This is a genomic window from Chitinophaga sp. H8 (assembly GCF_040567655.1).
In the GTDB taxonomy this organism is placed as follows: domain Bacteria; phylum Bacteroidota; class Bacteroidia; order Chitinophagales; family Chitinophagaceae; genus Chitinophaga; species Chitinophaga defluvii.
Window position 1 is genome coordinate 230,687 of sequence record NZ_JBEXAC010000003.1, and the last position, 57,671, is coordinate 288,357.

46 protein-coding genes (2 of these 46 running past the window's edge) are annotated in these 57,671 nt (G+C 45.7%); 24 read left to right on the forward strand and 22 right to left on the reverse strand.

From position 1 onward, the window contains the following. Window positions 1-498, forward strand: the 3' portion of a protein-coding gene (locus ABR189_RS27840; protein ID WP_354663798.1) for a 5'-nucleotidase, lipoprotein e(P4) family. It extends 309 nt beyond the left edge of the window; the window shows 498 of its 807 coding nt (coding positions 310-807); the start codon falls outside the window, past its left edge; it ends in the stop codon at window positions 496-498. A gap of 20 nt (window positions 499-518) precedes the next feature. Here ABR189_RS27840 and ABR189_RS27845 read toward each other — a convergent pair whose 3' ends face one another. From ABR189_RS27845 to pckA, 4 genes are all read right to left on the reverse strand, one after another. Beyond that, window positions 519-2,414 (reverse strand): OmpA family protein, encoded by a 1,896-nt coding sequence (locus tag ABR189_RS27845; protein ID WP_354663799.1) that lies wholly within the window; start codon window positions 2,412-2,414, stop codon window positions 519-521. Window positions 2,415-2,452: 38 nt separating this feature from the next. Next, window positions 2,453-3,076, reverse strand: a complete 624-nt coding sequence (locus ABR189_RS27850; protein WP_354663800.1) for a 7-carboxy-7-deazaguanine synthase QueE — start codon at window positions 3,074-3,076, stop codon at window positions 2,453-2,455. A gap of 78 nt (window positions 3,077-3,154) precedes the next feature. After that, window positions 3,155-4,042 (reverse strand): bifunctional methylenetetrahydrofolate dehydrogenase/methenyltetrahydrofolate cyclohydrolase FolD, encoded by an 888-nt coding sequence (gene folD / locus ABR189_RS27855; RefSeq protein WP_354663801.1) that lies wholly within the window; start codon window positions 4,040-4,042, stop codon window positions 3,155-3,157. A 273-nt stretch (window positions 4,043-4,315) separates the two neighbouring features. Then, window positions 4,316-5,917 (reverse strand): phosphoenolpyruvate carboxykinase (ATP), encoded by a 1,602-nt coding sequence (gene pckA, locus ABR189_RS27860; protein ID WP_354663802.1) that lies wholly within the window; start codon window positions 5,915-5,917, stop codon window positions 4,316-4,318. A 490-nt stretch (window positions 5,918-6,407) separates the two neighbouring features. Between pckA and ABR189_RS27865 the strand changes: the two genes are divergently transcribed. From ABR189_RS27865 to ABR189_RS27885, 5 genes are all read left to right on the forward strand, one after another. Next, window positions 6,408-7,697 (forward strand): aminopeptidase P N-terminal domain-containing protein, encoded by a 1,290-nt coding sequence (locus tag ABR189_RS27865; RefSeq protein WP_354663803.1) that lies wholly within the window; start codon window positions 6,408-6,410, stop codon window positions 7,695-7,697. 123 nt (window positions 7,698-7,820) lie between these two features. Further along, window positions 7,821-8,594: a CDP-alcohol phosphatidyltransferase family protein gene (locus tag ABR189_RS27870; protein ID WP_354663804.1), complete on the forward strand. Its 774-nt coding sequence runs from the start codon at window positions 7,821-7,823 to the stop codon at window positions 8,592-8,594. 65 nt (window positions 8,595-8,659) lie between these two features. Next, a complete protein-coding gene (purS, locus tag ABR189_RS27875) occupies window positions 8,660-8,905 on the forward strand; it encodes a phosphoribosylformylglycinamidine synthase subunit PurS (RefSeq protein ID WP_354663805.1) in 246 nt (81 codons plus the stop codon). A 75-nt stretch (window positions 8,906-8,980) separates the two neighbouring features. After that, window positions 8,981-9,652 (forward strand): 16S rRNA (cytidine(1402)-2'-O)-methyltransferase, encoded by a 672-nt coding sequence (gene rsmI, locus ABR189_RS27880; protein ID WP_354663806.1) that lies wholly within the window; start codon window positions 8,981-8,983, stop codon window positions 9,650-9,652. 153 nt (window positions 9,653-9,805) lie between these two features. After that, complete coding sequence (locus ABR189_RS27885; protein ID WP_354663807.1) at window positions 9,806-11,680, forward strand: M1 family metallopeptidase; 1,875 nt, start codon at window positions 9,806-9,808, stop codon at window positions 11,678-11,680. A gap of 74 nt (window positions 11,681-11,754) precedes the next feature. On the opposite strand, the gene ABR189_RS27890 is transcribed toward ABR189_RS27885, so the two are convergent. From ABR189_RS27890 to ABR189_RS27925, 8 genes are all read right to left on the reverse strand, one after another. Beyond that, window positions 11,755-13,026 (reverse strand): hypothetical protein, encoded by a 1,272-nt coding sequence (locus ABR189_RS27890; RefSeq protein WP_354663808.1) that lies wholly within the window; start codon window positions 13,024-13,026, stop codon window positions 11,755-11,757. 154 nt (window positions 13,027-13,180) lie between these two features. Further along, complete coding sequence (locus ABR189_RS27895) at window positions 13,181-13,657, reverse strand: Hcp family type VI secretion system effector (protein ID WP_354663809.1); 477 nt, start codon at window positions 13,655-13,657, stop codon at window positions 13,181-13,183. 156 nt (window positions 13,658-13,813) lie between these two features. After that, entirely contained in the window at window positions 13,814-14,380 is a 567-nt protein-coding gene (locus tag ABR189_RS27900) for a DinB family protein (RefSeq protein WP_354663810.1), read from the reverse strand. Between the two features lie 134 nt (window positions 14,381-14,514). Continuing rightward, window positions 14,515-14,763 carry a hypothetical protein gene (locus tag ABR189_RS27905; RefSeq protein ID WP_354663811.1) on the reverse strand — a complete coding sequence of 83 codons (249 nt, stop codon included), beginning with the start codon at window positions 14,761-14,763 and terminating at the stop codon, window positions 14,515-14,517. 29 nt (window positions 14,764-14,792) lie between these two features. Next, window positions 14,793-15,206, reverse strand: a complete 414-nt coding sequence (locus ABR189_RS27910; RefSeq protein ID WP_354663812.1) for a hypothetical protein — start codon at window positions 15,204-15,206, stop codon at window positions 14,793-14,795. Between the two features lie 8 nt (window positions 15,207-15,214). Beyond that, window positions 15,215-15,802 carry an RNA polymerase sigma factor gene (locus ABR189_RS27915; RefSeq protein ID WP_354663813.1) on the reverse strand — a complete coding sequence of 196 codons (588 nt, stop codon included), beginning with the start codon at window positions 15,800-15,802 and terminating at the stop codon, window positions 15,215-15,217. 192 nt (window positions 15,803-15,994) lie between these two features. Continuing rightward, complete coding sequence (rsmG, locus tag ABR189_RS27920; RefSeq protein ID WP_354663814.1) at window positions 15,995-16,624, reverse strand: 16S rRNA (guanine(527)-N(7))-methyltransferase RsmG; 630 nt, start codon at window positions 16,622-16,624, stop codon at window positions 15,995-15,997. 180 nt (window positions 16,625-16,804) lie between these two features. Further along, window positions 16,805-17,938 carry a glycosyltransferase gene (locus tag ABR189_RS27925; protein WP_354663815.1) on the reverse strand — a complete coding sequence of 378 codons (1,134 nt, stop codon included), beginning with the start codon at window positions 17,936-17,938 and terminating at the stop codon, window positions 16,805-16,807. Between the two features lie 432 nt (window positions 17,939-18,370). Between ABR189_RS27925 and tgt the strand changes: the two genes are divergently transcribed. From tgt to ABR189_RS27970, 9 genes are all read left to right on the forward strand, one after another. After that, window positions 18,371-19,501, forward strand: a complete 1,131-nt coding sequence (tgt, locus tag ABR189_RS27930) for a tRNA guanosine(34) transglycosylase Tgt (RefSeq protein ID WP_354663816.1) — start codon at window positions 18,371-18,373, stop codon at window positions 19,499-19,501. A 120-nt stretch (window positions 19,502-19,621) separates the two neighbouring features. Next, window positions 19,622-20,701 carry an LptF/LptG family permease gene (locus ABR189_RS27935; protein ID WP_354663817.1) on the forward strand — a complete coding sequence of 360 codons (1,080 nt, stop codon included), beginning with the start codon at window positions 19,622-19,624 and terminating at the stop codon, window positions 20,699-20,701. Between the two features lie 317 nt (window positions 20,702-21,018). Continuing rightward, on the forward strand, window positions 21,019-22,344 hold the full coding sequence (locus tag ABR189_RS27940; protein ID WP_354663818.1) for a citrate (Si)-synthase, eukaryotic: 1,326 nt from the start codon (window positions 21,019-21,021) through the stop codon (window positions 22,342-22,344). Window positions 22,345-22,414: 70 nt separating this feature from the next. Then, a complete protein-coding gene (recG, locus tag ABR189_RS27945) occupies window positions 22,415-24,526 on the forward strand; it encodes an ATP-dependent DNA helicase RecG (protein WP_354663819.1) in 2,112 nt (703 codons plus the stop codon). Window positions 24,527-24,698: 172 nt separating this feature from the next. Continuing rightward, window positions 24,699-28,376, forward strand: coding sequence for a DUF7948 domain-containing protein (locus ABR189_RS27950; RefSeq protein WP_354663820.1), 3,678 nt, complete (start codon window positions 24,699-24,701; stop codon window positions 28,374-28,376). A 7-nt stretch (window positions 28,377-28,383) separates the two neighbouring features. Then, window positions 28,384-29,409, forward strand: coding sequence for a PorP/SprF family type IX secretion system membrane protein (locus tag ABR189_RS27955; RefSeq protein WP_354663821.1), 1,026 nt, complete (start codon window positions 28,384-28,386; stop codon window positions 29,407-29,409). A gap of 151 nt (window positions 29,410-29,560) precedes the next feature. Beyond that, the gene (locus ABR189_RS27960; protein WP_354663822.1) at window positions 29,561-30,157 is read left to right on the forward strand and encodes a hypothetical protein; all 597 of its coding nucleotides are present in this window, start codon (window positions 29,561-29,563) and stop codon (window positions 30,155-30,157) included. Window positions 30,158-30,449: 292 nt separating this feature from the next. Then, the gene (locus tag ABR189_RS27965) at window positions 30,450-31,127 is read left to right on the forward strand and encodes a phosphonatase-like hydrolase (protein WP_354663823.1); all 678 of its coding nucleotides are present in this window, start codon (window positions 30,450-30,452) and stop codon (window positions 31,125-31,127) included. Between the two features lie 18 nt (window positions 31,128-31,145). After that, a complete protein-coding gene (locus tag ABR189_RS27970; RefSeq protein WP_354663824.1) occupies window positions 31,146-32,279 on the forward strand; it encodes a TIGR03364 family FAD-dependent oxidoreductase in 1,134 nt (377 codons plus the stop codon). Between the two features lie 173 nt (window positions 32,280-32,452). On the opposite strand, the gene ABR189_RS27975 is transcribed toward ABR189_RS27970, so the two are convergent. Beyond that, a complete protein-coding gene (locus ABR189_RS27975) occupies window positions 32,453-32,989 on the reverse strand; it encodes an LOG family protein (RefSeq protein WP_354663825.1) in 537 nt (178 codons plus the stop codon). Window positions 32,990-33,145: 156 nt separating this feature from the next. On the opposite strand from ABR189_RS27975, the gene ABR189_RS27980 reads away from it, so the two are divergent. From ABR189_RS27980 to ABR189_RS28000, 5 genes are all read left to right on the forward strand, one after another. Next, window positions 33,146-33,844: an LOG family protein gene (locus ABR189_RS27980; protein WP_354663826.1), complete on the forward strand. Its 699-nt coding sequence runs from the start codon at window positions 33,146-33,148 to the stop codon at window positions 33,842-33,844. 160 nt (window positions 33,845-34,004) lie between these two features. Further along, window positions 34,005-34,646 carry an O-methyltransferase gene (locus tag ABR189_RS27985; protein WP_354663827.1) on the forward strand — a complete coding sequence of 214 codons (642 nt, stop codon included), beginning with the start codon at window positions 34,005-34,007 and terminating at the stop codon, window positions 34,644-34,646. A gap of 101 nt (window positions 34,647-34,747) precedes the next feature. Then, window positions 34,748-36,193, forward strand: coding sequence for a glucosaminidase domain-containing protein (locus ABR189_RS27990; RefSeq protein WP_354663828.1), 1,446 nt, complete (start codon window positions 34,748-34,750; stop codon window positions 36,191-36,193). A gap of 39 nt (window positions 36,194-36,232) precedes the next feature. After that, window positions 36,233-36,775 carry a hypoxanthine phosphoribosyltransferase gene (gene hpt, locus ABR189_RS27995; RefSeq protein ID WP_354663829.1) on the forward strand — a complete coding sequence of 181 codons (543 nt, stop codon included), beginning with the start codon at window positions 36,233-36,235 and terminating at the stop codon, window positions 36,773-36,775. Between the two features lie 98 nt (window positions 36,776-36,873). Further along, window positions 36,874-38,640: a YfbK domain-containing protein gene (locus ABR189_RS28000; protein WP_354663830.1), complete on the forward strand. Its 1,767-nt coding sequence runs from the start codon at window positions 36,874-36,876 to the stop codon at window positions 38,638-38,640. On the opposite strand, the gene ABR189_RS28005 is transcribed toward ABR189_RS28000, so the two are convergent. From ABR189_RS28005 to ABR189_RS28020, 4 genes are all read right to left on the reverse strand, one after another. Next, window positions 38,580-39,989, reverse strand: coding sequence for a high affinity choline transporter 1 (locus ABR189_RS28005; protein ID WP_354663831.1), 1,410 nt, complete (start codon window positions 39,987-39,989; stop codon window positions 38,580-38,582). The genes ABR189_RS28000 and ABR189_RS28005 overlap by 61 nt on opposite strands. Window positions 39,990-40,001: 12 nt before the next feature. Further along, window positions 40,002-40,952 (reverse strand): class I SAM-dependent methyltransferase, encoded by a 951-nt coding sequence (locus tag ABR189_RS28010; RefSeq protein WP_354663832.1) that lies wholly within the window; start codon window positions 40,950-40,952, stop codon window positions 40,002-40,004. 141 nt (window positions 40,953-41,093) lie between these two features. Next, the gene (gene dnaJ / locus ABR189_RS28015; protein ID WP_354663833.1) at window positions 41,094-42,260 is read right to left on the reverse strand and encodes a molecular chaperone DnaJ; all 1,167 of its coding nucleotides are present in this window, start codon (window positions 42,258-42,260) and stop codon (window positions 41,094-41,096) included. 74 nt (window positions 42,261-42,334) lie between these two features. Further along, window positions 42,335-42,922, reverse strand: a complete 588-nt coding sequence (locus tag ABR189_RS28020) for a nucleotide exchange factor GrpE (protein WP_354663834.1) — start codon at window positions 42,920-42,922, stop codon at window positions 42,335-42,337. 283 nt (window positions 42,923-43,205) lie between these two features. Between ABR189_RS28020 and ABR189_RS28025 the strand changes: the two genes are divergently transcribed. Further along, window positions 43,206-44,378: a class I SAM-dependent rRNA methyltransferase gene (locus ABR189_RS28025; RefSeq protein ID WP_354663835.1), complete on the forward strand. Its 1,173-nt coding sequence runs from the start codon at window positions 43,206-43,208 to the stop codon at window positions 44,376-44,378. A gap of 146 nt (window positions 44,379-44,524) precedes the next feature. Here ABR189_RS28025 and ABR189_RS28030 read toward each other — a convergent pair whose 3' ends face one another. From ABR189_RS28030 to ABR189_RS28050, 5 genes are all read right to left on the reverse strand, one after another. Next, window positions 44,525-44,833 carry a T9SS type A sorting domain-containing protein gene (locus tag ABR189_RS28030; protein ID WP_354663836.1) on the reverse strand — a complete coding sequence of 103 codons (309 nt, stop codon included), beginning with the start codon at window positions 44,831-44,833 and terminating at the stop codon, window positions 44,525-44,527. 215 nt (window positions 44,834-45,048) lie between these two features. Beyond that, window positions 45,049-45,513 (reverse strand): redoxin domain-containing protein, encoded by a 465-nt coding sequence (locus tag ABR189_RS28035; RefSeq protein ID WP_354663837.1) that lies wholly within the window; start codon window positions 45,511-45,513, stop codon window positions 45,049-45,051. Window positions 45,514-45,592: 79 nt separating this feature from the next. Next, complete coding sequence (locus ABR189_RS28040; protein WP_354663838.1) at window positions 45,593-46,624, reverse strand: PorP/SprF family type IX secretion system membrane protein; 1,032 nt, start codon at window positions 46,622-46,624, stop codon at window positions 45,593-45,595. 18 nt (window positions 46,625-46,642) lie between these two features. Continuing rightward, entirely contained in the window at window positions 46,643-49,495 is a 2,853-nt protein-coding gene (locus ABR189_RS28045; RefSeq protein ID WP_354663839.1) for a PKD domain-containing protein, read from the reverse strand. Window positions 49,496-49,770: 275 nt separating this feature from the next. Next, complete coding sequence (locus ABR189_RS28050; protein WP_354663840.1) at window positions 49,771-54,678, reverse strand: PKD domain-containing protein; 4,908 nt, start codon at window positions 54,676-54,678, stop codon at window positions 49,771-49,773. Between the two features lie 147 nt (window positions 54,679-54,825). Here ABR189_RS28050 and ABR189_RS28055 point away from each other — a divergent pair, with 147 nt between their 5' ends. From ABR189_RS28055 to ABR189_RS28065, 3 genes are all read left to right on the forward strand, one after another. Next, window positions 54,826-55,416, forward strand: a complete 591-nt coding sequence (locus tag ABR189_RS28055; protein WP_354663841.1) for a methyltransferase domain-containing protein — start codon at window positions 54,826-54,828, stop codon at window positions 55,414-55,416. After that, complete coding sequence (locus ABR189_RS28060; RefSeq protein ID WP_354663842.1) at window positions 55,409-56,107, forward strand: rhodanese-like domain-containing protein; 699 nt, start codon at window positions 55,409-55,411, stop codon at window positions 56,105-56,107. Before ABR189_RS28055 ends, ABR189_RS28060 begins: the two co-directional genes overlap by 8 nt. 308 nt (window positions 56,108-56,415) lie before the next feature. Continuing rightward, on the forward strand, window positions 56,416-57,671 hold the 5' portion of the coding sequence (locus tag ABR189_RS28065) for a TonB-dependent siderophore receptor (protein ID WP_354663843.1). 1,180 nt of this gene lie beyond the right edge of the window; the window shows 1,256 of its 2,436 coding nt (coding positions 1-1,256); its start codon is at window positions 56,416-56,418; its stop codon lies beyond the right edge, outside the window.

The window sequence follows — 57,671 nt, forward strand, 5'->3', positions numbered from 1 at the left end:
GGCTACACAGAGAAAACCTGGATGGAATGGACGGCAAAAGCGGTAGCAGATACAGTACCAGGTGCATTAACTTTTCTTAAATATGCAGCCTCCAGAGGCGTACATGTTTTTTATATCACCAACCGTGTGGAAGCCGAACGGGCAGCTACCCTTGAAAACCTTCGTCATTGGCAGTTTCCTGATGCGGATGACGCCCATTTATTGCTGAAAACCACCACTTCCGGTAAGGAAGCGCGCCGGCAACAGGTATTACAAACACATGATATTGTGTTGCTTATGGGGGATAATCTCAGTGATTTTGCGGCTATTTTTGACAAAAAACCTTATGAAGAAAGAGCCAGTGCCGCTAAAAATGCAGCGGCTGACTTTGGCAGCAGGTTTATAGTGTTACCTAATCCCATGTATGGTGATTGGGAAGGCGCCTTGTATAATTTTCAATACAATTTAAGTGTACCCCGCAAGGATTCCATCTTAAAAAGCAGGTTAAAGAATTACTAGTTGCTGAAAGCAAGTGTTGTTTATAAGCTGATCACTTTAAATGCGGTGCGCCTGTTTTGTGCGCGTCCTTCTTCTGTTTCATTTCCTGCCAGCGGTTGGGTTTCGCCATAGCCGTGCGCAGTGAGACGGCCAGCTGCTATTCCTTTTTCTGTCAGGTAGTTAACTACTGCTTTGGCCCTGTTTTCTGAAAGCAGCAGGTTATCTTTATCGCTTCCTACATTATCCGTATGGCCACTGATTTCTATTTTCATGGTAGGATTTTCCTTTAGCAGGCGGATGAGTTTTTCCAGTTCTGAAACAGAAGACGGCTTCAGTGCATATGCTTTTGAATCAAAGAAGATGTTGTGTAAAACAACACTGGCATTGGCTTCAATAGGCTGTAAAGGAATGTTTTTTTCAAAAGGTGTTTCCGGGTTTTTATCCTTCAGGGAAAAGTTATCTGAGTAGAACAGATAACCGCTTTTATTTACATTAAAAGCATAGTCTTTTCCTACAGGCAGAGGTACCAGGAAGTTGCCTTGCGGATCACTTTTTACTGTGCTCACAGTCAGTCCGTTCTGAAGATCGGTCAGCTCAATATTTGCAGGTATCCGTCCATTGGTTTTTACATCATACACATAGCCTTTTACATACAAGGTTTGTAATGGTCTGGCTGCATCATACAATTCAAAACTGTATATATCCAGTGCTCCCCGGCTGTCGGCACGATCGGAGGCAAAGTAGGCGGTTTTACCATTAGCCGCCACGATCATACTCGCATCTTCATCAATGGTATTGATGGGATAACCCAGATTTACAGCCGGCCCCCAGCTGCCATCGGGCTGCCGGCGGGAGTAAAAAAGATCCATGCCCCCAAATCCGGGGTGGGTATCAGATGCAAAGTAGAGGGTTTGATTATCTGCATGAATGAAGGGGGTGGTTTCTCTGCCGGGTGTATTGATGTTCGGGCCTAATCTTTCAGGCTCACTCCATTTTCCATTGGGTTGGTAATGGCTCATAAAGATATCAGCCCCATTATCTGCTGTTTCCCGGACAAAGTAAAGCGTTTGTTTATCCGGAGAAAGGCAGGGCTGTGATTCCCAGGCACGTGTATTAATAGGCGCACCTATGTTTTGTGGTTCCTGCCATCCGTCTTTCGTTTTCAGTGCATAGTAAATATCACAGCTGCCAAATCCGCGGGGGAACTCACATCCGGTAAATACGAGCATGGTACCATCCTGGGAAATATTTTGTGCACCTTCATTAAAAGCAGTATTGATGGGTTCTCCCATATCTGTTGCCGGGAGCCATCCGGAGCTGTCGCGTTGCGACAGAAAAAAGTCTTCGTTCCTGCCATTTACGCGGCGGGTAAAAACCAGGGTATTGCCATCAATGGTGATAGAAGGAAAGTATTCCGGATCCTTGCTATTGATGGCATTACCTAAGTTATGTGGCTGAAAGGGCACCTGGGTGGCGGCTGCTTTTACGGCAAATTCATAGTTGCTTTTTAGTTTGTCGGCCACAGGATTTTTCCGCTTGGTAGTTTGCAGATAGGTATTAATTAACTGCAATGCACCTGCGAAATTTCCTGTACCGGCCATTGCCCGGCAATAGGATAGCATGGCTGGTTTTAATGCTGTGGTATCCAGTTGTTTAAGTTTTTCAAAATATTGCACTGCCTCCGGATACTTTTTTAGTTGTACACAGGTAATTCCCAGCTGGCCATAGGCATCTACAAAATTAGGCGCGATAGTAATGGCTGCCTGCAGGTAGCGGACTGCTTCTTCCATCTGGTAGTTGCCGATAGCAGTTACAGCATTATCGAAGCTGGCTTTAGCTTTTTTAGGAGCGTTATCATAAGTGACCACCTGTGCCCGCATATGCAGGCATGATAACAGGCAACCGGTCAATAACAGGGCAAGTTTGTTCATAGTCATACAGTCCTTGCCAAAATAACGAAATAAAGCGCAGACTATTATGGCACGTGTATGTACTTATGTATCTGGAGAGAAAGTTCCCATTGGGGATTTTCCTTGATGTAATCGATGATAAGTGGGGTAATTTCAGCCGCACGATCCCATTCGGGTTGGAGATATAGTTTACAATGTTTGTTTGCCTGTGCGGCATATTTTTCTGCCCAGGCAAAGTCAGACTTGTTGAAGATCACCACTTTCAGTTCATGCGCCTGCTTGCAGATGTCGGGCAGGGGGGCTTTGAATTTTTTTGGAGATAGGGTAATCCAGTCCCAGCTACCACTTAATGGAGAAGAACCGGATGTTTCCATATGCGTTTGGAATCCTTTCTTATGCAGGGATTTGCATAAAGTATCGAGGTTGTGCATAAGGGGTTCACCACCGGTAATCACAGCAATACGCCCTGGATAAGCAGCAGCTTCACTTACGATTTCTTCCACCGGAATCACGGGATGTTTGCTGGCATCCCAGCTATCTTTCACATCGCACCAGTGGCAGCCTACATCACAGCCGGCCAGCCGTATAAAATATGCTGCTTTGCCCTGGTGAAAACCTTCTCCCTGTATGGTATAGAAGCTTTCCATCACTGGCAGGGTACCTGCTGTATATGTTGTTAAAGTTGTCATTTCACACAAAGTTCACAAAAAAACACCGCAATACGAGATCCGGGTTTTGTACCCGCAGCTTGTATTGCGGATGATTTTTTAATTCATATTCACTTTCTGGCCTATAGCTGCGTGATAGGTATTTTTCAATAGTGCTGCTATCGTCATTGGGCCTACACCACCTGGTACCGGGGTGATAAAGCTACATTTGGGCGCTACTTCATCAAATTTTACATCTCCCAGGAGGCGGAATCCGCTTTTCTTGCTAGCATCAGCTACACGGTTAATACCCACATCCACTATCACGGCTCCTTCCTTTACCATATCGGCGGTAACAAAATTGGGCTTACCTATAGCAGCCACAATAATATCTGCCTGCAGGCAAATCTCTTTCAGATTAGTGGTTTGTGAATGGCAAAGCGTAACGGTACAATTGCCGGGATTGGCACTGCGGCTTAATAATATACTTACCGGAGTACCTACTATGTGGCTGCGGCCTATTACCACTGCATGTTTACCTTTGGTAGGTATCTGGTAATGTTCCAGCAGCAGCATAATACCATAGGGGGTAGCAGGAACGAAAGTAGGCAGGCCACTCACCATTTTTCCTACGTTCATGGGATGAAAACCATCTACATCTTTGCTGGGATCAATGGTGTTGATCACCAATTCTTCGTTGATATGCTTTGGCAGGGGCAATTGTACCAATATGCCGTCTACGTCTGCATTTTCGTTCAGCATGGTAATATGATCCAACAGATGCTTTTCAGAGATCTGTTCATCAAAGCGCAGTAAGGTAGAATTATAGCCGATTTCCGCACAGGATTTCACCTTTGAAGCCACGTAGGTTTCGCTTGCACCGTTATTACCTACCAGGATAGCTGCCAGATGGGGTGTTTTTTTTCCAGCGGCCTTTAATTCAGCCACTTTTGTAGCTAATTGGGCTTTAATAGCCTCAGAAACTAGTTTACCGTCTAAAATTTGCATGTGCAAAGGTAAGAATAAATGCTTGATTTGAGAGGGGAAAAGGGAGCTAAGTATATAATTACAGATAATAATTGTATCGGCTGTATGATCAGCAATCAGGGGGATAATTGTATAAAGCCGGGATGGGGGAAGACTCCGGCACAAGTTCCGCAAAACAAGTTCCCTGCTTTCATATTAATAAGATGAATGGAACTTGTTTTGCGCTGGGCCATGCCCGGAATGAACTTGTTTAAATAATAATGTGGAACTTACAAGGCTAAAACTCTAATATAATCAAATTTTCGGAGCTGCAGCTAAAATTTCTTTCTCTGCCTCGGAAGCATATTTCTCAAAATTGCGGATGAACTGGCTGGCCAGGTCTTTGGCTTGCTTATCATACGCTTTTTTGTCTTCCCAGGTATTGCGCGGATCCAGTACATCGGCAGGAACGCCAGGGCATGTTTCCGGCTGTGCAAAACCAAATATCGGATGATCAGTGTAGGCCACTTTATTCAGCGAACCACTTAGTGCTGCCGAAATCATAGCCCTGGTGTAGCTTAATTTGATCCGTTTTCCGGTTCCATAAGCCCCACCTGTCCATCCGGTGTTCACCAACCACACATTTACCTTGTGTTTACGCATTCTTTCACCCAGCATCTGTGCATATTTAGCAGGATGTAGTGGGAGGAATGGCGCGCCAAAACAGGCACTGAAAGTTGACTTAGGTTCGGTAACGCCCGCCTCTGTTCCCGCTACTTTGGCTGTATATCCGGAGATAAACTGATACATAGCCTGGCCGGGGGAGAGACGTGATATGGGAGGTAATACTCCATAAGCGTCGCAGGTAAGAAAGAAAATGTTTTTGGGGATACCGCCAATGGATGGTTCCATTGCATTGTCAATGTAATGAAGGGGGTAGGATACCCGGGTATTTTCTGTAATGCTTTTATCAGCATAGTTTACCCGGTTGGTTTCAGGATAGAATGTGATATTTTCCAGTAAGGCACCTTCCCGCACAGCGTGAAAAATCTGTGGTTCTTTTTCCTCACTGAGATCGATACATTTCGCATAGCAGCCGCCTTCGAAGTTAAAAACCCCGTTGCTGGTCCAGCCATGTTCATCATCACCTATTAATTTGCGTTCCGGATCCGCACTCAGTGTGGTCTTTCCGGTGCCGCTCAGGCCAAAGAATACGGCCGTGTCTCCATCCTGCCCAATGTTAGCAGAACAGTGCATGCTTAAAACCCCCTTATCGTGTGGTAATACATAGTTCAGGATGGTAAAGATGCCCTTTTTAACTTCTCCGGTATAAGCGGAGCCGCCGATAAGGATCATTTTTTTACTAAAGCTGATCACAGAGAAGTTATGCTGCCGGGTACCGTCTGTAGCCGGGTCCGCAAAACAGCCAGGGGCCTGTATAATGGTCCAGTCTGTATGCAGGTATTCCAGCTCTTCTTCTGTAGGGCGTAGGAACATATTATACGCGAAAAGGCTGGCCCAGGGTGTTTCGGTAACTACCCTGATATTCAGACGGTAGTCATTGTCCGCACAGGCGTAACAATCGCGCATCCATACTTCTTTACCACTCAGATAGGTGGTAATCCTGGTATAAAGCTTATCAAAGGTCTCGTCGGAAATGGGGAGGTTAAAATCATTCCAGTTGACAGTAGTAGCAGTCAGCTCATCTTTTACTATAAACTTATCCTTCGGAGACCTGCCGGTAAATTCACCGGTGTTGATGGCAAGGGCGCCAGTGTCGGTCAGTACTCCCTGATTTCTGGTCAGTGTTTGTGATACCAGTACTTCGGGAGATAATTGAAAATGCACATTCGACGCGTCCACTATTCCCAAATCTCTAAGGTCGGAGATAGGATTCCTTACGCTGCTCATTTGCATAAAGCAAGATTGTTTTGGTGTAAAAGCAAATCTAGCGATTTTTTGATATTTTCAAATTTTATAGGTGTTGCACCATTCAAATTTAGAAAATATATTGTTTTGATAGGGCGGTAGGTGAAATATTTCAATGTACATCGATTTCATTACACGAATATCTAAGCAGTTGACGTGATTTACAGATGGTTAATATACCATTACTATAGGGTAAATGGATATCAGAGGAGCTATTAGCCTTTAGCTGTTAGCTTTTAGCCTTTGTAAGGGACGCCAACGGGGGAGCTTGGAGCTTCGAGTTACCAGTTTTATGCTTTTGTAATGGCAATCTCTTCGCTGCATTTGCCAATAGCTAACTGCTAAAAGCTAATAACTCTACCTCCGCTGCATTGGCTAACAGCTAACAGCTAATAGCTAATAGCTTTTTTGCCAGTTGCCTATTTTCCTGTAGGTTTGGTGCCTCAATCGCCATTAATTTATTCTTTAAATATACAATATGAAGAATTTGCCATTGGACCAGCAGCTCTTTATCAGGAACCGCCAGCGTTTTGTTGCCAAAATGCAACCACATGCCATTGCCATTATCAATTCAAATGATGAGTTGCCCACTAATGGGGATGCATTACACAAATTCAAGCAAAACTCCGACTTATACTGGCTTACGGGAATAGACCAGGAAGATACCATCGTGGTATTGTTTCCCGATAACCCGGATCCCAAATACCGCGAAGTATTAGTGCTGGTAAGGCCTAATGAGTTGAAGGAAAAGTGGGATGGACACCGCCTGCGTAAAAATGAAGCATTTGACATTTCAGGGATGGGTACCGTGGTGTGGCTGGATACCCTGGATGGCTTGTTACAGCAGTGGATCAATGATGCGGAAACGATTTACCTCAATAGCAATGAAAACAACCGTAAGGCCAGCCTGGTGCCGGTAAGGGATTACCGCTATGCGGCAGCAATGAGAGAACGTTATCCCCTGCATAATTATGCAAGGGCTGCCAGAATCTTTAAAGAACTGAGAGCGGTAAAAACAGCAGAAGAAGCTAAAGTGATTCAGCAGGCCTGTGATATTACGGAAAAGGCATTCCGCCGCTTGCTGCAATTTATTAAGCCTGGTGTATGGGAGCATGAAATTCATGCGGAGATCATGCATGAATTCCTGCGCAACCGCTCTGCAGGGGAGGCATATGGATCTATTATTGCTTCGGGCGATCGGGCACGTACGCTTCACTATGTATCCAATAACCAGGAATGTAAGGATGGGGAACTGATTCTGATGGACTTTGGGGCAGAATACGGCGGCTATAATGCTGACCTTACCCGTACCGTGCCGGTAAACGGGAAATTCTCTCCCCGTCAGCGCCAGGTATATGATGCCTGTCTGCACCTGCATATGTATGCCAAATCTATCCTCCGTCCGGGTATTACGATCGCAAAATATCATGAAATGGTAGGAGAGGAAGCAACCAAGGCATTTGTAAAACTGGGTCTGATTACCGAAGCCGACGTTAAAAACCAGGATCCGGAAAATATGGCCTACCGCAAATACCTGTATCATGGCATTTCCCACCACCTGGGAGTGGATGTACACGATCTGGGGCCCTCTTTCTACCAGCCTATTCCGGAGGGCGCTGTACTGACCATTGAACCAGGTATTTATATTGAAGAAGAGAAAATGGGGATCCGTATTGAAAATAATATCTGGCTAACCGCTGCCGGCAATGTGGATTTCATGAAAAATATACCTATTACGGCCGACGAAATAGAAGCATTAATGAAGTAATAATGTCGGGGGCTGGCAAAAAAGGGAATTCCTGCCCAGGCAGGTGATGATAAAGTGATATGGAAACGTATCTTAGCACCTTCATTCCTTTTTTAGTCAGCCCCTTTTAGTAACAGGCTATCAATGAAACAACTACCTAACATCCTTACCCTTGGCAATCTTTTTTGTGGTGCCCTGGCTATTATCTGCATATTACATGCGCCGCAGTATATTGCTGAATTTAACGGTACAGAATATACGATTACTAATCCTGCGCCGGTATATTGGGCGTCTGTACTGGTAGTACTGGCTGCGGTATTTGATTTTTTTGATGGACTGGCTGCCCGCTGGCTGGGATTACAGTCGCCGATGGGCAAAGAACTGGATTCCCTGGCAGATGTGGTAAGCTTTGGCCTGGTACCGGGTATGATCTTGTTCCGCCTGCTGCGCAGCGCCTATTTTCAAATGCCGGACGTATTTGATGTGTCCTACATTAACCTGGCTCCTGCATTACTGGTGCCCTGCTTTGCGGCCTACCGGCTGGCAAAGTTTAACCTGGATACCCGGCAGTCCGAAAATTTCATCGGCATGCCTACCCCTCCGGTAGGATTGCTGGCAGCGTCTTTTCCCCTGATTGTACTATATAATCCTTTTAACCTGGCGCATTGGCTGCAAAACATATGGGTATTATATATCATTATAGCCTTGTTATGTTACCTCATGGTGGCAGAAATTCCGATGCTCAGCCTGAAATTTAAAAAGCTGAAAGATCCGGGCAACTGGCCCCGGTATGTTTTAGTAGTGCTGACGCTGATCAGCATACCTGTTTTGAAGTACGCAACGGTGCCATTTATATTCACCGTTTATGTAGTATTATCGCTGATAGCACCTCCTAAAACCGGGGTGGTTAATCCCTGAAGATGAAGATTAATGGCTCATCTTTCATTATTAATTATTAGGTTTGCGACAAAATTTTAAAAACAATGACTTTTACTGCACATATCAATGTGATGCCACTGAAAGAATTATTGGATCCGCAAGGCAAAGCGGTAATGAGTGGCCTTAAGAACTTAGGCATGGGCCAGGTGCATGATGTGAGAATTGGTAAGCACATCACTTTGCAGATAGATGCGGCCACCAAAGAAGAAGCGCAGCAAATCGCTGAATCAGCTTGTCAGAAACTGCTGGCTAACCAGGTAATGGAATCTTTTGAAGTTCATATTCAATAGCAGCTATTGGCCATTCAGTCATGAGCGGCGGGTATCCCATTGCTCATGACTGCCGGCTCCGGCTCATTTTTCTTAATGTCCAAGCTTTACATCGTTCCTTCTCCCATCGGCAATCTGGCCGATATTACTTACCGGGCCGTTAAAGTCCTGGAAGAGGTGGAGCTGATCCTGGCAGAAGATACCCGCACTTCCGGTGTATTGCTAAAACACTACCAGATCAATAAACCCGTTACGCCTTACCATCAGCACAATGAACATAAAGTGCTGCAACACCTGGTGCAGCAGATACAGGCTGGCAAAACCATGGCCCTGCTTACTGATGCGGGTACGCCAGGGGTGTCTGATCCCGGTTATCTGCTGGTACGCGAGTGTATCCGTGCAGGTGTGCCGGTGGAATGCCTGCCAGGTGCTACGGCTTTTGTGCCTGCACTAGTAAACAGCGGGATACCCATGAACCGGTTTGCTTTTGAAGGTTTTCTGCCTCCTAAAAAAGGACGGCATACCCTGCTTACACAACTGGCACAGGAAGAACGTACCATTATTTTCTACGAATCACCACATCGCCTGGTAAAGACCCTGCAGGATTTTATACAGTACTTCGGGCCAGACCGCCCCTGCTGCGTAAGCCGGGAGCTCTCCAAAATGTTTGAAGAAAATAAACGTGGCAGCCTCCAGGAAGTACATGACTACTTCCAGGAAAAAGGTGTGAAAGGCGAAATCGTAGTAGTAATTGAAGGGCTTCCGTAGCATATCACCCTCTCCGCTAACCTTTTTCATTTCAGCTGTTGCATCCCGTATCTTGCTGCCGCATCATTTGCCAGCCATCAATAATTGCCTGCTATCGCCTGCCAACTATGGAAATTGTCCTAATTTAGCGCCCGGAATCAAAATATTTTAAGGATGAAGCACTTGGTATTGGGGAAATACATGGTCTGCTGTTTACTGGCAGGTAGTTGGTTACAGGTACAGGCGCAACCGGATAGGTGGCAACAACGGGTGAAATACACCATGGACGTTAATATGGACGCTCCAGCAAATCGGTTGAGTGGTAAGCAGCAACTGGAATATTTTAATAATTCCCCCGATACCCTCCACAAAGTTTTCTATCATTTGTATTGGAATGCTTTTCAGCCAGGAAGCATGATGGATGTACGCAGCCAGGAACTGGGTAAGGTATTGCTGGGTGCCAGCAAAAGACAGGACTGGGATGCGCGTGTACGGGATCGTATCTCCAAACTGCAGCCAGATGAAATCGGATATCAGAAAGTGATTTCTCTGAAACACGATGGCAAACCACAGTCTTTTAAAGTTGTGGAAACTATCCTGGAAGTAGTACTGGACAAACCAGTATTGCCGCATTCAAAAACTGTGTTTGAAATGGAATTTGAAGCACAGGTACCGGTACAGATCAGGCGCAGTGGCCGGAATAACTCCGAAGGGGTAGACTTCTCCATGGCACAGTGGTACCCTAAAATGTGTGAATATGACTATGAAGGATGGCATCCTACTCCCTATATCGCCCGGGAATTTTATGGTGTTTGGGGAGATTATGAGGTAAAGATCACGATAGATAAAAAGTATGTACTGGGGGGGACGGGGTATGTACAGAACCCTAACCAGGTGGGACATGGTTACGAAAAACCAGGCACTAAAGTGGTACGCCCGGCTGTTGATAAGCTTACCTGGCATTTTGTTGCCCCTAATGTGCATGACTTTGTATGGGCTGCTGATCCGGACTATAAACATATTACCCAAAAGGTGGACGGCTTTACGGCGCATTTCTTTTATATAGAAAATGAAAAGACTAAAGATACCTGGCCACAGCTGGCTAAGATGATTCCGCCGGCCTATGCCTGGATCAAAGCGCATTACGGGCCGTACCCGTATGAGCAATATTCGTTTATCCAGGGCGGTGATGGTGGTATGGAGTATCCTATGGCTACCCTGATCATGGGCAATGGTAAGATGGATGGCCTGTATGGGGTGGCTATTCATGAATGGATGCACAGCTGGTACCAGGGGATGCTGGCTACCAACGAAAGCTTATATCCCTGGATGGACGAAGGGTTTACTACTTTTGGAGAGGATAATACGATCTACAATACGGTAGATTCTTTGAAAGGCCGTAATCCTCATGCGGGCTCCTACGCCAATTATTTTAACCTCGTAAGAAGTGGTTATGAAGAACCTATGAGTACCCATTCCGATCACTTTAATACCAACTATGGATATAGTATTAATGCTTACTCCAAAGGGGCTGTATTCCTGGAGCAACTGGGATATATCATTGGAGCTAAAAACCGTGATAATGGCCTGCTGCGCTATTACCGCAACTGGCGTTTCAAACATCCGAATGTAAATGACTTTGTCCGTGAAATGGAGAAGGAAAGCGGAATTCAGCTGGACTGGTATAAACAATATTTTGTAAACAGCACCAAGCATATTGATTATGCGATTGATTCCGTGTACGAAAAAAATAATAAGGCCATTGTACGTTTACGCAGAGTAGGGCTAATGCCTATGCCGGTTGATTTCCTGGTAACGGCAAAGAACGGTGCCAAAGTAATGCACTATATTCCGCTGTCTATTATGTTTGGTGAAAAACCGGCAGAAGATGCTGTTAAAAGAGTGGTGCATACCGGATGGTACTGGACAAACCCTACTTATGAATTTGAGCTGGATATGCCCATCAGGGATATACAGGAAATTGAAATTGATCCCAGCCAGCGTATGGCAGATATTGACAGGTCTAACAACAAAGGTGTAGCACCTTAATTGTGGTACTTTCATGGATTTATAAAAAGCATCAGGGCTGACCATTTGGTCAGCCCTGATGCTTTTATTTACAGTTATTTTATCCGGTATAATTTTCCTTCTCCAGGTAGAAAGTTGACGGTTATTTCGCGGTCTTTATTCCATTTTATCTGCTGCACTTTATCGTTGTCATTTCCAATATGTCCGAGCTGTTTAATTTTCTCATTCACATGCAGCCGGATGGATTGGCTGTCTTTATAAGATTTATTGACCAGCATGATATATTGACTACCATTTTGCTGATGCTCAAAATAGGTAACTATCAACGCAGCAGATGGATCTATCGGCTGCAGCCACGCATCTTCCGGTAACGCCGTTGTGTGTTCCGGTAGTTTGGAACCGGTGTGGTATACCTCTTTTGCATCCAGTGCTATGAGGGTTTTTCCCAGCTGTTTCATTTCTTTGTTAAACTGCTGCGCATAGGCATACAATTCCGTTTTACGTCCCATGGTATCAATAATGGAAGGCAGGAATTTTTCTCCCTGTCCGGCAGGGGTCCAGTAAGTAAACCAAACCGGATATTTAATGCCGTAGGCCAGGAAGGAATACACATTATAACGAAGTTCTCCCAGGCTGGGACGTCTGAAAGCACCTGGTATACCAAAGGATTGCAGGTAAGCAGATGTTTTAATACCATACTTCAAACCTGCGCGACGGATGATATCCATGTTGTTGTAATAATTTTCCCGGAACCGTCCCTTATCATCATATGGATAATGGTCAAAAGAAAGATATTCCAGCTGGTCTGGCCCTGCCATCTCTATCCACCTCTCTACGTATTCTTTTTCATAATTTATATTGCCCAATTGTTCGTCTAAAGCATATACTGGAAAAAGATTTACATGTGCGCCTTTCTGCGGATCTGCTTCCATGATGATTTTATGTGTAGTAGCGCACCATTGGAGCTTTGCCGTATCCGGCTCGTCTATAATATAATAACCTGCTGTAGCAGGGTGTGATTTAAAATCGTTGACCATTGCTTTTATTTCAGCGGGCGTACCATGTACCCGCGGATCAGCTACCAATACCTTTAACCCATGCTTTTGTGCGAGGTCAAGCATCTTCCGGTTTTTATCCGTTGTATATAAGTCGGTGCTGCTTACATTCTGGATCACATCAATGTGCGCCTCTTTCATGATCTTGTATTGCTCATCATTGGTAAAAGCCCATACCGGAGGCCAGAAAATACCGATCTGGAATTTGTCGGCAGTAGTCTTACGTGTGTGCTTTACCGTATGGCTCTGTGCTGATACGCAACAGGTGCTTATCAATACTAACAGTAAAGTACAAAGGGATTTTATTTTCATAACATGGTTTATGACTCTAAGATAATATTATAAATATGGAATTTTTTGTAAGAGTCTGTCTTAAGTTTATATGCTCCAAACAGCAAGCTGACTAAGCATAGAAATACCTGCTAACCATTTCCATGCTTAGTCAGCCTTGAATAGTGCAGTAGTCTTATATTTTGGTGTTCTTTTTCAGATCAAATCCTCCTTTGGTGGGTGTTACTCCTCCTTTTGCATCCTGGGTATAGTATACCCATTCAATAGTGGTGTAGTTAAAAGACAGTATTTCTGTGAGCATATTATCGCTGCCATGTCCGCTTTGGGTGACAGCGCTGATCAGTACATCCCTGAGGGAAATCGTGTACAGGATACTGTTAGGCATTCCACTGCGGCATATTTCCAGGCGTACTTTTTTCAGGTGTTTGCCTGTGGCAGCAATGATCGTAAGCGGAATACTGGCGGCATCTACTTTTTTGGTAATAACCAGATCACCGAATTGCGCTTTGCCTGCTCCGGCACCGCCACTATGTGGAGGAGTATTGTTGGCTAACTGCCAGGAAAACCCCAGTGCATCGATCTGGTCTTTGTGGTGGGCATCTTTACTTTCTCCTTTGATATCATCCACCTGTAAAAAGAAGTCTAAAAGCATTAATAATCTATTTGCCGTGATGGAAATGAGTATTATCCTGCGAAAAAATGTATAGGGAAGTTACACAATAATCCTGATGCCTGCAATGGCTGATGCAGGCTGGCCTCCCCAGATCATTTTTTTATCGCATGGCGGGGTACAGAGGTGCGTTGGGGATCAGTAAATTAGCTGCTGTAGCTGGTTTTCCCAGGTATGGCTTTGTTCTTCATGATCCCGGAGGGTGTTCAGGTGGTGTTCCATATGGTAAGCAGTAAAGTAGAGTGCTTCCCGGAGGGTTATCTTGCCCAGGGAAGGGTGTGGCACCAGGTAGTTGTCCAGGTCGGCTGCTGTTTGGTTTTGCAATCTGCTGAGCAGTTGTGTTTGTTGTTCGGCAAAGGTGTGCAACAGGGTGGGCCGTTGTGGCAAATAAATCACCCCGGGCATATAGGCCTTTACGGCGGGTAAGCCACCTTGCAGCAGGTGCTGGTAATCTGCTACCAGCTGATCATAGGTGCGCGAAGGTTGAGTCGGTTTACCCCAGAAGCGCAAGGCGATTTTAGGCAATCCCAGTGCTGAAATAACAGGTCTGGTACTTTTGATCAGGTGGTCCAGTTGTTGTCCTGCCGACCATTTGCCGTAAGGAGAGGCGGTGAACCGGTGATCCGGGAGTGAGCGGACGAACGCTGAAAAACTATTGAAGTTATTATCAAGTAAGGTATGTATGGCTTGATGGTTCAGGTTCATAGGAATTCGATTTAAAGGTGATAAAAACACAAAACCAGGCATTCACCATAATCGACATATACCCGGGCCATTGTATTCGTCCTTGCTGGAAGATACGTTAGTTTTCCGATATGTCCAATTACACGCGGGTGATCCTAATCCAGGATTTCGCAGTGAAAGCCCTGGTTTTTTACAAAACGGATGATCTCTTCTTCCGCCACTTTCATGTCTGCGATCCGCAGTACTTTGTCGCAGTCGTCCAGGTCTACATGACAGGAGCTTACTTCAAAATGCGTTTCTATAGCATGGATCATTTGCTGGCGGTGTTTCTTGGTAGCTATATTGGTTTTAAAAATACCTATCATAGCCTTTTGTTGTGTTGGATAAGGTGCAGTGAGTAACATAAAGCTCGTGTTGTGCGTGTATGGTTAAACTATTTGGGTGTTTCCGTTTCCGTATCGGGTTTTGTGCCCGGTGTATCCTGGAAGAAGTCGTCGTTCCAGCGTCCGAAACGTCTTGGCGACATACAACGTTTGAAGTTTGACTTGAATTTTTCCCTTTCCTCCGGTGTCATCTGTTCCATTCTCATTTGCATTCTTTCTTTCCATTGGGCGCGGTCCCGGCCACCCCATCCACCCGGGCCACCTTTGTGATGATGCCAGCCAAACAGTAATTTACTGAGGAGCAGCAATCCCAGTGCCTGCCAGAAGGATACTACCGGGCCATGAAACAGCTCAGGTACCAGCCAGTTCCATAAAAGCTGGGTGGCAAAAGTGGCCGCGGTTAAAAACAGCAGTATCACGAAGAATCCTACGGGACCACATTTGTTATATTTATTTCTCATCATTTTTTTTGTTAATCGTTTAATAATTCTTTGTACAATTCAGACAGGCGTTCCCGTAAATACAATACCGCGTAACGTTTCCGCGATAAGAGGGTATTTACCGGCACTCCTGTGGCGGCAGACATTTCTTTGAATGATTTACCAGCTACTTCATGTTGCAGAAATACGGTGCGTTGTTCTTCCGGCAGTTCTTCTACTGCTTCCAGGATACTTTCGGACAGTATTTTCCGGATCATCGGAACATCGGCGCCTGCTGTCTGATCCGGGAGTATTTCCGACAGAAACAACGGTTCTGATCCATCGTATTCCTGCACATGATCTGAGAAAGATGTTTCCCGCTTTTTTCTGAACCAATCTGTAATTTTATTCCGGGTAACGGCAAAGAGCCAACCGGTTAATGAATCTATCTGACTACCCAGGCGGGAATATTCTGTAAACTGATAAAAAACGTCCTGTAAAATGTCTTCTGCATCCGCTACATTAGTTACCCGTTGCCGGATAAAATTCAGCAAACGCTTACGCTCCTTCTGAACGGTTTCTTCTATACGTTCATTTTGCTCTGAGGCCATAGACATATTTGTAAGGAGCAATTCTTTCATCTTATTTAGGAAGACGACGAGCTAACCCCAATATTTTATCAGAACCAAAGTTTTTTTTATTTTTTTCTGCATGACTACCTTTTCAGGTACTTACAGGGCCATTTTAGGGGCATTCACCTCACTTTAACGAACAAACAGGGGCAAGTGGGATAAAAAGGCAGGAAAGGAGAGGAGCGGGCAAACAGGTAAGCATTAAATGCCTACCTGCAAAACATACTTATCCTGGAAAAATGCTTCCGGAAATAACTCATGAATAGCTGTTCTTCTTGGTTTTACCCCACTTTCAGATATTTCCTGGGCAAGATCACCCCCTTTCAGGCAAATCAGCCCATGTTTGAATTCCCGTCCCAATACCGGCGACTTCTTCAGTAAAGGCTTACTCCAGTGCCAAAGGTCCTTCAATGGGGCTACCGCCCTGGACACAACGATATCAAACTTACGGTTCTTAATATCTTCTATCCTGCTATGAGCGGCAGTTACATTCTTCAATCCCAGTGATTCGGCCACCCCTTCCACTACTTTTATCTTTTTACCAATAGAGTCTACCAGGTGAAATTGTACTTCCGGAAAAAAGATAGCCAGCGGAATGCCAGGGAATCCACCGCCGGTGCCGAGGTCTACCACCTGTGTACCCGGCTCAAAATCATGAACGGCAGCTATGCTGAGAGAATGTAATACATGCTTTTCGTATAAGGCATCAATATCTTTCCTTGAAATGACATTGATCTTTTCATTCCATTCCTGATATAAATCCTTTAACGCAGAGAACTGTTCCAACTGCTGTGCTGTAAAATCGCTGAAGTACTTTAAAATGATGTCCATGTATGAAGCTGTTAGCAGTTAGCCTTTAGCTTTTAGCTATGTCAAACATGCTTTAAGTAAAAAGGTTAACAGCCAGATGTTAAGCTGTTAGCTATTAAAATAAAATTCAAAAACTCCAAATAATGTCGTTATCCGCTGCATTAAGCTGATAGCTAACAGCCAAAAGCTCACCGCTGATTCTTACCATTTATTCTTCGATTTGAACAATAATGCGGGTGTGAAGATAATATAATAGCAACACATGAAGAGGTCCATCAGCCAGCTGAACTTGAAAAGATCGCTCTCATCCAGTTTGCGGAGCGCAAAAAAGGTGATGATGGATTGCACTACCACCTTTCCGCCAAAGAGGCCCAATACATAGGGCAGCATGGGGGTATAAAACAGGCTGGCAATGAAGAGGGGATAGAACAGGAAGTGAGTCAGCGAAAACAGCCCCAATAGGAATTTATGGCTGAAGCGGTAGTATTTGCCGGTAGACATATGCCTGGTTTTCTGGCGGTACCAGCTTTTCCAGGTAGTTTTAGGCTCGGAGTAGGTAAAGGCTTGTTTATCAATCACTACGGCCACGTTGTTTTTGGTGGCGGCGGTGTTTATAAAAAGATCGTCATCGCCGGATGCCAGGTGCTGGTGGGAGGTAAATCCTTTGTGGCGGAAAAACAGCTCGCGTTTGTAGGCCAGGTTACGGCCCACACCCATATAGGTGAGCCCTGACATGGCAAATGAAAAAAACTGCAGGGCACTAAAGAAGGTTTCGTACCGGATTACCTTGTTTAAGAAGCCGGGCTTTTTGTGGTAAGCACCGTATCCCAGTACAATCTCTTTACCATCATCAAACCCCTGGCTCATTAAAGATAACCAGTAAGTGCTGGCAGGCTTGCAATCCGCATCTGTCAATAACAGGGTTTCGTGTTGTGCGCCCTTAATACCGATGGACAAGGGATATTTTTTACCGGGAATAAATTTAGCCGCCTGTTTGATTTCGATATGCCGGTAATGTGGATAACCTGGCTCAATGGATTTCAGGTAGTATTTGGTGTCGTCTTCTGAATGATCATTTACCACAATTACTTCATAATCAGGTGTATGTGTGGTGTGATACCGCTGTTGCAGTACCGCCGGCAGGTTTTTCTGCAGGTTCTTTTCTTCGTCCTTTGCACAAATGATCACGGAAAATGGTGTCACAGGTACATGGTCATCATTGAACTTACGACGATAGAAGGCTGTACGGGAGAAAAATATCAGGTAGTAAAGTATTTGTATCCCGGCTACAGCAGCAAAACAGTAAAAGGTAATTAAACCTATTTGATTAAGCATATTGAGCGCAAAAATATATGATTTTAATTATCTATATAGGTCTGTGGATAAATTTTTTAAGCTATTAGCTATTAGCTGTTAGCTTTTAGCTCAATGCAGCGGATGGTTCAATAATAGTTATATGCTAATGATCTGTTGCCTGTGTGGTAATTTTGCCCCACAGGATGTTTTTGTTATACCCTTTTTATAGCCTTTTATACTCTATTCATACTCTATCTATGCTTTAACCATGCTTTAACTATGCTTTAACCATGCTTCAAGCATAGGGTGACTCGTCCTAAAATAGGTTTACACGCTGCATTTTGCTAACAGCTAACGGCTAATAGCTAAAAGCTTTCCTTCGCTGCATTGAGCTAAAAGCTAAAAGCTAAAGGCTAAGAGCTAATATCTAACAGCTATTTCCCTACCTTTGCGGCCGAAATACAGGAGCCAGTGAATTTTGAACTGATTACTACAGATACGGGCAGTAATGCCCGGGCAGGGAAAATAACTACTGCCCATGGGGAGATAGCCACCCCGATTTTTATGCCGGTAGGTACGGTGGGTAGCGTAAAAGCGGTAACACAGGACCAGCTGCGCAATGCAGTGCAGGCACAGATCATACTGGGCAATACATATCATTTGTATCTGCGGCCAGGCATGGAGGTATTATCCCAGGCCGGCGGATTGCACCGTTTTAATGGCTGGGACCGTCCCTTATTGACAGATAGCGGGGGATACCAGGTATTTTCCCTGGCAGCCAACCGGAAGATAAAAGAAGAAGGGGTGGTGTTTCAATCCCATATCGACGGTTCCCGGCATCTTTTTACCCCGGAAAATGTGATGGACATACAACGGACCATCGGTGCCGATATCATTATGGCTTTTGATGAATGTCCGCCTTACCCCTCAGAGTATCGTTATGCAAAGAAGTCGATGGAGCTTACCCACCGTTGGCTCGACCGGTGCATTCAGCAGTTAAAGGATACCCAGCCGGCCTATGGGCATGAACAAACCTTGTTTCCGATTGTACAGGGCAGTACTTATAAAGACCTCCGGGCTATTTCCGCACAGGAAATTGCCGCACGGGATTGTGCAGGCAATGCTATCGGAGGCCTGAGCGTGGGAGAGCCGGAACAGGATATGTACGAAATGTGCGGCCTGGTATGTGATATCCTGCCCAAAGAAAAGCCCCGCTACCTGATGGGAGTAGGTACTCCCTGGAATATCCTGGAAAACATTGCCCTGGGTGTGGATATGTTCGACTGTGTGATGCCTACCCGTAATGGCCGTAATGGCATGTTATTTACCTGGGAAGGGGTGATGAACATCAAAAACAAGAAATGGGCTACTGATTTTTCACCTGTTGATGAAAACAGTGCCTGTTTTGCCAGCCGGGACTATTCCAAAGCCTACCTGCGTCACCTCTTTGCCGCCGGTGAAATATTAGGCATGCAATTAGCCAGTATTCATAACCTGGCCTTTTACCTGGAACTGGTGACGGAAGCCCGCAAACAAATCCTGGCCGGGACTTTTACCGCCTGGAAAAACAGCGTGATAGGACAATTGAAGAACAGACGATAAACTAAAAGCAATTAGCCTTTAGCTGTTAGCTTTTAGCGGAAATGCAGCGAAACAGGGCTAATAGCTAACTGCCAACAGCTAATAGCTTTTTATTATATTGCATGCCATCAACAGCAATACATGACAAAAATAGACTGGTATATACTACGTAAGTTCATAGGCACCTTTATTTACTCCATCATGATATTGCTGGTTATTTCCGTAGTGATCGACATTACCGAAAAACTGGATGATTTCATGGGCAGTAACCTGTCTGTGGGAGCTATTATCGTGGACTATTATTTTGGCTTCATCCCGCATATTGCTGCATTGCTTTTTCCCCTGTTCATATTTATTTCAGTTATATTCTTTACCTCCAAAATGGCTTACCGGTCCGAAATCATTGCCATCCTGTGCAGTGGGGTGAGCTTTCGCCGGTTCCTGCGCCCTTACTGGGTAGGTGCTTTTTTATTTGGAGGAATCCTCTGGCTGGCCAATCAGCATGTGGTGCCCAATGCCAACAGAATCCGGACGGCTTTTGAAAATAAGTATACCCGCTCTCCCAACGCACAAACTACCCTGTACGATAAAACCATGCGTATTGACAGCTTCACGTATGTTAATTTCGGATCTTATGAGCCTAACTACAAAAACGGAAGCGGCTTTGTACTGGAACATATAGCCGGGCAGGATATGACCTATAAGCTGAAGGCAGACCGTATTGCCTGGGACTCTACCACCAAAGTATGGAAGCTGGATTATGTAAGCATACGTACCATCAAGGGGCTGGAAGAACACTGGTGGAAAACCCAGGATACTACTCTGAAGCTGGCGTTGACACCAGCGGAAATGGTAGAAGAGAAGAATGTGCAGGAAGCGATGACCTCCGCCCAGCTGAAACGTTATGTAAAAAGAGAAGAACTGCGTGGGGCAGAAGGGCTGAACGTATTTTATGTGGAGCTGTACCGCCGTACTTCCGCTGCTTTTGCAGTGGTGATATTAACGCTGATAGGTGCCATCATTGCGTCCAAAAAGGTGCGGGGAGGAAGCGGGTTGCACCTGGCCTTAGGTATTGTGATCAGTGCCAGCTATATCATCTTTCTCCAGTTTTCCACGGTATTTTCGGTAAAGGCTGACCTGGACCCTATGCTGGCCGTTTGGATTCCTAACTTTATGTTCGGGGCACTGGCCTTCTGGCTATACCGCAGAGCTCCTAAATGATTGTTGCTTTTTCCGCTGGCTGGTACAATTACGTCGTCAGCCAGTTGATATAACCATCCTATTCTCTCCTTTTTCTCTGTTGGCAGAAAATTCACATTTCTTTAATGCAAATTAACAGTCATTGTTTATGTAATGCATGAATGGCTGATAATGATCTTTTTGTGCCTTTAAAAGGCCCGCAGTGCCTGCTTATTACCGGGGGTAAGTACCTGCTTTTTTTTGCATTAAATCGGGGTAAATAGTAAAAACTTCGTTAACAAATCATTACTTTTGTTAATTGATTGATTTTGTTTACACTACTAAATTATAGGAGTAAAATGGGGTATATAAAAGAGAAATTTAAAGTAAAGGCAGATGAATTGAACGTAGAAGTAAAGGATTTGCTGAAAAATCATGGAACAAAAAAGATTGAAGATGTAACACTTGCACAGGTGTACCAGGGTATGCGCGGTATTACTGGTTTGGTGACTGAAACATCTTTACTGGATGCGAATGAAGGTATACGTTTCCGTGGTTATTCTATTCCTGAGTTACGCGAGCATTTGCCTAAAGCAGCTGGCGGTGCAGAACCTTTACCGGAAGGCTTGTTTTATTTAATGCTGATGGGAGAGCTGCCCACAGAAGCGGATGTACAATATGTATCCAGCATGTGGGGACGCAGGTCGCACGTACCTAACCACGTATTTGCTTCTATAGATGCATTGCCCATCAGTACACACCCTATGACCATGTTTACCGTAGGTGTAATGGCTCTGCAAACGGAATCTTCCTTTGCACAGGCATACGCAGAAGGTATCAATAAAAAAGACTACTGGAGCTACATGTATGAGGACACAATGAACCTCATTGCCCGTTTGCCCCGTATTGCAGCATACATTTACCGTCGTAAATATAAAGGTGGCCAGCATATTCAGCCGAATGGCATGCTGGACTGGGCTGGCAACTTTGCACATATGCTGGGTTACCAGGATGAAGGATTCCGGGAACTGATGCGTCTGTACATGACGATTCACGCCGACCACGAAGGTGGTAACGTGAGTGCCCATACTACCCACCTGGTAGGTTCTGCATTAAGTGATGCTTACCTCTCTTTTGCTGCCGGTATGAACGGTTTGGCTGGTCCGCTGCACGGCCTGGCTAACCAGGAAGTGATCAAATGGATCCTGAGTATGCGGGAAGAACTGGGTGGTGGTATGCCTACCAAAGAGCAGATCGAAGCCTATGTACGCAAAACCTTATCAGAAGGTAAGGTAGTACCTGGTTATGGTCATGCGGTACTTCGTAAAACAGACCCCCGCTTTACCGCACAGATGGAATTTGCTAAAAAGCATTTGCCTAATGATGAACTGGTAAAGATCGTTTGGATGGTATACGAAACGGTACCTCCCATTTTACAGGAAATAGCCAAGATCAAAAACCCATGGCCTAATGTGGATGCCCATTCCGGTGCTTTGCTGGTACACTATGGTTTAGTGGAATATGAATTCTACACCGTATTGTTTGGAGTGTCCCGCGCATTGGGTGTGCTGGCTTCCCTCTGCTGGGACAGGGCACTGGGACTTTCTCTCGAAAGACCAAAATCTGTTACTACCCAATGGATGAAAGACTTTGTAGAAGGTAAAATTGAGGAAGTAGCAGAATAACTATATTTGTAACTGAATTAAAAGGCAAATAGTTTTGTACTGTTTGCCTTTTTTAATTGTCAATAATTTCTTGAGTAGCTATACCGCCATATTATCCAATCCGATAGAATACCTGAAAGGCGTAGGTCCGCAACGGGGAGAACTGCTGCGCAAAGAGCTGAATGTGCATACGTTTGGTGATCTGTTGCTGTATTTCCCATTCCGTTATATAGACCGCACCAAGGTAGATAAAATCAGCAGCCTGCACGGTCAGATGGACTATGTGCAGATACGGGGGCGTATTACCTACATAGAAGTGATGGGAGAAAAGCGGAGTAAAAGGCTGGTTGCCACACTCAGGGATGAAACCGGAGAAATATCACTGGTATGGTTCCAGGGCTGGCAATGGGTGCAGAAATCATTGCGCGAAAATGTAGCCTACCTGGTATATGGCAAGGTGACCGCTTTTAATGGTGTATTACAGATCACACATCCGGAAATGGACCTGCTCACGGAAGATATCGCTACTGGTAAGCAGTTCTTGCAACCCATTTATTATACCACAGAAAAATTAAAAGCAAGAGGACTAACGGCCAAGGCTATTGGCAAACTGACTTTTAACCTGCTGGAGCAATTATCTCCTATAGAAATTCCGGAAAATATTCCGGAACCGGTATTGCAGCAATACCGGCTACTGCCAAGGCCCCTGGCCTATTTTAAGATACATTTGCCTGCCAGTGAAGAGGAAGCGAAACTGGCACAACGGCGATTGAAATTTGAAGAGCTGTTTATTGCACAGATACGTATCTGCCGCCTTAAAATAAAACGGCATAAGTTATCCCACGGCTTCATTTTTGGAACAGTAGGAGATGCATTCAATAACTTCTATAATGAGCATCTTCCATTTGACCTGACCGGTGCACAAAAGCGGGTATTGAAAGAGATCAGGCAGGATACAATGAACGGGCGGCAAATGAACCGGTTGTTGCAGGGAGATGTGGGTAGTGGTAAAACAATTGTGGCGCTGCTGGCGATGTTATTGGCGATGGACAACGGTTTTCAGGCATGTTTGATGGCACCTACAGAAATCCTGTCGCAGCAGCACTTCAAAGGGTTGTCTGACCTGTTAAAAGATATGCCTGTAACAATATCTCTGCTTACCGGCAGTATCAAAGGAAAAGCGCGTAAAAAGATCCTGGCGGAAGCGGCGGATGGCAGCTTAAACCTGCTGGTAGGCACACATGCCCTGCTGGAAAAAGAAGTAGTGTTCAAAAACCTGGGTATGGCCATTGTGGATGAGCAACACCGTTTTGGCGTGGCGCAACGTGCACGGCTATGGCAAAAGAATGAAATACCCCCGCATATCCTGGTAATGACGGCTACGCCTATCCCACGTACACTCGCTATGACGGTATATGGGGATCTGGACGTATCAGTAATAGATGAGCTGCCTCCGGGGCGAAAACCTATTACCACAGTGCATCGTACAGAATTCCAACGCCCACGGGTAATGGATTTTATCCGCGAAGAAATACAAAAAGGACGACAGGCATATATCGTATATCCTCTGATTGATGAGTCTGAAACCCTGGATTATGAAAACCTGATGAAGGGGTATGAAGAAGTAAAAGCCTTTTTTCCCGAACCCAGGTATTATATCAGTATGGTGCATGGCAAACAACCGGCAGACATGCGGGAAACCAATATGCAGCGTTTTGTATCCGGAGAAACGAATATTATGGTGGCCACTACCGTGATCGAGGTAGGGGTAAATGTGCCCAATGCTTCTGTGATGGTGATAGAAAGCACCGAAAGATTCGGATTGTCCCAGTTGCACCAGTTGCGTGGACGGGTAGGCAGGGGGGCTGACCAGTCTTTTTGTATCTTAATGACCGGCAATAAGGTGAGCAACGATTCCAAAGAGCGGATCCAGGTAATGGTGCAAACCAATAATGGCTTTATTATCTCTGAAAAGGATATGGAGCTGCGGGGGCCGGGAGATATTGAAGGTACCCGGCAGAGCGGTGTGCTGGACTTCCGGCTGGCAGATATTGTAAACGATAAGCCCATCTTGGATGCTGCCAGGGCCAGTGCAGAGAAAATATTGCAGGAAGATACCGACCTCCTCCTGCCGGAAAATCAACCCTTGCAGCAATTTTTAGTTTCCCAGCGCTCAAAATCCCAGTGGAGCAAAATTTCCTGACCGGTTTTACGTTAATATATCAAAGCATATTCCCTATGTATCATTTTACCTGTTTATCCATTTCTTCAGCCTGATCCATAGTGTTATTATTTTACCGTTATTGTAACAATAATGGCTATTTCTGCGTTAAGAATGGTATATTAGTTGTAGAATCAAATAAATCGAAATCCCGTTGAAATTTACCTTCCCGATCGGTTTTAGTGGCATTGTTTTTTTGCTCTTTTCATGCCTGGCAGTAAAAGCCCAGGAGCATGATCACGCTTCGTATTTTCCTTTACAGTTTACTGAAAATAAAGGGCAGTGGCATCAGGATGTGTTATACAGGTCTGAACTGGGAACCGCTTCGATTTTCCTCAAAAAGAATAGCTTTACTTTCCTGATCCTCAACAAAGCAGATCTTGAGGAACTCCAGTATTTTATACATCCCAAACATACACCTGCCAAACCTCCCCATGTGGAGTATGATAAAAAAGGTGGTACACAGGCAGTTGCCACGGCTCCGGCAAACGTAGCCGGAAGCAACATACCCGGCAAGCCGCGTACTATGCCAAAAGTGCGGGCGCATGCCTATGAGGTAGCTTTCCTGAACACCAGCAATCAGGCAGAAATAGTTCCGGAAAAAGTACAGGAAGGATATGCCAACTACCTGATTGGAAATGATCCCTCCAAGTGGAAAGGAGAGGTAAAGTCTTATCAGCGGGTTAACTATAAAAATCTTTATCCGGGTATAGATGCACTGGTGTATTCAGAAACAGCCCAGTTGAAATACGACCTGATTGTACATCCCGGCGCTAATCCTGCTAATATCCAGCTGGAATATGACGGTACTGATGGGATCGAACTTAAAAAAGGACAGCTGCATATCCGTACCTCCGCAGGAGAAGTGATCGAACAAATGCCATTTGCATACCAATACATTAATAATCAACGTGTATCCGTAAAAGTTGCTTATGAGCTAAAAGGCAATAAAGTGGGTTTTAAGGTATCCGGTAAATATGATAGTCATTATCCGCTGGTGATAGATCCTACCTACGTTTTTTCTACGGTATCAGGTTCTGTGGCAGACAACTGGGGATTTACTGCTACCTATGACGAAGAAGGCAGTTTTTATGGAGGCGGTATTGTTTTCAGTGCAGGATATCCTACCACTATTGGCGTGGTACAAAGTGCTTTTGGTGGAGGCGATTTTGATATGGGTATTTCTAAATTCAGTGCCAACGGACGTAACCTGATATATGCTACCTACATCGGAGGAAATGCAAGAGAGCAGCCCCATAGCCTGTTTGTAGATGGTGCCGGTAACCTGGTAATTTCCGGACGAACAGAATCTTCTAATTACCCGGCTACCGCAACCATCGGAACCAGGGGAGGATGGGATCTGGCAATTACCAAACTGAATGCTACCGGAAGCAGTATCATCGGTTCATTGATTATTGGCGGCAGCGGCAATGATGGGGTAAATATGGATGAAGACAGGCGTGGCCCCGCCAGGGTATTGGCCCGTAATTACGGGGATGATGCCCGCAGCGAAGTGGTGATCGATAATGCTGGTTATATCTATGTAGCCAGCAGTACACGTTCTTCCGATTTTCCTATTGTTCAAAAAAACGGGAATGTTTTCCAGCCCAATTTTGGTGGCGGACAGGATGGTGTAGTGCTGAAAATCACACCTGATTGTACGGATGTGGTTTGGTCCAGTTTCCTGGGGGGCAGTAAAGAAGATGCGGCGTACGTCATTGCCCTGAATGGATTGAATACCTTGTATGTGGCTGGGGGTACTGCCAGCGATGATTTTAAAACTACCAGTGGAGCCTTATACCCTGCTTACCGGGGTGGTGTTTGTGATGGCTATATTGTACACATAGCCAACAATGGTTCCAGTATTTTACAAAGTACCTACCTGGGCGCAGAGAACGTATCTGCCGACCAGATATATGGTATTCAGCTGGATAGCAAAGGATATGTTTATGTAATGGGTACCACCGAAGGGAACTGGCCGATCATGCAGCCAACAGGTACCGCTACTTTTTACAATGATAATTCCAGACAATTTATTTCAAAACTAACCCCCGACCTGTCTAAGTTCGTTTATTCCACCACTTTCGGTAAACAGGGCTTTAATCCCAGCTTATCGCCGGTAGCCTTCCTGGTAGACCGGTGCGAGAACGTTTACGTTTCCGGATGGGGCGGTGGTATCAATATTGAAGCCGGGTATCCCAATTCCGGTGTGTCTGGCCTGCGGATCACCCCGGATGCTTTACAGAGCAATACAGATGGCGCCGACTTTTACTTTTTTGTGCTCCGCCGGGATGCTACAGAAATATTGTTTGGCAGCTACTTTGGGGGATATGGTCTTTCCGAACATGTGGACGGCGGTACCAGCCGGTTTGACCGTAACGGGGTCATCTACCAGGGTATTTGTGCCTGGTGCGGTGCAAGCCCTAAACCCCGGTATCCTACCACCCCGGGAGCTTACGCTACCAGGCCGTCTGTAAACTGTAACCTGGGGGCACTAAAAATTGCTTTTAACCTGGATGGGGTAAAAGCGGGGATCAAAACAGAAGACCGCAGGAAAAACTACTGCGTACCAGCAGATATTACTTTTGTAGATACTACCCGCCAGCCTGCACAAACCTGGAGGTGGGTATTCGGAGATGGGAATGAACAAACAGTTACTACCATCGATCCGGTAACCCATACTTATAACCAGATCGGGAAGTATAAGGTGATGTTGATCAAAACGGATACCCGCAGCTGTAACGGCGCGGATACCGCTTATTTTGATGTGAATGTAAGAGCGGATGAAGTACAGTTCAATTTTACCGGTTTGCGTCAGCAGCCTTGTCAGGAAAGGAAATACCTGTTTGACCTGGATCTTATTTCGGTACCTGCGGGTAAGCCGCTGGGCCCTAAATCTTTTGTGTTTGACCTGGGCGACGGCACGCCACCGGATTCTGTAGGGCCGGGATCTTTCCCTTATACCCATTCTTATCCGGAAGATGGTATTTATAACGTATCACTGACACTGGTAGATACCAACTATTGTAATGCACCGGATACCAGAACGTTGCCATTGCGTGTGGCGATTAACGTGGTAGCCAGCTTTACGATGCCGGACAGTGTGTGTGTACCGGCTGCTATCCAGCTGGAAAATACTTCCAAAGGCGGGGAAAGATTCCTGTGGACATTTGAGGATGATGGTACTACGAGTACTGAAGTGTCGCCCATCCATCATTTTATCAAACCTGGCAGATACGGTGTAAAGCTGGAAGTATTTGATGACAATACCTGTAACAAAAAGGATGAAGTCACTACCTATATCATTGTGAGCAGCCCGCCGGTAGCTGAATTTTCTTACACACCTATTAAGCCACAGGAAAATACACCTACCCAGTTTACTAACCTGTCGGTAGATGCGGTTGCTTACCGCTGGCAGTTTGGTGATGGAGATACTTCCAGCTTACGGGATCCATCTCACCAGTACCTTAAAACGGGGACCTATAATGTTTGTTTAACGGCTATCAATGCTGCAGGTTGTGACTCCACTGTTTGTCAGCCGGTAAGTGCACTGATCAATCCGTTGTTTGATATACCTACAGCATTTTCTCCCAACAATGATGGTATCAATGATTTCTTTGAAATAAAAGGATTTGGTATCATCAACTACAATATGAAAATATTTAACCGGTGGGGACAACTGGTATTCGAAAGTAATAACCCCCGGGTGAGTTGGGATGGTAGGTTTAAAGGCGCTGTTCAGCCTATGGATGCCTACGCTTATGTGGTGAATATAGAATTCAGTGATGGAACGAAAGCCAATAAGTCAGGAAGTGTAACTTTGTTAAGATGATGAGCTCATGAAGCGATTTGTAAAAGGAATTTCGGGTGTAGTAATAGTGTTGCTGGCAGCAACATTGCAGGGTAATGCCCAGGATCTGCACTTTACCCAGTTTTTTAATTCACCACTGACCACTAATCCTGCCAATACCGGGTTTATTCCTGATGGAAATTACCGGGTAGGCGTTAACTACAGGAATCAGTGGGCTTCCATTCCCGTGCCCTATAAAACGATGTCGCTTTTTGCAGATTTTCAATTGCTGAGGGACCGGCTGGAATATGGCTGGTTAGGGGTGGGAGGAGTGATCCTCCGCGATGTGGCGGGTAGTGGCAATCTGTCTTCTACCAAATTTTATGGGTCCGTAGCTTATCATCAGCTGCTGGGAATGAGCAGCCTATTGTCGGTAGGCTTTAATGCCGGTAGTGCCAATAAAAGGGTGGATATCACCAAACTCACCTTCGGTGATCAGTGGAACGGAAAATTTTTCGATTCCCAGGTGCCTACGGGAGAACCCATTACACAATCCGGTATCAACTATTTTGATTTACAGGCCGGATTAAACTATGCTTATTTTCCTACAGACAATTTATATATCAACGGCGGTTTTTCTGTACAGCATGTGAATAAGCCCCGCGAAACATTCTATAAAGGTAATAACCAGATCGAACGCCGGTACATTGGTTTTTTAAACGCAAGCATCAAACTCAATGATGATGTAATCGTGAATCCTGCCGGTTATTATGCGATGCAGGCTAAATCAAGAGAGCTGGTGCTGGGCACCAATGTGGCTTATAACCTTTCGGGAGACGGGGAAAAGCAGGTGTATGGCGGTGTGTATTACCGGGTAAATGATGCAGCTGCTTTCCTGGTAGGTTATCAGATCAGTAATGTGAAGATGATGTTCAGCTATGACATTACCACTTCACAGCTAGCCGCGTCCAACAGCCGGCAGGGGGCCTATGAAATAGGGATTGTCTATACCGGCCTCTACCCTAACCGTAGCTTTAACAGCGCACGGAGAGCTACTATCTGTCCGTCTTTTTAAGGAATGCTGTTCTTTTCAAGGCCTGCTAAATAAAAGTTAAAAGTACCTGTTTCTGACGGTTGGAAATGTGCAAGGTTGTAATGTTGCACAAAGCATATAACGGGATTTAAACAATAGCAAAGAAAGGATTTAAAAACATAATTTAACCACTATGAAACGTTTATTAATAGGTATCGTACTGGTAATGGGTGCTCACCTGGCCAATGCTCAATATTATAAAACGGATACCACTAGAAAACCTCCTCCGGAAAGAAGGGAAGGTGGATTTGACCGCTCCCGTTTAATGGTAGGCGGATCCGTAGGAGCAGTGATCGGAGACTATACCAATATTAATCTCTCCCCTATGATAGGTTACCGGTTTTCCGACTATTTCGCTGCCGGTGTTACTATCAATGCACAATACGGTTCTGAACGTTTCCGTACGATCAATAACCTCACTACACAACGTAACCAGTATACTATTTTCGGAGGTGGCTTATACGGCCGGGTATATCCTATACAGGAACTTTTTATCCATGTGCAGCCGGAATATAATCTGATCACTCAAAAAGTAACCTTATATGATCCTAAGAGTACTTATAAAAGCAGTTATGGTACCCCCAGCTTGCTGATAGGTGGTGGTTATTCCCAACCTGTGAGTGATAGGGCAGCCATCAGTCTGATGGTATTGTACGATATTCTGCAGGATAAAAATTCTCCTTATCAGAACAGACCTGTTTTCCGTGGCGGGGTGAACATCGGGATCTGATGAAGCTGTAAAACCGGGCTTCCCGCTTCGTGAGGCTTTTGGCATCTGGTAACCGTCAATTGCAATAGTTTACTTAAAATATACATCACCGGGCTGGCCAATATTTTTAGGTCGGCCCGTTTTTTTTAAGACTATTTGATGATGAAGCCCTTGTGTAATATGTATTTAGGGGGTAAGTGAACCAGTCATATTGATACGTTTTCTGCATTAATCTAATGTTAATTGTTTATAATGGCTAAACTTTTATAGGCTATGGATGCTATCTTTGCCAGAACAAACAACGCGCTAAACAATGGGTATAAAGCTAGTCGTATTTGATATTGCAGGCACTACCCTGCATGATGAATCCAATGTAGCCCTGGTATTGCAGCAAGCAATAAAGACGGCAGGGGTAACTGTGTCTGTGGAAGAGGTTAATGAAGTAATGGGGTATGCCAAGCCGTTTGCAATCCGCCATTTGCTGGAGCAAAAGCAGGATGCACGTTTTAAAGATCCTGTGTTTATAGACCAGTTGCATGAACAGTTTGTACAGGAAATGAAAAATCATTATGCCCATAGTCCGGCTGTAAGGGAAAAAACAGGCACCACCGCCGTGTTGAAGGCATTAAAGGAAAAGGGGATTAAAGTAGGGTTGGATACCGGTTTTGACCGGGGGATTACGAATGTTATCCTGGAAAGGGTAGGCTGGCAGCACAACGGACTTATTGATGCCGTGGTGACCAGCGATGAGGTGCCCAAGGGCAGGCCTTATCCTTATATGATTTATCGTACGATGGAGCAATTGGGCATTCAAAGTATTAAAGCGGTAGCCAAAGTAGGGGATACGGTTTCCGATCTGGAAGAAGGTACCAATGCCGGTTGCCGCTATGTAATAGGTGTTACTACCGGTGCGTATACCAGGAGTCAGCTGGCAGCAGGCCCTCATACCCACCTGATCGCTACTTTAGACGAATTATTCACCATACTCTGAGATCTTCAATAGCATATTATGCAACAACATCAGGCCGACGTAGCTATTATTGGCGCGGGCATTGTAGGGCTTGCCATGGCCTATCACCTGGCCGGCAAGGGAAAAAAAATAGTGGTATTTGAGCGCAACAGCAAAGCCATCAGTGCATCTATCCGCAATTTTGGCCTGGTATGGCCTGTGGGCCAGTCGGCAGGCCATATGTATGAACGTGCTTTAAAGAGTCGTCGTACCTGGCAGCACCTGGCCAACGCTACCGGATTACAATGCCAGGAAACAGGCTCCCTGCACCTGGTATACCAGCAGGACGAGCTGGCAGTACTGGAAGAATTTACTCGCACCGCCCCTGCCAATGGTTATGAATGCCAGCTGTTAACCCCGGAACAGGTAGCACAGCGTAGTCAGGCTGTGAAAATGGACGGGCTGCTGGCAGGCATGTGGAGCAGCACCGAAATGACCGTCAACCCGCGGGAGGCCAGCGCTGTTATAGCCCGGTACCTGGAAGAACAGCAGGCAGTTACCTTCCGCTGGGGAACAGCGGTGAATTCATTGGAGATGCCCTATATCCGGACAAAGGACGAAAAATGGCAGGTAGACCAGGTATTTGTTTGCAGTGGTGCTGATTTTGAAACTTTGTACCCAGAAGTATACGCCCAGGCGCCCCTCACAAAATGTAAACTGCAAATGATGCGGACCGTGCCACAACCCGGCAACTGGTCGTTAGGGCCAGCGCTGTGCGCAGGACTTACCCTGATGCATTATGCAGCTTTTAATACCTGCAGTACCCTGGATGCACTGAAGAAACGGGTGCAGGCAGAAATGCCGGAATACCTGCAATGGGGGATCCACCTGCTGATCTCGCAAAATGGTGCAGGAGAGCTTTCCATTGGAGATTCCCATGAATATGGGCCGGACTTTGAACCTTTCGATAAGGAGTTCATCAATGCACTCATCCTGAAATATATGCATACTTTCCTGGCTGCACCGGATTATACTATTCAGGAGCGCTGGCATGGTATTTATCCTAAGCTGACCAATGGCGGAACAGACCTGATCCTCCAGCCGGAGAAAGAAGTGACTATCGTAAATGGATTGGGAGGAGCCGGTATGACACTGGGATTTGGACTGGCAGAAGAAATCACGGCAAAAATTTAATGTTCAACGGCGGATACGGTACGGGGATAACATGATCGAAGCAGGCCGAACAGGACAGTATAGGATACTCATGTGCCACAGAACCTTAATTTTATAGTAATAACAAGTATCTACAATTGACAACGTGTTAAATAAAAGCAGGTTTCTTTCCAGTTACCTGCTTTTTTTATGGCTTACATCATCAGGTTTAATAATGCTGCTGCCGTAGTGGCCATCCGTAGGTTTTCTACCTGGATGGTGGGGGCAAAGGCTTCATCCCTGACAGTCAGTATGTGCTGATATAAATGATCATAAAACTTTTCCACGTTCAATAATCCTACCATTTTTGTGTGCAGCGTGAGCTGGTTCCAGGTAATGATCTCAAACAGCTCATCCAGTGTGCCAAAGCCACCAGGCAAGGCAATAGCGGCATCACTCATTTCATATATAATGGTTTTGCGCTGATGCATGGTCTGCACTTCTATCTGCTGCGTAAGATTTTCGTGTTTGCGTTCCCGTGTATTCAGGAACTCAGGGATTACGCCTGTTACTCTTCCGCCTTTTTCCAGTACACTATCTGCTACTACTCCCATTAAGCCTGCTTTACCACCACCATATACCAGGGTGATATCATGTTGTGCCAGCAGGTGACCCAGTGCCTGCGCTTCCTTTGCATAAGAGGGGTGATTACCCATACTGCTACCGCAAAAAACAGCAATACTTCTGCCCATAATGAATATTTAAGCGCCAAATTTAAAGGTTCCGGAGAACAATTATCATATATCAAAATTCGGCTTAATGGATAAATGGTCATAAATTCGGGTATCGAAGCGGCATCATCACAGTAAAGACTGCCGGATTATTATTAAGTTAAAAATACAGATTGAATGAATGATACTTTAAAGAACCTGAAAGAAAGAGATTGGACAGAAACCCGTGCGCACTCCAGCTGGCAGATATTCAAGATCATGGCAGAGTTTGTAGAAGGCTTTGAATCCCTGGCTAAAATAGGACCTTGTATTTCCATCTTTGGTTCCGCTCGTACCAAGCCGGGCAACAGATATTATGACCTGGCGGAAGAAATTGCACGTCGCCTTTCTGAAGAAGGATTTGGCGTAATTACCGGTGGCGGCCCCGGTGTGATGGAAGCGGCCAATAAAGGCGCACAGGCCGCTAATGGCAAATCAGTAGGCGCCAATATCACCCTGCCGCATGAACAATATCCCAATAAATATATTGACTACGATAAGAGCCTGAACTTTGATTATTTCTTTGTTCGTAAAGTCATGTTCACCAAGTATTCGCAGGGCTTTATTATGATGCCCGGCGGGTTTGGTACCATGGATGAGTTTTTTGAGGTATTGACACTTATCCAGACAAAGAAAATGACTGAAACACCTATGGTACTTGTAGGGCGTGACTACTGGAGTGGCTTGCTGGATTGGGTCCGCACGGTGATGCTGGAAAAGGAGAGCAATATTTCTCCGGAAGATCTGAACCTGCTTCAACTGTTTGATACAGCTGATGAAGTAGTGGAGTATTTCCGGGTGTTCTATACCACTAATAAACTACGGCCAAACTTCTAACAATATAAGGATACCGGTTAAGCTGCAGGTATTTGAATGCAGTCTGCAGAAATAAATGTGTTTGTATAAACGTTTGTTTTAATAGTCAGGTGATGTAGTATTCATGACTTTCAGCTTTAACCTTTCCACTTTTTGCAATAGATTTGCAGAAATTTTATATATGGAGATCATACCGGCGGCAGTGGAGGCGTTTGCAGAAAAGTATACCAGTCCGGAAAGCGGGTTGTTATATCAGTTAAACAGGGAAACGCATTTGAAAGTAGCCTTGCCACATATGCTTAGCGGGCATATTCAGGGGCGTGTATTGAGCATGGTGAGTCATATGATGCAACCCCGCCGTATTCTGGAGATCGGCACTTTCACGGGTTATTCCGCTATCTGTCTGGCAGAAGGCCTGACCGCTGATGGCATACTCCATACCATTGATGTAAATGAAGAACTGGAAACCATCTGTACAAAGTATTTTGAGCAGGCTGGTCATGGCCATAAAATAAAGATGCATATCGGGAAAGCACTGGAGATCATCCCGCAATTGGAAGAAGTGTTTGACCTGGTATTTATTGATGCAGATAAAGTGGGGTATGGTGCCTATCTGGATATGGTGTGGGAAAAGCTTCGTCCCGGTGGTATCATACTGGCCGATAATGTACTCTATCACGGAGAGGTGCTGCTACCGGAAAATGAGCAGGGTACTAACCCTAAGGCCATGATCAGGTTTTGTGAAAAAGTGCTGGCAGATGACCGGGCAGAACAGGTGCTGCTGACCGTGCGGGATGGCTTACTCATGATCCGGAAAAAGTAATATCGGTGCACTGACAGTATAAAATCTAATAGCTCAGATGACAGGTAAGCAGGTTGGCGGCAAAGGGCCAAAGACGAATTGCTCACAGCTAAATTTAATACATGCAAATAAGGAAATTATTGTTGGTAGTCAGTTTTCTTGTTGGCTGCATGCCTTTGCTGAAGGCACAAAAACTAACTACAGAGCAGTATATCGCGCTTTACAAAGGAGCCGCTATTGAAGAAATGCGCCGCTCAGGCGTTCCTGCCGCTATCAAACTGGCCCAGGGTATCGTAGAAACACAATCAGGCAATGGCTGGCTGGTACTCAATTCCAATAATCACTTTGGTATTAAATGTAAGAATAACTGGACCGGTAAAACGGTAAGTTATGATGATGATGCCCGCGGCGAATGCTTTCGTGTATACGAAACAGCGCGCGATTCCTATAAGGATCATTCCGATTTTTTAAGAAATAACCCCCGATATTCCTTCCTGTTCCAGTTTAGCCAGGATGATTATAAATCATGGGCTTTCGGACTCAAACAAGCCGGATACGCCACTAATAAAACCTATCCGCAGCAGCTGATCAAAGTAATAGAAGATTATGACCTGCAACGATATAGTCTTCAAGCACTGGGAAGAATACCGCTCGACAGTGATGTGACAACAAACCCTGTTTATGCAGGAGGAAACAAGCATAACACCAGCAATGGATCCGCTTCCAGGCCAGCTGCTACCGTGGCAGCTCCTATAGCACCACCCGCTATGGATCTGGGAAGTTATCCCAAAGGTGTGTTTGAGATCAATGGCCGTAAAGTAATTTTTGTAGCTGCTGGTACTTCCCTGATCCAGCTGGCTAATGAAAAAGATATCCGTTTAAGTAAGCTGGTACGCTTTAATGACCTGGAAGATGACCGTCCGCTAAAACGGAATACCTTTATTTTCCTGCAGCGTAAAGCCAAGAAAGGCCGGAATGATTATCATACTGTAGCCGCCACAGAAACCATGCACGACATTGCGCAGGCAGAAGGGGTACAGATGAAATGGTTACGCCGCCGCAATAAAATGAGTGAAGGTGAGGAGCCCGCCCCGGGACAACGCCTGGCGTTAAATGGGTATGCTTCTGCAAAGCCCCGGCTGGCCGTAAATGCACCTAAGCAGGAAGAACCGGCCGACTTTTCTCCCCGTAAAGCCCTGGATGGCTTAAAAGAGGAAATAGAAAAGGCCAGCGAAGGAAGTGTAGCAGCGGTACCTGCTGCGAAAGAAACACCTGCTCCCCAGCAAAATGGTTTACCACCCGGCATGGTGGAAGATCTGAAAAAAGTGGCCGAAGTAACACCGGTAACACCACGGGCACAGGCACCTGCACAAACAGACAATCCTCCTGCACCGGTTAAAACAGCCGCTGCAAAACCCGGCGTTTTGCAGTACCATGATGTGCAGCCCAAAGAAACATTATTTGCAATTGCCAGACAGTATAATACCACCGTATCTCAATTACAGCAGTGGAATAATTTATCCGGCAACGATATTAAAATCGGTCAGCGCCTCCTGGTAGGTAAGTAGTAATTTTGTGGCAATTATTAACAAAGGAAATGTAGCAATATGTCGGTTATTCAAGTGCATGATAAGAAATTCCAGCCTTATATCGGTGAAGCGGAATTACAGTTGCGGATCAAGGAAATGGCCGCGTTATTAAATAAGGACCTGGAAGGAGAGAGGCCACTGTTTATTGCTATCCTCAATGGTTCTTTCATGTTTGCTGCAGATATTTTTAAACACCTGACCATAGAAGCTGAGATTTCCTTTATCAAACTGGTATCCTACAAAGGCACCAAATCCAGTGGTAACGTAATTACTGCAATAGGACTGGATGAAGACCTTTTTGGCCGTACCGTGGTTATCCTGGAAGATATTGTAGATACCGGCAGAACCCTGAGCCAGTTCTTACCACAGCTGGAACATCAGCAACCTAAAAAGCTCATGATTGCCTCCCTGCTCACAAAGCCCGAAGCGGTAATTCATCCTATAAAAATTGATTACCTGGGCTTTTCCGTACCAGATAAATTCCTGCTGGGCTATGGCCTCGATTATGATGGCCTGGGCCGTAATCTGCCCCAGATCTACCAGCTGGTAGAAATGCCGTAACATAAAAGATGTGTCCGCCCATTCCGGGGAAAGGTTTGGACAAGGCCTGTTTTTTAACTAAATTCGGGCCAGGATTTATATATCTTTTTTGTTATCTGATGCAAAAGTTTCTTGTACTGCTTCTTTTTGTATCATCCCTTTTACCTGCGAGCGCACAAACCATTTGGGTAACTGGAGCCGTGGAGGATAGTATTACCCACAATCCCCTGCCTGGCGTAGCTATTTGCGTAGCCGGCGATACCGCTAAAACAGTAACCAACAATTACGGACTTTTTAAGATCGCCATTCCTCCGGGAAGCACACATCTGCAGTTCCGGCATCCCCGGTACAGTGCTAAAACAGTACCTGTTGAAAATGCCAACCGCATCCTGGTGTCCCTGGTACCTGCGGCCGAGCAGATGGACGACATCATGCTGGCTAAAGCCCGTTCCCGCGCAAAATTTACACAAGGGGCCAACCCTAATTATGGCAATGTAGGGATGGGGATTCGTACCTTTTATAATGAAACTTACGGGGCCATCTATGAAAACAGGTTTGCCAATACGAAGGTACGTGCATCTTCCACCTTTGCCATAGATGTAGACCGTGCAGCTTACAGTAATATCCGGCGTTTTATCCACCTGAAAGAAAAGATACCACCTGATGCAGTGCGGATAGAAGAGATGGTAAATTATTTTCACTACAGCTATCCGTTACCAGCACCGGGCAATACGTTGGCATACTATAGCCAGTACGCTGATTGCCCATGGGAGCCGGGACATACCCTGCTGCAGATCGCAGTAAGAGGTAGTAAACCGGATATGGATAGCCTTCCTCCCTGTAACCTGGTTTTTTTGATAGACCGATCAGGTTCTATGGGAACTGCCAATAAACTTCCCCTGTTGCAGGCAGCCTTTCGTATCCTGGTCAATAGCCTGCGCGCGCAGGATAAGGTAGCTATCGTAGCCTATGCGGGTACGCCTGGTGTGATCCTGCCCTGCACGTCTGGCAGTGAAAAGGAAAAGATCCTCAATGCGATCGATATCCTGAGTGCCAGTGGTACTACGGCAGGAGAAGCAGCCATAAAAATGGCCTACCAGATTGCGGTGGAAAACTATATCCCCAATGGCAACAACCGGGTGATCATGGCTACCGACGGAGACTTTAACGTGGGGCAATCCAGTGATAAGGAAATGGAAGAACTAATCACGGAAAAGAAGGAAAGCGGGGTCATGCTTACCTGCTTGGGATTTGGGATGGGCAACTATAAAGAGTCTAAGCTGGAAAGTTTATCCAGCAAGGGGAATGGTAATTTTGCTTATATAGACAACCTGGAAGAAGCGAATAAGATATTTGCGCGGGAGTTTGGCAGTACCCTGTTTACAATAGCCAAGGATGTGCAGACACAGGTATGGTTTAATCCAGACAAAGTAAAGGCTTACCGGCTGATAGGATATGAGAATAAAATCCTGAAGGCGGATACTGCGGAAGGAGAAAGGATGGTAGGAGGCATTGTAGGAGCCGGGCATTGCGCAGTAGCATTATATGAAATTATTCCACAGGACCCGGCTACGGGTACAGACAGCCTCCTCGCGCATATGAAGATCTCCTGGCGTGCACCGAATGAAGATACCACGGTGTATGTATTACCCGGGGAGATACCTGCACATAAAACCACCTTTAAAGAAGCCAGCAATGATTTTCGTTTTGCCGCTTCCGTGGCACTCATGGGTATGATTCTCCGGAAGTCGGAATACAAGGGAACCGGTGATTGTAACATGGTGATGCAGATAGCGCGCAAAGCCCTGGGAGAGGACAGTGGGGGTTATCGTTCAGAATTTCTGAAAATGGTGAAAACCCTTAAAGGAATGAAGGTAGACAAGTAGGTACCCAGTACCATACCTGCTATACTGGTCAGTAATCCCACCATTAAAGAAGGTACCCGGCAATCTGTCCATTCTGCTATAATATAACCTGCTGTGCCCAGTATAATAGATAATATAGCCCCTGCATGGGTAGACTTTTTCCAGTACAAACCTGCCGTAAGCGGTACAAAAAGAGATACCAGGCTTAAGATAGAGGAATCTGCGACCAGTTGATAAATGTTTTGCTGGATGAGCGCCATACCCATAGATATAGCAGATACCACGATCACAGATAACCGGATTACGCGCAGCAGTTGTTTGTCTGAAATATCTTTATAGAAAGGCCGGATCAGGTTTTCTCCCAGCACTGTTGCCGGAGCCAGGATAGCACCGCTGGTGGTACTCATAATAGCAGATAACAAGGCGCCGAAGAACAACACTTTTATAAACAGGGAGCCATGCTGTAATACCATATTAGGTAATATCTTTTCTGCTTCTCCTTCCAGTAAGGAAGGATACAGCACCCGGGCACACATGACAATAAGAATGGGGAGTAACCCGAAAAACAGGTACATGCCTGCTCCCAGGAATGAGGAGTAAACGGCGGTACGTTCATTCTTAGCTGACATCAACCGTTGAAATACATCCTGCTGGGGGATAGAGCCCAGCCCTATCGTCATCCAGGCAGCCACATACTTTAGCCATTCCTGCCAGTGATGATCCGGTAGAAAACGAAAATAGCGGGCAGGTGTTTGGGCAATTACATTTTCAAATCCCCCGGCCTGCCTGGTAAAAGTATACGCAATGATCAGCAAGCCAGCAATGATCATCAGGGTTTGTATAAAATCGGTTACTGATACCGACCACATCCCGCCAGAATAAGTATAAGCCATTACAATCAATCCACTCACTATCATGGCTATTTCCTGGGGCACGCCCATTACAGTATTGATCACAATCCCCATCGCTACAATCTGTGCCGCTATCCAGCCAAAATAGGAAGGAATCATCAGCAGGGCGGATATTACTTCCGCCTTCCGCCCATACCGTACGCGGAAAAAATCACAGAAGGTAAGCAGGTTATACCGGTAAAGTGGTCTTGCAAAAAATAATCCTACCAGCAGTAAACACAAAGAAGCACCAAAAGGATCTTCCATTACCCCGAGGAAGCCATGCTTCGAAAATTCACTGGTGGCGCCCAGCATCGTTTCTGATCCAAACCAGGTAGCAAATATTACGCAGGTGCTGATCCCTAAAGGAAGCTTCCTGCCTGCCACCACAAAATCATTGGCGCTATGCACCCGCCGTGCTGCCCATTGGCCGATAAGTATGGTAACTACTAAATAAAGAAGTATGAAAGCGGTGAGCATATTGTTAAAAGGTTACTTCACTATCCGGTAACATTTACGGATCAGCTTCTGCTGAAAGTCGAATGGTGTGGTAGGGGTAGTAATATCACGTATACTACTGGCTTCAATCTGGGCTTCATCCAGCACAAAACGGCGGTAGTTGTTACTGAAATAAATAACACCTCCTTTTTTGGTAGCCAGTAATACCTTGTTCAATAAAGTAACATGGTCCCGCTGTATATCCAGGAAATCCTTCATCCGCTTGCTGTTAGAGAAAGTGGGCGGGTCCATGATAACCAGGTCAAACGTGTTGAGCTTCAGGGTATCGAGGTATTGCAATACATCCGCATGTACAAACTCGTGTTTGGAAACGTCTATATCGTTCAGCCGCATATTCTCTTCTGCCCAGCTTAAATAGGTTTTGGAAAGATCAGCCGATGTTACCTGTGTAGCACCGCCAGCAGCAGCATACACAGAAAAAGAACCGGTATAGCAGAAGAGGTTCAGCACCTTTTTATCTTTGGCTTCCTCACGTACCATTCCACGGGTAATACGATGGTCGAGAAATAATCCTGTATCCAGGTAGTCGGACAGGTTCACTTTAAATTTTAGCCCTGCTTCCTGCACAATCATTTCCTGGCTTTCAAAAGAGAGCTTTTCATATTGTGCCTGCCGATGCTGTTTACGCTGGCGCTGTTTTACGAAGATAAGGTCCAGTGGTATTTCCAATACTTTGCTGATCAGTTCCAGGCAGCTATCCAGCCAGGCTTCGTGGGCTTCTTCTTCCATCCCATGCCGGCGCTGGTATTCGGCCACATATACTTTATTTTCATACAGCTCTATGCTGAAAGGAAACTCTGGAATATCATCATCATATACCCGGTAACAGCTGATATTTTGCCGCCGGGCCAGTTTCTTCAGATGCCGGAATACCTTGGTAAGCCGGTTTTCAAACATCTGTAATTTATCGGGTGATGGTGCCATATCGGTGCAAGTTCTTAAAACTTAATTTAAAAAGCAGCAAAATCAGGGAAATGTTATGGCGGAAAACTAAAAAGCGGATACACCAGTTCCCTGATGTATCCGCTTAAATATGATGAACAGGGATCGTCCTGTTTTGAAAACTTAGCTGAAGATGTCTCTTACCTTTTCAAAAAATCCTTTATCTGATTTCTCTGGATTAGGCTTGAAATTATGGGAAGACTGCATTTTTTCCAGGAGTCCTTTTTCTTCTTCATTTACATGTTGTGGTGTCCATACGTTTACATGGATCAGCTGATCTCCTTTTTCGTACGAGTTAACGGAAGGGAATCCCTTGCCTTTTAACCGGAAGATTTTGCCGCTTTGGGTACCTGCCGGGATTTTGATCTTGGCTTTTCCGTCAATGGTAGGTACTTCTACCTGGGTACCAAATACCGCGTCTGGGAAAGAGATATGCAGATCGTAGGCAATGTTCAGGCCATCGCGCTGCAGTTCCGGGTGTGGTTCCTCTTCAATAAGGATCAGCAGATCGCCGGGAGCGCCGCCTCTTTCGCCGGCATTTCCTTTTCCGCTCATGCTCAGCTGCATACCTTCCTGTACACCAGCTGGAATATCGATGCTCACCATTTCCTCACCATACATCCGGCCTTCTCCTTTACAGTGGCCGCATTTGCTGGTGATTACCTGGCCTTCCCCATGACAGGCAGGGCAGGTAGTAACGGTTTGCATTTGTCCCAGGAAGGTCTGGGTCACTTTCCTTACTTGTCCGGAACCATGACAGGTAGTACAGGTCTGGAAAGCGTTTTTATCTTTTGCCCCCAGGCCACCGCAATGGCTGCAGGGTACATGTTTCTTTACTTTTATCTTTTTATTGGCACCTTTTGCAATCTCTTCAAAAGTGAGGCGGATCTTTACCCGCAGGTTGGACCCACGGGTTCCTCTGCCTCTTCTGCCGCCATTGCCGCCACGTGCACCGCCACCACCAAAGAAGCTGCCAAACAGGTCATCGCCGAAAATATCGCCAAAGTTGGAGAAGATGTCATCCATATTCATGCTGCCACTGCCACCAAATCCACCACGGCCATTCATACCGGCATGGCCATAACGGTCATACTGCGCCCGCTTGTCCGGGTCGCTGATCACTTCATAGGCTTCCGCAGCTTCCTTGAACTTTTCCTCTGCCTCATGGTTGTTGGGATTACGATCAGGATGGTACTGCATGGCCACCTTACGGTAAGCCTTCTTGATTTCATCCTGCGAAGCCGTTTTGCTCACGGACAATATCTCGTAATAATCTCTTTTAGTAGACATCTGTTTAAGTCACTTATTGCCAGGCTATAGGGCACCGGCATTGGTTTGTGTATATTATTTATGCCACATCGTCATTATTTGCCTACTACCACCCTTGCATGACGTATAATTTTGTCATTCAGGTAGTAACCACTTTGCAGTACATCCAGTACTTTGCCCTGCAAGTCTTCGGAAGGTGCAGGTATTTCGGTGATAGCGTCGTGAAGGTCAGCATCAAAAGTAGTATGTATACTTTCCATAGGTTTCAGGCCTTTGGCGTACAGGGAAGACTTTAATTTATTGAAAACCAATAATATACCTTCTTTTACTGCATTCAGGTCCGTTGCAGTGTCCATTTGTTGCGTGGCACGGTCACAATCATCCAGCACATCCAGTAAGGCAATCATTACCTCTTTATTGGCAGTTTGCATCAGTTCGATCCTTTCCCTGGCAGTACGCTTCTTGAAATTATCAAACTCAGCTACCAGACGGAGGTATTTATCCCGCATTTCACTCAGTTCCTGCTCTTTTTTCTCCAATACACTTTCTTCTGCCAGCTCATCATTCATATGCGAAGTTCCACTCATGTTTTCGTCTGTATTTAAATTGGGCATGCTTTGAACGTTTTCCTGATCACTGTTTTCCTGTCCGTTTGTCTGCATGTCTTTGTCTTTTTCTGTCATAATGGTAAATATTGTCTGCGTAAAACAAAGGAACAATTTCTTTGCCAAGCCCATACAGACGACAAAATGACACGATAAATAAGGGGTTAGCTATTAGCAGTTAGCTTTTAGCCAAAATGCAGCGTTTTAATGAGTTGTGTTGTAATGTGCAGGGTGTAATATTTATAAGTAACAAATCTGTTATCGCCCCTTTTAACCGGTGGTTTACCATTACAGGAGCTAACAGCTAAAAGCTAACTGCTAATAGCTATTTACTTACCTTTGCTGCCTCGAAATACAATCAATGACTAAAGTTTTTTTAAAGAAAAAAATCCAGAACAGGGTGTTGCAAGGACATCCCTGGATATTTGGGAATGAAGTGGGGGAGATACAGGGGCCTGTGGAAGCTGGTGATATAGTAGATGTATTTACCCACCAGGGCTTCTTTGTGGGCCGGGGGTACATTAATCCCCAGTCACAGATCCTTGTACGCCTGCTGACCCGTGATAAAAATGAAATAATTGATGCGGCATTCTTTCACCGCCGCTTACAGAAAGCCTGGGATTATCGCCGGAAGCTGGGATATGTGGAAAACTGCCGCCTGATATTTGGGGAAGCGGACGATATGCCGGCATTAATCATTGATAAATTCAATGATTACTTTGTATTACAAACCCTGGCGATGGGGATGGATAAGTGGAAGGGCGCTATTGTGGATGCTTTGCATAAAATATTCTCCCCTAAAGGCATTTATGAGCGGAATGATGTGCCTGTAAGGGAACTGGAAGGGCTGAGCCAGCAAAAAGGTTTTCTAAGCGATGCTTTTGATACCAATATCATCATCAATGAAAACGGGCTGCAATTCCATGTGGATATCGAAAATGGTCAGAAAACCGGCTATTTTCTCGATCAGCAGGACAATCGCCGGGAAATTGAACGTATTGTAAAAGGAGGAGATGTATTGGAAGCCTTTTGCTATACGGGGACCTTTTCCTGTCATGCAGGGTTTTATGGGGCTAAGAGCGTACTCGGACTGGATATCTCAGAACATGCGGTCAATACTGCCCGCCGCAATGCCCAGCTCAATAACCTGCAGGATATCTGCAAATTTGAAGCAAGGAACGCATTTGATGCACTGAAACAGTGGACTAAAGAGGAGCAGAAGTTTGATGTGGTGATCCTGGACCCACCGGCATTTACCAAAAGCAGGGAAAATATCTCCAAAGCAGTAACCGGCTATAAGGAAATCAACCTGCGTGGTATGAAGCTGCTGAAACCGGGTGGTTTCCTGGTAACGGCTTCCTGTACCAATCTGGTGCCTCCGGCACTGTTCCTGGAAACGATTGACCAGGCTGCCAGGGATGCTAAAAAGCGGTTAAGACAGGTTACTTTTCAAACACAGGCCAAAGATCATCCTATCCTGCGTAATATCGAAAATACTACTTACCTGAAGTTCCTGATTGTAGAAGTATCTTAAAAGGAAGGGAATAACAAAAAATAATAAAGAATATCTCACATCAGTAAAAGGTGTGGGATATTTTTTTACAGGCTGATAGCCAGGCAGTGGAGAGGAATAGAAGGAAGGGTAATGAAGCTGAAGAACAAGTGATAAAAATCTCCGGATTACTTTACTACATTGAATTTACCTGATTCTACCAGGTTGCCGCGCTGATCACGTAACTGGAAAATGTATACTCCGCTGTAATAGTTATCCAGGTCTAAAGCAGTCCTGTTATTCATGTTTTTTACCTGGTCTACTTTCTTTCCCAGAAAATTGTACACAATAAGATCATAAGAGCGGTCGTTATTATGTTGTTGAATCTGGAAATTGATAGTAGTAGATGCGGGGTTCGGATATAGTTTAACAATTTTGGCTGGCCCCTCCGTTCCAGGTTGAGGGGTAGTCGTTTGCGCCACGCCAATCAGCGACATGAAGCAAAGAATACATGTAAGAAAGAGGGTAGAGGTTTTCCACATAGTACTTAAAGATAAAAATTTATTCGAATATTTCCTATTTTTTTGTTAGCTGATTCAGCGTCTTTCAGACACCACTTCCTACGTAAAAATAACAAATGGCGGGCCAAATAGTTGTTCCCGCCATCTTTTTTACATAAATTTTAACGTTATTTAACGTTTTCCGGATAAGCCTAGTTCAGGCTGGCCAGGGTTTGGTGAACTGCTTCAAAATTGGGCAGGTCGCCAGCGCTTTCCAACACTTCTGCATATTGTACAACGCCGTCTTTGTCGATCACAAATGCCGCTCTCTTAGATACCCCTTTCAGATCCAGGGCAAATGTTTCATAAAAAGCGCCATATGCCTGGGAAGCTTCCTTGTTAAAATCAGATAACAGCGGGAAATTCAATTGCTGCTCTTCCTTGAATTTGCCAAGGGTAAATGGAGAGTCTACGGAAATACCCACTACAGCTGCATTGGTATTGTTAAACTGCGCCAGGCTGTCTCTTACACTGCAAAGTTCTTTGGTGCATACGCCGGTAAATGCCATCGGGAAAAACAGGATAACCAGGTTCTGCCCTTTAAAATCAGAAAGTGCTACTTTTTGCTTTTCCGTGTTGTATAATGAAAATTCCGGTGCTTTAGTTCCTGTTGTCATATTGCTGATATATTAAAAGTTAAAGCCTAAAGTTAATAAGTATTCAGCATTTCATATAGTACAGATCACAAAACTGCTATCAGAATCTCGGACAGTTCACGCTTTCCAGGGTAGAGTTCCTGCTGTTGAGGAAGCCTTTGAATACCACAGATACTTCAAATCCCCCAAAAGCCTGGCTGGCAGTACGCAGTTGCGAGATATTGGCATCATAGCTCATCCCGATTTCATACTTGTCCATGTCCAGTTTCATGGTAGGTATAATGGCGTCGTTCCATCTCAAAAATACCCCGCCATATATTCCCCGGGTGGATTCCAATCCCTGGCTTAGTAAGCCATATCCTACCAGGGCACCACCTACATACTCTGAATAAGACCCCTGGTGCAGCTGGTTATACTGGCCGATGATCTTTACATTTTCTGAAACAGGTACCGTAATACCGGCATTGAAAGTGATTTTAGGATCCAGCTCTATGCTTTTGTCTTTGTAAAAGGAAATCTTAGCCCTATTAAAATGGTAGAGGGCGGCGCCGACAAAGTAATTAATGTCTTCTCCGATTACACTGTTGAAACTGAGGCCTACGCCGGCATCCAGGTAAGTATATCCTTTCAGGGCCAGCCTTCCCTCTTCCCCGGTGGGGGCCGAAGGGTCAAAGCGCCCGTTGGTATATTGGTTGTTAAAGGTAAGATGGGTAGGGTCGAATTGCCGTTGTACCATGCCGCCCATAAAACCCAGTGACAGGAACATGGATTTATCTTCACTGAGTGATTTATGATAATTCACTGCCGGAAAGATCTGGGTAGCCTGCAGCCTGGAAGTACCTGCACGGTCATATGTTACCTGCAATCCCGTAGTGATAAAGTCGTTTCCCCTTCCTATCGGAAATTTTACTTCCCCGCTTAATGTACCGGTTTGATAAGGAATGGTAACACTGTTCCACTGATTGCGGTATACTGCCTGTATCCTGACATCTCCATTGAAGATGCCTATCAATGCAGGATTGCGGAGTATAGGAGTTTCATAGAACTGTGATAAGTGTATATCCTGAGCGGTCAGGGCAATGGTACATAACATACCCATCACCGTCAGTAATAGTTTACACAAGGTTTTCATGTTGGCCAGGTTAAAATTTTATCTAAGTAAAGTTACGTTTCCTTGCAATTGAAAAAATTCCTGTGTGTCACAAAATGCTTCCAGGAAATAAATATATACATCTGCAGGCTGCGCTACTCCTTTGTAGGTTCCATTCCAGCCGGCGCTGATATCATCAATGTTAAATTTTTCGCGCCGGAAAACTTCTTGTCCCCACCGGTTAAAAATACGAAAGGACTTGATAAAATTAATACCTTTTCCGCGTGGATAAAAAATATCATTTTGCCCGTCTCCATTAGGGCTGAAGGTATTAGGAATAAATATCACGTCATGATCACAGATCAGGTCTACTGCTACAACTGCACTCTGCGTACAACCCTCCTGATTGGTAGCTGTAACCGCATAGGAAATGGGCTTACGTACCGCTGCATTTACGGAAGGGCAGGTGGTGCAATCCAGGTAATCCGTGGGGGACCAGTCCCATTTGATGACATCTGTACTGGAAGTAGCGTTTAATTTCACGGTACTACCTACAGTGATCAGCTGGCTTGGGCCGGCACTTACTGTGGGGCGCGCTTTTACGCCTACTTTTACCTGCAGGCTCTGAGAAGGGCATCCCGGGTCATTGGAGCCGGTTACCGTATACACTATTTCCTCAGTAGGGGTAGTTACAGGATCTGCGATGAGATTATTAGTAAGATAGTTTACAGGCGTCCAGCTATAGTTTTTGGCGCCTGCGGCGCTTAATTTTACGGAAGACCCTATACATACAGCCGTATCAGGTCTTACAGAGAGCTGTACTTTAGGAACCACCTTTACATCTATAGAATCAATTACAGTACATCCATATGCGTTAGTTGACCGTACTTTATAACGTGTGTCGGTAACGGGCCATACCTGTGGCGATATACAATCATTGCAACTGATATCGCTGGCAGGCAGCCAATGTACCGCTGCATCTGAAATAGCATCTAATGTAGTACGGTTTCCTTCGCAGATCATCGCATCCCGGGCTGCAGCATGCACAAAAGGGGTAGGGTTGATAGTAATCGCTTTCGTAATGGAATCCACACAATTACGGGCATCTGTAACAATAAGTTTTACCTGATAATCTCCGCTGGAGGAATAACTGGCCGGCACCGGCACCTGCAGGGAGGAGGCAGTGCCATTTCCCAATTGCCATTCCCAGTTAGTAAATGGAATATTGGGGGATGTCTGAGAAATGTTGCTGAAGGTAACAGGCTGATTGGCACAGGTACTGCTGGCCAGCGAAAAATCAGCCCGTGGAGCTATTACTTCTACCGCAGCGGGCTTGTGGATAACATCCGTACAATAGGCGGCATCTTTATACCGGATTTCCAGCTGGTCACTGAATATACCGGTGGTTTCCCATCTTTTGGGAAGGTCTGGCTGCGTGGTATGTACTACCGTCCCATCACCAAATGTCCAGATGTATTCATCTACCAATACAGCGGGTATATTCAGTACCTTATAGGTAATCTCAGTACCCCGGCAAATCGTTCTTACCCCATTGTCGAACGCTGCGGTGAAAGCATACAGGGTATGCAAAGCAGTGCTGTTGCAGCTGGTGCCATTTTCCCTGATCGTAAGTCTTACGGTATACTCTCCTGGTTGGGTATAGGTATGTATAGCATCCTGGGTACTTACCAATGGGCTTTCATCTCCAAAATCCCATTCGTAGGTGGTATTGGCAGTCATGCTTTTGGAAGTATTGGTAAAGGTGAACTGGTTTTTGTTATCACAGGAACGCGTAAAGGAAAATCTGGCTACCGGGCCATTTACTTCTACTGCTACAGGAGCACTGCTCGTATAACAACCATTATTCCCTGCCTGCATATTAACGGTAAGTATCCCATTGTCGATGAAGGTATGGCGGATATCATTTTCTACTCCTTCTGCAGTGGTGCCGTCTCCGAAATCCCAGCGATAGGTATCTGCATCAACGGCATTGGCCAGCAGGCGTACCGGCTCACCGGCACAGGTAATAAGAGGAGAAGCCGTAAAGCTCACCTGTGTTGGCGGCTTGCCCGTCCTTACCTGTGCGGGAAAGGTGCGGGTCACCATACATCCTTGTTGGGTGGTAGCAGTAAGGGTAATATCATAGGTGCCGGTATTGGGATACAGGTGTGTAGCCACAGGTACCGTGGTAGTAAGGGTATTATTATCTCCAAAATCCCAGGCATAACTACTCACCGGATCATTGATCAGGTTGCCGGAGGTGGCATTCAGCGTAGTATTCAGCGGTGCACAACCGGCGATGGGAGTGCTGATATCCACTTCCGGAAATGCAATGCGGATCATCTCTTTTTTAGTAAGCGATTGCGTACACCCATCACTGTTTGTAACATGAAGTGTTACATCAAAAATGCCTTCCCGGGTATAACTATGCGGCACTGTTGCAGCAGTGGTCGTAACAGGGGCTGTACCATCTCCAAAATCCCAGGTACGGGAAACGGCGCCCACAGTGGCATCCGTGAATACCGGATTATAAGGCTTACAATGACTGGTCATATTAGCTGAAAAGGTTACTGCAGGTGAATTGCCTACTATCACTTCTTTCCATACGGTGCTGGTACCATTTTCATATTGCGCTACCAGGGTTACCCGGAAGGTACCGCTGGTAGTATAGGTAATTTGCGGAGCAGCGGTATGCGATGTCCTGCCATCTCCAAAATCCCAGGTATAACCTACCGGATTGCCGGTACTGGTATTCTGAAACGTGAGTGTAACAGGGGCACATTGGGAGGCAGGTACTGCAGTATAAGTAAAAACCGCTTGCTGGGCTTTTACAATGGCGCTTTGTAATAGCCCCATGGCCAATAGCAGGCAAGGCGGTAACGCCCGTAAACACATTGCCGGAGAGTTTTTCATAGGTATTACTGGATATGAAGCACAAATTACGAAAAAAAAGCATGTAAAATAGCTGTTAGCAGTTAGCCTTTAGCTTTTAGCTTCGAAAGGTGAGGCTGCGTGGGATATTTTAAAGCTTCGAGCGATGAGTCATGAGCTTCGAGCCACTATGTAAATTGAAACCATCCGCTACTAGCTTCGCTCAAAAAGCTCGAGGCTAGCAGCTCATAGCTCACAGCTCTTCTCCCTTTTCGGTGGCTTGCCTGCTAAAAGCTACTAGCTAACAGCTAAAAGCTCTACTTCAGTAACGTCACATTGCCCCGTAATACAAACGATTCATTGGTATCACATACCAGTTCGGCATAGTATACAAATACATCCGGATTGAGCAGCGTGCCTTTGAAGCGGCCATCCCATCCAAAAGAAGGATCTTCGATATTAAAGTTTCCCTTTTCAAAAACCAGTTGTCCCCAACGGTTATAGATGCGGAATACATTTACACGCTGAATGCCTTTACCACGGATATAGAAAATATCGTTTTGCCCGTCATTATTAGGGGTAAAGGTATTAGGTAAAAAAGCGGCGCCGGACTGGCAAACCATTTTAATGTTGATCTCATCCATACTGAAACAGCCGTATTGGTTAGTCGCAGTGACATGATAGGTGACAGACGTTTTAGGGGTAACGACCGGCGTCAAACAATCCGTGCAACTGAGCCCTGTTTGCGGCAGCCATTCCAGTTTGGTAATATCCGGACTGCCTTGCGCGGGTATACGTATTTCTGAACCTACGGGTGCCATAATATCCGGTCCGGCATTAATTACGGGGCTGGGGTTCACGGTTACGGTTACGAGAGCAGTATCCGTAAAACATTTGTCGGTACCATAACCCACTACCTGGTAGGTAGTAGTGGAAACGGGGCTGGCCACAGGATTGGCAACATCGGGTTTGTCAAGGCCCGTAGCCGGTATCCACAGGTAGCTGGTAGCTCCGCTGGCACTGAGCCGGGCATTCCTGCCTTCACAGATAGTAGCACCTGTAGCCGTTGTCTGGTGTGGCTGGGATACCTGTATATGCACTTCATCTTCGCGCTTGCAGCCAAACTGGCTTTCTGCCAGCACACGGTATACGGTGTCTGTCAGCGGGTTTACTTTGGGAGACACACTGTGGATATCCGAAATATTGTAGTCGGTCCAGGTAACGGTTGTACCCGCGGCAGTGTTGGCCTGCAGTTGCAGCGTTTCTCCCCGGCATATTGTTGTAAGTTTCGGGCTGGCATTAAGTGTTGGGAAAGGATGCACCATAATGGTGGCATCTGCCACTGAAGGACAGTTGCCACTGGCATTCCGTATTTCCAGATGTACAGGTGTATTGCCAGGCTGATCAAAAGCAAAGCTGGGTGGTACTTCCACCGGATAGGTTTTATCAGTGCCTACCGTCCACATCCATTTGGTATCAGGCAGGTTTTTATCATCCTTACCGGTCAGCTGTACACTTGCGCCTTCACAAAGCGGAGATACAGGCATGATCCGGGCCAAAGGTTTTGGCTCAATGAGAACCGGCAGGGTTGTTTCATTCGTACAGCCATAACTGCTGGTAGTAATCAGCTTTGCCTGGAAAGTATTCACCTCATCGTAGGTAAAGCTGGGATTGGGCGAAGTGCTCACATCATCATTTCTGCCGGGAATACCAAAATCCCAGGCATAGGTCATAGGCAGTCCCAGCTGGTCCTGCGTAAGGCTTTTGCTGTTATCTTTGAAATTGACTACACCACCATCGCAGGCCTGGGAGGCATCTACGGTAAATGCTGCCGTTACCTTGTCGGCAATGATTTTATCATCACCTAATGCTGCCACCCGGCAGCCATCAGCATCTTCCAGGATCAGCCTGGGATAAAAGATACCTGGTTTCGTATAGGTATGTGCAGGAGCGATAGGTGTGCTGGTGGTTTCAAATGGTTCCCCATCTCCAAAATCCCAGATGTATTTTACTGCATCCGTTACGCCTTGTGATTGCAGCACACCCGCCATGGGTACACAGCCGGTAGCAGGGCCGGCAGTAATGCGTCCATCAGGGCCTTTGATAGTAATGGCAGTGGGCTGGCTGGTGCTTTTACAACCGCCCAAACCGGTTACTTCCAGTACTACATTGTACGTGCCCGGCCGGATATAATTATGGGAAGCGTCTACGTCTGTACTGCTGCTGCCATCGCCCAGGTCCCACAATACTTTATCATAACCGGTAGAGGTGTTCGTAAACTTCAGATTTACCGGCGGACAGGATTCTCCGGGGGTAGGGGCGGTAAAAGCGGCTTTAGGATCAGGTACTTTAATGTATCCCGCCATTTTGCTCACCGCTTTACAGCCTACCGGATTGGTAACCGTCAGTTGCACATCATAAGTGCCTGGCTGCGTATATTGCTTTTGTGGCTCGGCCTGGCTGCTGGTGGTGCCATCGCCAAAATCCCAGGCATAGGTAAGTGGTGCCGTAACGGAGAAATTGGAAAAAGTATAGCTGGTATTTAAACAAAAGACATCCGTGGGGGCACCGAAAGCCGCTTTTACCACCGCAATGGGAACATTACGTTTGATGGTAGACGCACAACCATTGGCATCCTGTACCGTAAGTGCTACGGGAAATACTTTCATGTCATTAAAAGCGTGTACCAGGCTGGGGGTTGGTGTGGTGAAGGTTACGGGAGAGGTACCATCTCCAAAATTCCATACCCAGGAGGTAATACTGGTACCGCTGCTGGCGGTTGACTGATCCTTAAAGGTGATTTCATCGCCCTCACAGTTGCGGCCTTCAAATGCAAAGGCTGCCTTTACGCCATGTACATCGATACTGACCGTTGGTGAGCTGATCCAGCACAAATTCTTATCCTGCACTTCCAGTGCTGCGGCATAAGTGCCTGCCTGTGTATAGATATGTGACCAGCGGACATCCGGATTGGATTTATCCGGAACAATATAATCTGTTACACCATCTCCCCAGTTAATACGGTATACCCTCAGATTGTTATAGTTGCCCGGCACAATGGAAGCTTTTACCGTATTGCCCATACAGGCTTTATCCTGATCCAGTTTGAGTACAGGCTTTTCATCTATCACCAGTACTTCTGCACCACGTACAGAGGTACAACTGCCATTATCGATGGTTAAGGTTACATTGTACAATCCGGGAGCGGCAAAAGTATGTGAAGGGCTTGGAAGATCGGAGGTGGTGCCATCCCCAAAATCCCAGTGCCACTTCTTGGTAGCAGAGGCTCCAAAATCAGAGCGGTCGTTAAATTGCCGGATATACCGGTCCACGCATATGTTGCCGGTAATCGTAAATGCTGCCCGGGGAGGTAAGATCTCTATCATGGCATTTTTACGCTCACTTCTCACACAGCCATAATTGTCTACCGTAAGTATAACATCATGTACGCCCAGTCTGTCAAAAGTATGAGAGGGGTTTTCATCCGTTTCCGTAGCATTGTTATCCTGCGGAAAATCCCAGGTCCAGGAAGTACCTGGAGGGGTAGATTTATTGGTGAATTTTACCGGCACACTTCTGCAATCCTTCAGTGGGGTGGCGCTGAAATCAACCACCGGAATTTTACCGGCGCTTACGGTAGTGGTGGCGGTACGCTTACAACCGCTGGTGGTAGTGATTTCCAGGGTAACGGTAAAATTACCTTCTTTGGTATATTGGTGTTTAGGCTGTTGTACATTGGCAGTAGTACCATCTCCCAGATTCCAGGCATAGGAGGCCACTGCTTCACTGGCAGTAACTACGGGGGTAAAGGTGACGTCGTAGGGAATACAGCCGCCGCTGCCGCTGGTTTGTATGGTTACTTCAGGCGTATGTACCTGTATATATTTTCTGCGGGTAATAGAATCGGCACATCCGGTAGCAGTGGCTGCCCAGAGCTTTACATCAAAATCACCTTCCTGGGTGTAGGTCTTGGCCGGATGTTGTGCTGTACCGGAAGTACCATCTCCGAAAGCCCATCTCCAGGCAACAGTATTAGGGGCATTACTGGTAAAGGTAGTTTTGAATGGTGTGCTGCACCCTGCGGGAGGGGTAGCGCTGAAATCTACTTTTGGTAATTCATTTACAACGATTGTTTTGGTAGTGGATGCCTGACAGCCATCACCACTGGAAGTAAGCTTGACGGTATAGGTGCCGGCAAGCGGGAATGTTTTAACAGCAACCGCATTGGTAGCTGTCGTGCCATCGGGAAATTCCCATAAAGTTTGCTGGGCATTGGGAGTAGAGGTATTGGTAAAAGTAAGCTCCCTGCCGGCACAGGCCACCGGTGTTACCGAAAAGTCGGCCTGCATTTTCTGTTGTATCTCGATGAATGCCTTTTCGCTTACCGTATGCGAACAGCCGTCTGAAGTGGTAGCGGTCAGACTTACCGTAAATGATCCTTCTGCAGTATAAGTATGGGAAGGATTTACTTCCGTACTGGTTTTACCGTCTCCGAAATCCCACGTATAATTTAATGCAGCATTGCTGTTGCTGGTAGTGGTGTTGGTGAAATTTACCGTAAGTGGCGTCTGACAACTACCCCTGACATCACTTTTAAAACTGGCTACCGGGGCCTCTTGCGTGGTAATTATGGTAGATTGGCTGCTACCGCTTTTACACCCATAACTATTTGTGACGATGCTGCTTACACTAAAACTTCCCCCACGGGTGTAAGTGTGTGTAGCGTTGGCGCCTTCTGCGGAGGTACCATCTGCAAAGTCCCATATGATCTTACTGATGGTGCCATCACCGGCGGCCGACTGATCGGTAAAGTCTATCGCCAATGGCGTACAGCCTTTTATGGCAGAGGTGGTGAATTTTACATCTGGTTTTTTATATACTACCAGTTGATGTGTAGTAGAGATAGCGGATTTACCTGGATATTTTACGGTGAGCGTAATATCGTAGGTGCCGGGTAAATCAAAGATCCTGGCAGGATTCCATGCGGTAGAGGTGCCTGCACTGCCCAGCGTCCATGTAAAGCTTTCCGGTTGTAAGGACGGATCGGAGGCACTATTGGTACTCAGGTTCCTGAATTGTACTGGAAAAGGGGCACAATCCCCCCATTTATCGGTGGTAAAGTCTACTGTTTGAGCGATGCTCTGTAAATGGGCGGATACAAATACTATGATACATAGCAGTATACGCTTAAAGTTTCCCAAAGGACATAGCTGGCGGTCTCTCATCGTATGGTTTGGCCTTTTCAGGCAGTTGGATAGGTTCGTCTTACTAAAGGCTAAAGTTAATATTTTAAAATATTGAAAGCATTATTATATCGTAAACTTTTCAAGAGTAAATTTACCCAAGCGCAATAATGGCCAAAAATTACCTATATGAACGCAGATTATTGGAATACCAGGTATATAAATGGAGAAACGGGATGGGACATGGGCACGGTGTCGCCTCCGCTCAAAGCCTATATCGACCAGTTGGAAAACAAGGCGTTACGTATCCTGGTGCCCGGTGGAGGCAATAGTTATGAGGCTGCCTACTTATGGGAGCAGGGCTTTCGGCATGTAACTGTACTGGATATTGCTACCGTGGTAGTAGATCAGTTGCGGCAAAGATTTGCCGGAACCGGTATCCAGCTTGTGGCGCAGGACTTTTTCCTGCATGAGGCCAAATATGACCTGATATTGGAACAAACCTTCTTCTGTGCACTGGATCCTGCACTTAGAACGCAGTATGTACAGCATATGTATGATTTGCTGGATCAAGGCGGACACCTTGCCGGCGTGCTTTTTAACAGAGAATTTGCACATTCCGGCCCGCCTTTTGGTGGTGATATGGAAGCATACAGGGCACTGTTCGGGCCATTTTTTCATTTTAATACTTTTGCACCCTGTTATAATTCACATCCTGCCCGGCAGGGGAGTGAAGTGTTTATTAACTTTACAAGATTAAATCAGCATAACCATGAATAAATTTTTGAGACCTGCTGTGGTGGTATTGGCTTTGTTATTTGCCTGGATGTCAGGTCAGGCACAACAGACGGTGGATGTAGCTGCTTTTGAAGAAGGCATGCAACAGCCCGGGGTACAGATTTTTGATGTGAGAACCGCCGGAGAATTTAATACAGGACACCTGCATAACGCTTTACAGGCTGATTATACTAAAAAAGAGGAGTTCAATGAGCGGGTAAAGTACCTGGATAAAGAGAAACCCGTATATGTATATTGTCTGAGTGGGGGACGCAGTAATGCTGCGGCGGCCTGGATGAGGGATAACGGATTTAAGGAAGTGGTGGAAATGCAGGGAGGGATCAATGCCTGGAAAAAAGCAGGAAAGGCATTGGATGGTGTAAAAGCAGCACCCCAAATGACGGTTAATACTTTCTGGCAGGCAGTAAAAGCAGATAAGCTGGTATTGGTTGATGTAGGGGCCGAGTGGTGTCCTCCCTGCCGGAAAATGGAACCGGTACTGCAACAGTTTTTGCAGACCAATAAAACAGTACAACTGGTGAAAGTAGATGGTGGCCGGGACCAGGAGGTCATGAAAGCCATAGATGCCATCGCACCTCCTACTTTCATTTTCTATAAAAATGGAAAGGAAGTATGGCGCAAAACCGGTATCGTGGATATCAGTGAACTGAATAAACTGGCTGCGAGCCGCTAGCTTCCAGCTGTGAGCTGATAGCTTTTAACAGTTAACTACTACTAAAGGCTATCAGTTTTTTTAGGGCATCACTCCCCTCAACACTCCCTCCTGTATCTTTCTCCCTAAAAGGCTTCACCTGGCCATGAGCAATTATTTTTCCCGATTGCGTAAATAGATTTCCCTAATCGACATGCGTGTGTTCTACGCGCTTGCCAACTTTGCATCCGGATTTGCAATTCCGTGTAAAAAGACCGGGCATTACTATGCCCGGATAATACCGGTTGCAGACAAACATTACTCATCAGCCATCTCCTAAAAATATAAGGATGAAAGTTATTTCGCAAATTATACTCCTGCTCTTTCTCATTGCTGCAGGGGTACAGGCACAAAGTATTACGGGAACAATTAAAGGCACGATCACTACAAATGATGGCCAGCCTGCGGCTTATGTAAGTGTGCAGGTAAAAGGTAAAAACAGGGGTGTTGTTACGGACAACAAAGGAGAATTTATATTCCGCAAAATGCAACCCGGCCATTATAGTATACAGGTATCCCTGATCGGGTATGAATCCAATGAGCAGGAGGTAGTAGTGCAGGGCGGGCAAACGGCTACCGTTACCCTCCAGTTAAAGCTTTCTGATACACAGTTGAATGAAGTCACCGTAAAAGCTATTCAAAACAAGCTGGGTCGGAAAGAAAGTGACTACATTGCCCGTTTGCCTATCAAAAATATAGAGAACCCACAGGTGTATAATGTGGTGGGCAAAGAGTTGATGAAAGAGCAGGGGGTACTGAGTTTTGATGATGCGGTTAAAAATGCGCCGGGGGTTAACAGGCTGTGGTCTTCTACAGGCCGTCCGGAAGATGGGGCCGGTTATTTCTCTATGCGCGGTTTTGCCGTACAGCCTACTATGATCAATGGTATTGCCGGACTTACCAACGGCGGTATTGACCCGGCCAATATAGAGCGGATCGAAACCATCAAAGGGCCTTCCGGTACCCTGTTTGGCAGCAGCCTCGTGTCTTTTGGCGGGCTGATGAATATCGTGACCAAAAAACCATATGAAACCTTTGGTGGAGAAGTGGGATATACAGCGGGTGGTTTTGGACTGAGCCGCATTACAGCGGATGTGAATACACCGCTTACTACAGATAAATCGGTATTGCTGCGGATGAATGGGGCATATCATTACGAAAAGAGTTTCCAGGATGCAGGATTTAAAAAATCTGTTTTCCTGGCACCGAGCCTGTCTTATAAGGCGAATGACCGGCTCTCTTTCCTGGTAAACACCGAGTTTTACTCCGCAGAAAGTACTAACGCACTGATGGTTTTCCTCAATCGTGGCCGCCAGCTGATTGCCAGAACACCGGATGAACTGGGCATAGATTTTAAACGTTCTTTTACAGACAACAGTATCTCCTACAAAACACCTGTTGTGAATATATATGGTCAGATGAACTATAAATTATCTGATAAATGGACCTCTCAAACCAGCTTGTCCAGAAGTACCAGCAAAAGCAATGGGTATTATTCCTATGTAATGTTCCTGGATGGTGGTCCTGATGGAACTAAACCACCTGC

Coding starts and splice junctions, on each gene's coding strand:
- ABR189_RS27845 (WP_354663799.1), bottom strand. CDS start 2,414: ATGACTATGAACAAACTTGCCCTGTTATTGACCGGTTGCCTGTTATCA.
- ABR189_RS27850 (WP_354663800.1), bottom strand. CDS start 3,076: ATGACAACTTTAACAACATATACAGCAGGTACCCTGCCAGTGATGGAA.
- folD (WP_354663801.1), bottom strand. CDS start 4,042: ATGCAAATTTTAGACGGTAAACTAGTTTCTGAGGCTATTAAAGCCCAA.
- pckA (WP_354663802.1), bottom strand. CDS start 5,917: ATGCAAATGAGCAGCGTAAGGAATCCTATCTCCGACCTTAGAGATTTG.
- ABR189_RS27865 (WP_354663803.1), top strand. CDS start 6,408: ATGAAGAATTTGCCATTGGACCAGCAGCTCTTTATCAGGAACCGCCAG.
- ABR189_RS27870 (WP_354663804.1), top strand. CDS start 7,821: ATGAAACAACTACCTAACATCCTTACCCTTGGCAATCTTTTTTGTGGT.
- purS (WP_354663805.1), top strand. CDS start 8,660: ATGACTTTTACTGCACATATCAATGTGATGCCACTGAAAGAATTATTG.
- rsmI (WP_354663806.1), top strand. CDS start 8,981: ATGTCCAAGCTTTACATCGTTCCTTCTCCCATCGGCAATCTGGCCGAT.
- ABR189_RS27885 (WP_354663807.1), top strand. CDS start 9,806: ATGAAGCACTTGGTATTGGGGAAATACATGGTCTGCTGTTTACTGGCA.
- ABR189_RS27890 (WP_354663808.1), bottom strand. CDS start 13,026: ATGAAAATAAAATCCCTTTGTACTTTACTGTTAGTATTGATAAGCACC.
- ABR189_RS27895 (WP_354663809.1), bottom strand. CDS start 13,657: ATGCTTTTAGACTTCTTTTTACAGGTGGATGATATCAAAGGAGAAAGT.
- ABR189_RS27900 (WP_354663810.1), bottom strand. CDS start 14,380: ATGAACCTGAACCATCAAGCCATACATACCTTACTTGATAATAACTTC.
- ABR189_RS27905 (WP_354663811.1), bottom strand. CDS start 14,763: ATGTTACTCACTGCACCTTATCCAACACAACAAAAGGCTATGATAGGT.
- ABR189_RS27910 (WP_354663812.1), bottom strand. CDS start 15,206: ATGATGAGAAATAAATATAACAAATGTGGTCCCGTAGGATTCTTCGTG.
- ABR189_RS27915 (WP_354663813.1), bottom strand. CDS start 15,802: ATGAAAGAATTGCTCCTTACAAATATGTCTATGGCCTCAGAGCAAAAT.
- rsmG (WP_354663814.1), bottom strand. CDS start 16,624: ATGGACATCATTTTAAAGTACTTCAGCGATTTTACAGCACAGCAGTTG.
- ABR189_RS27925 (WP_354663815.1), bottom strand. CDS start 17,938: ATGCTTAATCAAATAGGTTTAATTACCTTTTACTGTTTTGCTGCTGTA.
- ABR189_RS27935 (WP_354663817.1), top strand. CDS start 19,622: ATGACAAAAATAGACTGGTATATACTACGTAAGTTCATAGGCACCTTT.
- ABR189_RS27940 (WP_354663818.1), top strand. CDS start 21,019: ATGGGGTATATAAAAGAGAAATTTAAAGTAAAGGCAGATGAATTGAAC.
- ABR189_RS27955 (WP_354663821.1), top strand. CDS start 28,384: ATGAAGCGATTTGTAAAAGGAATTTCGGGTGTAGTAATAGTGTTGCTG.
- ABR189_RS27960 (WP_354663822.1), top strand. CDS start 29,561: ATGAAACGTTTATTAATAGGTATCGTACTGGTAATGGGTGCTCACCTG.
- ABR189_RS27965 (WP_354663823.1), top strand. CDS start 30,450: ATGGGTATAAAGCTAGTCGTATTTGATATTGCAGGCACTACCCTGCAT.
- ABR189_RS27970 (WP_354663824.1), top strand. CDS start 31,146: ATGCAACAACATCAGGCCGACGTAGCTATTATTGGCGCGGGCATTGTA.
- ABR189_RS27975 (WP_354663825.1), bottom strand. CDS start 32,989: ATGGGCAGAAGTATTGCTGTTTTTTGCGGTAGCAGTATGGGTAATCAC.
- ABR189_RS27980 (WP_354663826.1), top strand. CDS start 33,146: ATGAATGATACTTTAAAGAACCTGAAAGAAAGAGATTGGACAGAAACC.
- ABR189_RS27985 (WP_354663827.1), top strand. CDS start 34,005: ATGGAGATCATACCGGCGGCAGTGGAGGCGTTTGCAGAAAAGTATACC.
- ABR189_RS27990 (WP_354663828.1), top strand. CDS start 34,748: ATGCAAATAAGGAAATTATTGTTGGTAGTCAGTTTTCTTGTTGGCTGC.
- hpt (WP_354663829.1), top strand. CDS start 36,233: ATGTCGGTTATTCAAGTGCATGATAAGAAATTCCAGCCTTATATCGGT.
- ABR189_RS28000 (WP_354663830.1), top strand. CDS start 36,874: ATGCAAAAGTTTCTTGTACTGCTTCTTTTTGTATCATCCCTTTTACCT.
- ABR189_RS28005 (WP_354663831.1), bottom strand. CDS start 39,989: ATGCTCACCGCTTTCATACTTCTTTATTTAGTAGTTACCATACTTATC.
- ABR189_RS28010 (WP_354663832.1), bottom strand. CDS start 40,952: ATGGCACCATCACCCGATAAATTACAGATGTTTGAAAACCGGCTTACC.
- dnaJ (WP_354663833.1), bottom strand. CDS start 42,260: ATGTCTACTAAAAGAGATTATTACGAGATATTGTCCGTGAGCAAAACG.
- ABR189_RS28020 (WP_354663834.1), bottom strand. CDS start 42,922: ATGACAGAAAAAGACAAAGACATGCAGACAAACGGACAGGAAAACAGT.
- ABR189_RS28025 (WP_354663835.1), top strand. CDS start 43,206: ATGACTAAAGTTTTTTTAAAGAAAAAAATCCAGAACAGGGTGTTGCAA.
- ABR189_RS28030 (WP_354663836.1), bottom strand. CDS start 44,833: ATGTCGCTGATTGGCGTGGCGCAAACGACTACCCCTCAACCTGGAACG.
- ABR189_RS28035 (WP_354663837.1), bottom strand. CDS start 45,513: ATGACAACAGGAACTAAAGCACCGGAATTTTCATTATACAACACGGAA.
- ABR189_RS28040 (WP_354663838.1), bottom strand. CDS start 46,624: ATGAAAACCTTGTGTAAACTATTACTGACGGTGATGGGTATGTTATGT.
- ABR189_RS28045 (WP_354663839.1), bottom strand. CDS start 49,495: ATGAAAAACTCTCCGGCAATGTGTTTACGGGCGTTACCGCCTTGCCTG.
- ABR189_RS28050 (WP_354663840.1), bottom strand. CDS start 54,678: ATGAGAGACCGCCAGCTATGTCCTTTGGGAAACTTTAAGCGTATACTG.
- ABR189_RS28055 (WP_354663841.1), top strand. CDS start 54,826: ATGAACGCAGATTATTGGAATACCAGGTATATAAATGGAGAAACGGGA.
- ABR189_RS28060 (WP_354663842.1), top strand. CDS start 55,409: ATGAATAAATTTTTGAGACCTGCTGTGGTGGTATTGGCTTTGTTATTT.